Annotated in this window: 49 protein-coding genes and 1 riboswitch; of the genes, 26 read left to right on the top strand and 23 right to left on the bottom strand. The window is 54.3% G+C overall.

Annotated elements, in window-relative coordinates; translation table 11 throughout:
- The first annotated feature begins 261 nt into the window (after nucleotides 1-261).
- Both nadA and pnuC read left to right on the top strand, forming a co-directional pair.
- Entirely contained in the window at nucleotides 262-1,305 is a 1,044-nt protein-coding gene (nadA, locus tag FDX14_RS21240) for a quinolinate synthase NadA (protein WP_137350194.1), read from the top strand.
- 26 nt (nucleotides 1,306-1,331) lie between these two features.
- Nucleotides 1,332-2,051, top strand: coding sequence for a nicotinamide riboside transporter PnuC (pnuC, locus tag FDX14_RS21235; RefSeq protein ID WP_137350193.1), 720 nt, complete (start codon nucleotides 1,332-1,334; stop codon nucleotides 2,049-2,051).
- Here the strand turns inward: pnuC and zitB are convergent.
- Nucleotides 2,048-2,989, bottom strand: coding sequence for a CDF family zinc transporter ZitB (gene zitB / locus FDX14_RS21230; protein ID WP_042309673.1), 942 nt, complete (start codon nucleotides 2,987-2,989; stop codon nucleotides 2,048-2,050). The two genes, pnuC and zitB, sit on opposite strands and share 4 nt — an antisense overlap.
- Nucleotides 2,990-3,102: 113 nt before the next feature.
- The gene (locus tag FDX14_RS21225; RefSeq protein ID WP_042309671.1) at nucleotides 3,103-3,477 is read right to left on the bottom strand and encodes a YbgS-like family protein; all 375 of its coding nucleotides are present in this window, start codon (nucleotides 3,475-3,477) and stop codon (nucleotides 3,103-3,105) included.
- Nucleotides 3,478-3,793: 316 nt separating this feature from the next.
- On the opposite strand from FDX14_RS21225, the gene aroG reads away from it, so the two are divergent.
- Entirely contained in the window at nucleotides 3,794-4,846 is a 1,053-nt protein-coding gene (gene aroG / locus FDX14_RS21220; RefSeq protein ID WP_137350192.1) for a 3-deoxy-7-phosphoheptulonate synthase AroG, read from the top strand.
- A 109-nt stretch (nucleotides 4,847-4,955) separates the two neighbouring features.
- On the opposite strand, the gene gpmA is transcribed toward aroG, so the two are convergent.
- The 7 genes from gpmA to modE form a co-directional block, all read right to left on the bottom strand.
- Complete coding sequence (gene gpmA, locus FDX14_RS21215) at nucleotides 4,956-5,708, bottom strand: 2,3-diphosphoglycerate-dependent phosphoglycerate mutase (RefSeq protein ID WP_042309669.1); 753 nt, start codon at nucleotides 5,706-5,708, stop codon at nucleotides 4,956-4,958.
- A gap of 233 nt (nucleotides 5,709-5,941) precedes the next feature.
- Nucleotides 5,942-6,982 (bottom strand): galactose-1-epimerase, encoded by a 1,041-nt coding sequence (galM, locus tag FDX14_RS21210; RefSeq protein WP_061381934.1) that lies wholly within the window; start codon nucleotides 6,980-6,982, stop codon nucleotides 5,942-5,944.
- Nucleotides 6,976-8,124 carry a galactokinase gene (gene galK / locus FDX14_RS21205; protein ID WP_042309665.1) on the bottom strand — a complete coding sequence of 383 codons (1,149 nt, stop codon included), beginning with the start codon at nucleotides 8,122-8,124 and terminating at the stop codon, nucleotides 6,976-6,978. Before galK ends, galM begins: the two co-directional genes overlap by 7 nt.
- A gap of 3 nt (nucleotides 8,125-8,127) precedes the next feature.
- Nucleotides 8,128-9,174: a galactose-1-phosphate uridylyltransferase gene (gene galT / locus FDX14_RS21200; RefSeq protein WP_038638980.1), complete on the bottom strand. Its 1,047-nt coding sequence runs from the start codon at nucleotides 9,172-9,174 to the stop codon at nucleotides 8,128-8,130.
- A 9-nt stretch (nucleotides 9,175-9,183) separates the two neighbouring features.
- Complete coding sequence (galE, locus tag FDX14_RS21195; RefSeq protein WP_137350191.1) at nucleotides 9,184-10,200, bottom strand: UDP-glucose 4-epimerase GalE; 1,017 nt, start codon at nucleotides 10,198-10,200, stop codon at nucleotides 9,184-9,186.
- Nucleotides 10,201-10,417: 217 nt separating this feature from the next.
- Complete coding sequence (modF, locus tag FDX14_RS21190) at nucleotides 10,418-11,890, bottom strand: molybdate ABC transporter ATP-binding protein ModF (RefSeq protein ID WP_137350190.1); 1,473 nt, start codon at nucleotides 11,888-11,890, stop codon at nucleotides 10,418-10,420.
- 67 nt (nucleotides 11,891-11,957) lie between these two features.
- The gene (gene modE / locus FDX14_RS21185; protein WP_042309659.1) at nucleotides 11,958-12,746 is read right to left on the bottom strand and encodes a molybdenum-dependent transcriptional regulator; all 789 of its coding nucleotides are present in this window, start codon (nucleotides 12,744-12,746) and stop codon (nucleotides 11,958-11,960) included.
- Nucleotides 12,747-12,888: 142 nt separating this feature from the next.
- Between modE and FDX14_RS21180 the strand changes: the two genes are divergently transcribed.
- The 4 genes from FDX14_RS21180 to modC all read left to right on the top strand — a co-directional run bounded on the left by FDX14_RS21180 (nucleotide 12,889) and on the right by modC (nucleotide 15,748).
- Nucleotides 12,889-13,026, top strand: coding sequence for an AcrZ family multidrug efflux pump-associated protein (locus FDX14_RS21180; protein WP_252182550.1), 138 nt, complete (start codon nucleotides 12,889-12,891; stop codon nucleotides 13,024-13,026).
- Between the two features lie 198 nt (nucleotides 13,027-13,224).
- On the top strand, nucleotides 13,225-13,998 hold the full coding sequence (gene modA / locus FDX14_RS21175; protein WP_042309657.1) for a molybdate ABC transporter substrate-binding protein: 774 nt from the start codon (nucleotides 13,225-13,227) through the stop codon (nucleotides 13,996-13,998).
- A complete protein-coding gene (gene modB / locus FDX14_RS21170) occupies nucleotides 13,998-14,687 on the top strand; it encodes a molybdate ABC transporter permease subunit (RefSeq protein ID WP_137350189.1) in 690 nt (229 codons plus the stop codon). The genes modA and modB overlap by 1 nt, the downstream gene beginning before the upstream one ends.
- A gap of 2 nt (nucleotides 14,688-14,689) precedes the next feature.
- Complete coding sequence (modC, locus tag FDX14_RS21165) at nucleotides 14,690-15,748, top strand: molybdenum ABC transporter ATP-binding protein ModC (protein ID WP_038638999.1); 1,059 nt, start codon at nucleotides 14,690-14,692, stop codon at nucleotides 15,746-15,748.
- Here modC and FDX14_RS21160 read toward each other — a convergent pair whose 3' ends face one another.
- Nucleotides 15,749-16,567 carry a pyridoxal phosphatase gene (locus tag FDX14_RS21160; protein ID WP_061381929.1) on the bottom strand — a complete coding sequence of 273 codons (819 nt, stop codon included), beginning with the start codon at nucleotides 16,565-16,567 and terminating at the stop codon, nucleotides 15,749-15,751.
- A gap of 165 nt (nucleotides 16,568-16,732) precedes the next feature.
- On the opposite strand from FDX14_RS21160, the gene pgl reads away from it, so the two are divergent.
- A complete protein-coding gene (pgl, locus tag FDX14_RS21155) occupies nucleotides 16,733-17,728 on the top strand; it encodes a 6-phosphogluconolactonase (protein WP_061381928.1) in 996 nt (331 codons plus the stop codon).
- An 82-nt stretch (nucleotides 17,729-17,810) separates the two neighbouring features.
- Here the strand turns inward: pgl and FDX14_RS21150 are convergent, their stop codons facing one another.
- On the bottom strand, nucleotides 17,811-19,094 hold the full coding sequence (locus tag FDX14_RS21150; RefSeq protein WP_137350188.1) for a putative acyl-CoA thioester hydrolase: 1,284 nt from the start codon (nucleotides 19,092-19,094) through the stop codon (nucleotides 17,811-17,813).
- Nucleotides 19,095-19,318: 224 nt separating this feature from the next.
- Here FDX14_RS21150 and hutI point away from each other — a divergent pair, with 224 nt between their 5' ends.
- From hutI to hutH, 5 genes are all read left to right on the top strand, one after another.
- Complete coding sequence (gene hutI, locus FDX14_RS21145; protein WP_137350187.1) at nucleotides 19,319-20,542, top strand: imidazolonepropionase; 1,224 nt, start codon at nucleotides 19,319-19,321, stop codon at nucleotides 20,540-20,542.
- Nucleotides 20,539-21,480, top strand: a complete 942-nt coding sequence (hutG, locus tag FDX14_RS21140; protein ID WP_137350186.1) for a formimidoylglutamase — start codon at nucleotides 20,539-20,541, stop codon at nucleotides 21,478-21,480. The genes hutI and hutG overlap by 4 nt, the downstream gene beginning before the upstream one ends.
- Before the next feature lie 86 nt (nucleotides 21,481-21,566).
- Complete coding sequence (locus FDX14_RS21135) at nucleotides 21,567-22,286, top strand: histidine utilization repressor (RefSeq protein WP_137350185.1); 720 nt, start codon at nucleotides 21,567-21,569, stop codon at nucleotides 22,284-22,286.
- Nucleotides 22,287-22,423: 137 nt separating this feature from the next.
- Nucleotides 22,424-24,109 carry a urocanate hydratase gene (hutU, locus tag FDX14_RS21130; RefSeq protein WP_079224924.1) on the top strand — a complete coding sequence of 562 codons (1,686 nt, stop codon included), beginning with the start codon at nucleotides 22,424-22,426 and terminating at the stop codon, nucleotides 24,107-24,109.
- A 1-nt stretch (nucleotide 24,110) separates the two neighbouring features.
- Nucleotides 24,111-25,631 carry a histidine ammonia-lyase gene (hutH, locus tag FDX14_RS21125; protein WP_061388465.1) on the top strand — a complete coding sequence of 507 codons (1,521 nt, stop codon included), beginning with the start codon at nucleotides 24,111-24,113 and terminating at the stop codon, nucleotides 25,629-25,631.
- Between the two features lie 96 nt (nucleotides 25,632-25,727).
- Here the strand turns inward: hutH and FDX14_RS21120 are convergent, their stop codons facing one another.
- Together FDX14_RS21120 and bioA are read right to left on the bottom strand one after the other, a co-directional pair.
- Complete coding sequence (locus FDX14_RS21120) at nucleotides 25,728-26,204, bottom strand: kinase inhibitor (protein WP_079224920.1); 477 nt, start codon at nucleotides 26,202-26,204, stop codon at nucleotides 25,728-25,730.
- 57 nt (nucleotides 26,205-26,261) lie between these two features.
- On the bottom strand, nucleotides 26,262-27,551 hold the full coding sequence (bioA, locus tag FDX14_RS21115; protein WP_137350184.1) for an adenosylmethionine--8-amino-7-oxononanoate transaminase: 1,290 nt from the start codon (nucleotides 27,549-27,551) through the stop codon (nucleotides 26,262-26,264).
- A 76-nt stretch (nucleotides 27,552-27,627) separates the two neighbouring features.
- Between bioA and bioB the strand changes: the two genes are divergently transcribed.
- The 5 genes from bioB (at nucleotide 27,628) to uvrB (ending at nucleotide 33,891) form a co-directional block, all read left to right on the top strand.
- Nucleotides 27,628-28,668, top strand: a complete 1,041-nt coding sequence (gene bioB, locus FDX14_RS21110) for a biotin synthase BioB (protein WP_061381921.1) — start codon at nucleotides 27,628-27,630, stop codon at nucleotides 28,666-28,668.
- A complete protein-coding gene (bioF, locus tag FDX14_RS21105) occupies nucleotides 28,665-29,822 on the top strand; it encodes an 8-amino-7-oxononanoate synthase (protein WP_061381920.1) in 1,158 nt (385 codons plus the stop codon). The genes bioB and bioF overlap by 4 nt, the downstream gene beginning before the upstream one ends.
- The gene (gene bioC / locus FDX14_RS21100; protein ID WP_042309631.1) at nucleotides 29,806-30,561 is read left to right on the top strand and encodes a malonyl-ACP O-methyltransferase BioC; all 756 of its coding nucleotides are present in this window, start codon (nucleotides 29,806-29,808) and stop codon (nucleotides 30,559-30,561) included. Before bioF ends, bioC begins: the two co-directional genes overlap by 17 nt.
- Nucleotides 30,554-31,252: a dethiobiotin synthase gene (bioD, locus tag FDX14_RS21095; protein WP_137350183.1), complete on the top strand. Its 699-nt coding sequence runs from the start codon at nucleotides 30,554-30,556 to the stop codon at nucleotides 31,250-31,252. Before bioC ends, bioD begins: the two co-directional genes overlap by 8 nt.
- Nucleotides 31,253-31,869: 617 nt before the next feature.
- A complete protein-coding gene (gene uvrB / locus FDX14_RS21080) occupies nucleotides 31,870-33,891 on the top strand; it encodes an excinuclease ABC subunit UvrB (RefSeq protein ID WP_042309626.1) in 2,022 nt (673 codons plus the stop codon).
- Nucleotides 33,892-33,982: 91 nt separating this feature from the next.
- On the opposite strand, the gene yvcK is transcribed toward uvrB, so the two are convergent.
- Nucleotides 33,983-34,891 (bottom strand): uridine diphosphate-N-acetylglucosamine-binding protein YvcK, encoded by a 909-nt coding sequence (yvcK, locus tag FDX14_RS21075; RefSeq protein WP_137350181.1) that lies wholly within the window; start codon nucleotides 34,889-34,891, stop codon nucleotides 33,983-33,985.
- Between the two features lie 289 nt (nucleotides 34,892-35,180).
- Nucleotides 35,181-35,326, top strand: a riboswitch (molybdenum cofactor riboswitch).
- Between yvcK and moaA the strand changes: the two genes are divergently transcribed.
- The 6 genes from moaA to FDX14_RS21045 all read left to right on the top strand — a co-directional run bounded on the left by moaA (nucleotide 35,314) and on the right by FDX14_RS21045 (nucleotide 38,760).
- Complete coding sequence (gene moaA, locus FDX14_RS21070) at nucleotides 35,314-36,303, top strand: GTP 3',8-cyclase MoaA (protein ID WP_061381916.1); 990 nt, start codon at nucleotides 35,314-35,316, stop codon at nucleotides 36,301-36,303. Its footprint overlaps the riboswitch before it by 13 nt.
- An 18-nt stretch (nucleotides 36,304-36,321) precedes the next feature.
- On the top strand, nucleotides 36,322-36,834 hold the full coding sequence (gene moaB, locus FDX14_RS21065) for a molybdenum cofactor biosynthesis protein B (protein WP_042309623.1): 513 nt from the start codon (nucleotides 36,322-36,324) through the stop codon (nucleotides 36,832-36,834).
- Nucleotides 36,835-36,836: 2 nt separating this feature from the next.
- Nucleotides 36,837-37,322 (top strand): cyclic pyranopterin monophosphate synthase MoaC, encoded by a 486-nt coding sequence (gene moaC, locus FDX14_RS21060; protein WP_061381915.1) that lies wholly within the window; start codon nucleotides 36,837-36,839, stop codon nucleotides 37,320-37,322.
- Nucleotides 37,315-37,560, top strand: a complete 246-nt coding sequence (moaD, locus tag FDX14_RS21055) for a molybdopterin synthase sulfur carrier subunit (RefSeq protein ID WP_170973610.1) — start codon at nucleotides 37,315-37,317, stop codon at nucleotides 37,558-37,560. Before moaC ends, moaD begins: the two co-directional genes overlap by 8 nt.
- A 1-nt stretch (nucleotide 37,561) precedes the next feature.
- Nucleotides 37,562-38,014, top strand: coding sequence for a molybdopterin synthase catalytic subunit MoaE (gene moaE, locus FDX14_RS21050; protein ID WP_038639065.1), 453 nt, complete (start codon nucleotides 37,562-37,564; stop codon nucleotides 38,012-38,014).
- Between the two features lie 41 nt (nucleotides 38,015-38,055).
- Entirely contained in the window at nucleotides 38,056-38,760 is a 705-nt protein-coding gene (locus tag FDX14_RS21045; RefSeq protein WP_038639068.1) for a Bax inhibitor-1/YccA family protein, read from the top strand.
- A gap of 90 nt (nucleotides 38,761-38,850) precedes the next feature.
- Here the strand turns inward: FDX14_RS21045 and FDX14_RS21040 are convergent, their stop codons facing one another.
- The 3 genes from FDX14_RS21040 to FDX14_RS21030 are packed head-to-tail and all read right to left on the bottom strand — an operon-like array spanning nucleotide 38,851 to nucleotide 41,812.
- A complete protein-coding gene (locus FDX14_RS21040; RefSeq protein WP_047025514.1) occupies nucleotides 38,851-39,813 on the bottom strand; it encodes a lysylphosphatidylglycerol synthase domain-containing protein in 963 nt (320 codons plus the stop codon).
- Nucleotides 39,813-41,054: a cardiolipin synthase ClsB gene (gene clsB, locus FDX14_RS21035; protein WP_042309617.1), complete on the bottom strand. Its 1,242-nt coding sequence runs from the start codon at nucleotides 41,052-41,054 to the stop codon at nucleotides 39,813-39,815. Before clsB ends, FDX14_RS21040 begins: the two co-directional genes overlap by 1 nt.
- Nucleotides 41,051-41,812 (bottom strand): endonuclease/exonuclease/phosphatase family protein, encoded by a 762-nt coding sequence (locus FDX14_RS21030; protein WP_042309615.1) that lies wholly within the window; start codon nucleotides 41,810-41,812, stop codon nucleotides 41,051-41,053. The genes clsB and FDX14_RS21030 overlap by 4 nt, the downstream gene beginning before the upstream one ends.
- A gap of 132 nt (nucleotides 41,813-41,944) precedes the next feature.
- Here FDX14_RS21030 and FDX14_RS21025 point away from each other — a divergent pair, with 132 nt between their 5' ends.
- Complete coding sequence (locus FDX14_RS21025) at nucleotides 41,945-42,355, top strand: YbhQ family protein (protein WP_042309614.1); 411 nt, start codon at nucleotides 41,945-41,947, stop codon at nucleotides 42,353-42,355.
- Here FDX14_RS21025 and FDX14_RS21020 read toward each other — a convergent pair.
- The 5 genes from FDX14_RS21020 to cecR are packed head-to-tail and all read right to left on the bottom strand — an operon-like array spanning nucleotide 42,317 to nucleotide 47,958.
- Nucleotides 42,317-43,423: an ABC transporter permease gene (locus FDX14_RS21020; RefSeq protein ID WP_042309612.1), complete on the bottom strand. Its 1,107-nt coding sequence runs from the start codon at nucleotides 43,421-43,423 to the stop codon at nucleotides 42,317-42,319. The two genes, FDX14_RS21025 and FDX14_RS21020, sit on opposite strands and share 39 nt — an antisense overlap.
- A 10-nt stretch (nucleotides 43,424-43,433) precedes the next feature.
- On the bottom strand, nucleotides 43,434-44,567 hold the full coding sequence (locus FDX14_RS21015; RefSeq protein ID WP_042309610.1) for an ABC transporter permease: 1,134 nt from the start codon (nucleotides 44,565-44,567) through the stop codon (nucleotides 43,434-43,436).
- The gene (locus FDX14_RS21010) at nucleotides 44,560-46,296 is read right to left on the bottom strand and encodes an ATP-binding cassette domain-containing protein (protein ID WP_061381912.1); all 1,737 of its coding nucleotides are present in this window, start codon (nucleotides 46,294-46,296) and stop codon (nucleotides 44,560-44,562) included. The genes FDX14_RS21015 and FDX14_RS21010 overlap by 8 nt, the downstream gene beginning before the upstream one ends.
- On the bottom strand, nucleotides 46,289-47,284 hold the full coding sequence (hlyD, locus tag FDX14_RS21005) for a secretion protein HlyD (RefSeq protein WP_137350179.1): 996 nt from the start codon (nucleotides 47,282-47,284) through the stop codon (nucleotides 46,289-46,291). The genes FDX14_RS21010 and hlyD overlap by 8 nt, the downstream gene beginning before the upstream one ends.
- The gene (gene cecR, locus FDX14_RS21000; RefSeq protein ID WP_042309607.1) at nucleotides 47,281-47,958 is read right to left on the bottom strand and encodes a transcriptional regulator CecR; all 678 of its coding nucleotides are present in this window, start codon (nucleotides 47,956-47,958) and stop codon (nucleotides 47,281-47,283) included. The genes hlyD and cecR overlap by 4 nt, the downstream gene beginning before the upstream one ends.
- A gap of 221 nt (nucleotides 47,959-48,179) precedes the next feature.
- On the opposite strand from cecR, the gene rhlE reads away from it, so the two are divergent.
- Complete coding sequence (gene rhlE, locus FDX14_RS20995) at nucleotides 48,180-49,526, top strand: ATP-dependent RNA helicase RhlE (RefSeq protein WP_137350178.1); 1,347 nt, start codon at nucleotides 48,180-48,182, stop codon at nucleotides 49,524-49,526.
- A gap of 68 nt (nucleotides 49,527-49,594) precedes the next feature.
- Here rhlE and FDX14_RS20990 read toward each other — a convergent pair whose 3' ends face one another.
- A complete protein-coding gene (locus FDX14_RS20990; protein ID WP_003831553.1) occupies nucleotides 49,595-50,329 on the bottom strand; it encodes a GntR family transcriptional regulator in 735 nt (244 codons plus the stop codon).
- Between the last annotated feature and the right edge of the window lie 110 nt (nucleotides 50,330-50,439).

The raw sequence follows: 50,439 nt of genomic DNA, 5'->3' as shown, positions 1-50,439 counted from the left end.
AAAAGGCGCCCTAAAGGCGCCTTTTTGCTATCTGCGATATGGAAGATTTGCCTGATGCGTTTCGCTTATCAGGCCTACGGGTGCCAAATGTAGGCCGGATAAGACGCCAGTCGCCATCCGGCACTCATCACACGCAATTATTGTGACTTTTCTGCGCTAATCCGCTATCTTGTTTAGCATATAAAACAAATCGAACCGAATATGGCGTGCGTCACGCTTTTAATCGGTTATTTCGTTAAGCTAGTAAAACGAGAAAGCAAGATGAGCGTGATGTTTGATCCTGAAGCAGCAATTTATCCGTTCCCGCCGAAGCCAGCACCGCTGAGTGCGGACGAAAAACAATTTTACCGTAAAAAAATCAAGCGCCTGCTGAAAGAGCGTGATGCCGTTATGGTCGCGCACTATTACACCGATCCTGAAATCCAACAGTTGGCCGAAGAGACCGGCGGCTGTATTTCTGATTCTCTGGAGATGGCGCGGTTCGGCTCAAAACATCCCGCTTCTACGCTGTTGGTTGCGGGCGTGAGATTTATGGGAGAAACCGCCAAAATTCTCAGCCCGGAAAAGACCATCCTGATGCCGACCCTGCAGGCGGAATGTTCATTAGATCTGGGTTGTCCAATTGATGCGTTCAGCGCATTTTGCGACGCGCATCCGGATCGCACCGTGGTGGTTTACGCCAATACCTCAGCGGCAGTTAAAGCGCGTGCCGACTGGGTTGTGACCTCCAGTATTGCGGTTGAACTTATTGAGCATCTTGATAGTTTAGGTGAAAAAATCATCTGGGCCCCGGACAGACATCTGGGCAACTACGTGCAAAAACAGACCGGCGCAGATGTGCTCTGTTGGCAGGGGGCCTGTATTGTCCACGATGAATTCAAAACCCAGGCATTAACGCGTATGAAGGGGCTTTACCCCGATGCCGCCGTGCTGGTGCACCCGGAGTCACCTCAGTCCATCGTTGATATGGCCGATGCGGTCGGGTCAACCAGCCAGTTAATCAACGCAGCAAAATCGTTACCGCACCAGCAACTGATAGTGGCGACAGACCGGGGTATTTTTTACAAAATGCAGCAAGCTGTTCCCGATAAAGAGTTGCTTGAAGCGCCAACGGCTGGCGAAGGGGCAACCTGTCGCAGTTGTGCGCATTGTCCGTGGATGGCGATGAACGGCCTCAAGGCGATTGCTGAGGGGCTGGAGCAGGGGGGAGCGGCTCACGAGATACATGTAGATGCAGCGTTGCGAGAAGGTGCATTGCTGCCGTTAAACCGCATGTTGGAATTTGCGGCTACACTTCGGGCTTAAGTAATTTATTTGCTCTGGGGGAAAAGATGGACTTTTTTAGCACGCAGAACATTCTGGTACATATTCCGATCGGTGCGGGCGGTTACGATCTGTCGTGGATCGAAGCCGTGGGGACGATCGCCGGCTTATTGTGTATTGGCCTTGCGAGCCTTGAGAAAATCAGTAATTACTTCTTCGGACTGATAAACGTCACGCTGTTTGCGATTATTTTCTTTCAGATCCAGCTCTATGCTAGCCTGTTGCTGCAGGTTTTCTTTTTTGCCGCGAATATCTACGGCTGGTATGCCTGGTCCCGGCAAACCAACCAGCATGAGGCAGAGTTGAAAATACGCTGGTTGCCGTTACCGAAAGCGATCGGTTGGCTGGCTGCTTGCGTGGTGGCGATTGGCCTGATGTCGGTCTATATCGATCCGGTGTTTGCATTTTTGACACGTATTGCCGTGAACATTATGCAGGGGCTGGGATTACAGGTAGCTGCTCCTGAGTTGCAACCCGATGCATTCCCGTTCTGGGATTCCTGCATGATGGTGTTGTCGATTGTGGCGATGATCCTGATGACGCGCAAATACGTTGAAAACTGGCTGTTGTGGGTGATCATTAACGTCATTAGCGTAGTGATCTTTGCTCTGCAAGGCGTATATGCCATGTCACTGGAATATATGATCCTGACGGTTATCGCCCTGAACGGAAGCAGGATGTGGATTAACAGCGCGCGTGAACGTGGTTCCCACGCGCTGTCCCATTAATGGTGATGATGTGCATGGCCGGACACGCCCTGATACAGGTGGCAGTCCGGCCCATTGCATGGCTGATATTCCATCTGGATCGTGGCGTGTTCAATTTGGTAGTGATGAATCAGGAAATGTTGAATACGCTCCAGCAGGGCGTCGTGATCGTGCGGCGGGACTACCTGCACATGCAGCGTCATGACCGGTTTTTCACCTACCATCCAGACGTGTACATGATGCACATTGCGAACTTCGGGGATATCCCGGCTGAGATGGCGCTGCAATGCGGCAATATCCAATGTAAGCGGAGCGCCTTCCAGTAATTCATTTACGCTATCTTTTAACAACCGCCAGGCGCTACGCAGTACCAACACGGAAACCAGAATCGAGAGAATCGGGTCCGCTGGTGTCCAGCCTGTCCAGATGATAATCAGCGCAGCGATGATTGCCCCAACCGAGCCGAGCAAATCGCCCATTACGTGTAGTGCTGCGGCGCGGACGTTAAGGTTTTTCTCTTCACTGCCGCGATGTAAAACCCAAAAAGCGAGCACGTTCGCCAGTAAGCCCGCGACAGCAATGATCATCATCATGCCGCCCGCTACGGGACGTGGCGTATGAAAGCGCTCAATCGCCTCCCAGACGATTAAAATGGTGATCACAACCAATGCGATAGCGTTAACAAACGCGGCTAATGTTGTGAGTCTCAACCAGCCGAAAGTGTGCCGTATAGTGGGCGGGCGTCTGGAAAACTGGACCGCCAACAGCGCAAATAGAAGCGCGGCGGCATCTGTGAGCATATGTCCGGCATCGGCCAGTAATGCCAGCGAGCCTGAAAGTACCCCACCCACCACTTCAACCAGCATAAATCCGGCTGTGATGCAGAATGCGAAAAGCAGTCTGCGGGCATTATTGTCCTTAGGTTGCTCAGGAGAAGTATGAGTATGTGAGTGCGCCATTATGCCATCCCTTTGTTATTCTCACCTTTACTGTATGTCATGATACCGTTTTTAGGGTGATAAAATTAAAAAGGAGAGCTATTGCTCTCCCGTTATTAGCTTTATTTTCAGCGCTACTGGGTAGTACCGTCAGTTTTGGTGTCGGCATCATTATTGATGCCGTTTCCGGTCTCAACCTTCTTATTTACATCCGGGCAGTGTCCGTCCTTACACATGGTGTTTTTATGCACCTCGTCTTTGGTCATTCCTTCATGGTTCATTGATGAACCGTCCGGATGCAGCATTGTGCCACCCGAATTCACATTGTTGTTATCGACATTATTCGGCGCAACGTTTTCGCGTGCGTCTGGCGCGACTTGACCGGCATCTGCCGCGGAATTTGCCTGGCCGTTATTCGACTGCGTGCTGGTGTCAGCTGCCAGTGCCGCGCCGCTGGCGAGGCTGAGTGTGGCTGTCAAAAAGAGTGAAGTCAGCTTTGTCATATGCATATTATGCTCCTGTTATGATAGAGATGTCGGATAACGTCTTCCAACAGTGCATGTGCCAATACATCAGCAGGATGTGGTTAAAAGTTTTGCTATAGAAATTATAACCAGCATAGAATCTTGAAATATATGAAAATTTAAGCTGTTGCAGTTATAAATTGTAGTCTTGATCTCTTTTTTCGCTACTTTATTGCGTTTTTTTGGCCTATTCCAGGATTAATCCGTCCAAAGTGTAAAACCCCGTTTACACTTTATGACTGAAGATATAGATTGGAGGGATTGCATTCATTTATATAAGTATGGCAACGCTGGAATAATCATGAATTATCAGAACGACGATTTACGCATTAAAGAGATCAACGAATTATTACCCCCGGTCGCACTGCTGGAAAAATTCCCCGCTACTGAAAATGCCGCCAATACGGTGGCGCATGCCCGTAAGGCGATTCATAAAATTCTCAAAGGCAGTGACGATCGTCTGCTGGTGGTGATTGGGCCGTGTTCTATTCATGATCCGGCAGCGGCTAAAGAGTATGCCGCTCGCTTGTTGGCGCTACGTGAAGAGTTAAAAGGCGAACTTGAAATCGTCATGCGCGTCTATTTTGAAAAACCGCGTACTACCGTAGGCTGGAAAGGACTTATCAACGATCCGCACATGGATAACAGCTTCCAGATCAACGACGGTCTGCGCATTGCCCGTAAACTGCTGCTGGATATCAACGACAGTGGTTTGCCGGCAGCAGGCGAGTTCCTGGATATGATCACCCCGCAATATCTTGCCGATCTTATGAGCTGGGGCGCAATTGGCGCACGTACCACAGAATCTCAGGTACACCGTGAGTTGGCGTCAGGTTTGTCCTGCCCGGTTGGTTTTAAAAACGGTACTGATGGCACCATCAAAGTCGCCATTGATGCAATCAATGCTGCCGGGGCGCCGCATTGCTTCCTGTCTGTCACCAAATGGGGTCATTCGGCGATTGTGAATACCAGCGGTAATGGCGATTGCCATATCATTCTGCGCGGCGGCAAAGAGCCGAACTACAGCGCTCAGCACGTTGCCGACGTGAAAGACGGTCTGGTCAAAGCGGGGCTTTCTCCGCAGGTGATGATCGACTTTAGCCATGCCAACTCCAGCAAGCAGTTCAAAAAGCAGATGGATGTTGCGAAAGACGTTTGCGGGCAGGTTGCCGGTGGTGAAAAAGCAATTATTGGTGTGATGATTGAAAGCCATCTGGTTGAAGGTAATCAGAACCCGGATAGTGGTGAACCACTGACCTACGGCAAGAGCATCACCGACGCCTGCATTGGTTGGGAAGATACCGATGCGGTGTTACGCCAGTTGGCGGAAGCGGTAAAAGCGCGCCGCGGGTAAAAAACTCATCCGGGTTATCCCCGGTAAGCCGGATAAGGCAACGCCGCCATCCGGCAATAAAAAAAGCGTGGAGCATTCCACGCTTTTTTCGTTTGACCCGGGATGAAAATTACTTCGCTTTACCCTGGTTAGCAACGGCTGCGGCTTTTGCCGCGATCTCGTCAGCGTTGCCCAGATAGTAGTGTTTGATCGGCTTAAAGTTTTCGTCGAACTCATACACCAGCGGTACACCGGTCGGGATGTTCAATTCGAGGATTTCATCTTCGCCCATGTTATCCAGGTATTTCACCAGTGCACGCAGGGAGTTGCCGTGAGCGGCTATAATCACGCGCTCACCGCTTTTCATACGTGGCAGAATGGTTTCATTCCAGTAAGGAATCACACGATCGATGGTCAGCGCCAGGCTTTCGGTGACCGGCAGTTCTTTGTCAGTCAGTTTGGCATAACGCGGATCGTGACCCGGATAACGCTCGTCATCTTTGGTCAGTTCCGGTGGGGTAACCGCAAAGCCGCGACGCCATTGCTTAACCTGCTCATCACCGTATTTTTCAGCGGTTTCTGCTTTGTTCAGACCCTGTAGCGCGCCGTAATGACGCTCGTTCAGTTTCCAGGATTTCTCAACCGGCAGCCAGGCCTGATCCAGTTCATCCAGGACATTCCATAGGGTATGGATGGCACGTTTCAGCACAGAAGTATAGGCAAAATCGAAGCTATAGCCTTCCTCTTTCAGCAGTTTGCCTGCCGCTTTTGCTTCGCCTACGCCTTTCTCGGATAGATCAACGTCATACCAACCGGTAAAACGGTTTTCCTTGTTCCACTGACTTTCACCGTGACGTACCAGAACCAGCTTAGTTACAGCCATACACTCACTCCTATCAATCATATTTAATGATAATAATTCTCATTATATTGCCGTAATGAGTCAGCGGCAATGCTTACGCATAACCATAGCGAAAATAGCGCCATAGTGTAAGGTTCTTGTGAACTCAAGGTTGCGATTTTGTCTTTGGGTGGTGGGCTTTTGAGCGGATTTGCTGTGGGAAACAAACAACAGGCCCGATAAATTTACGCTATCGGGCCTGTCAGGATGAACTGTCAGGCAGGAATAAACTGATATTCTGTCACGCTGGCATACTCTTCACCCGGGCGCAGGAAACAGTCCGGCTGTGGCCATTCCGGATGGTTAGGGCTGTCCGGCAGAAACTCACTTTCCAGCGCCAGACCTTGCCAGTCTTCGTAGGCCTCCGGCCCACGTGAAGGCGTACCGCCAAGGAAGTTCCCGGAGTAAAACTGCAATGCCGGAGCGGAGGTGTAAACCACCATCTGCAGTTTTTCATCCTGAGACCAAACCTGAGCCGCCGGAGTACGCGCATTGCCTTGTGCCTGGAGCAGGAAGGCGTGATCGTAACCTTTTACTTTGCGCTGATCGTCATCGGCCAGAAATTCGCTGGCGATGATTTTCGGGGAACGGAAATCAAAAGTGCTTCCGGCGACGGATTTCAGCCCGTCATGCGGGATGCCCATTTCGTCTACGGGTAAATACTCGTCCGCCAGAATTTGCAGCTTGTGCTGGCGCACATCCGTTTTGTCTCCGTCGAGATTAAAATAGACATGATTCGTCAGATTTACCGGGCAGGGCTTATCAACCGTGGCACGGTAGGTTATCGAAATCCGATTATCGTCAGTCAGGCGATACTGCGCGGTGGCGCAAAGATTACCAGGGAAACCCTGGTCGCCATCGTCAGACGTTAAGGCAAACAGCACCTGACGGTCATTCTGATTTACTATCTGCCAGCGACGTTTGTCGAAACCGTTCGGTCCGCCGTGCAGTTGGTTATCACCTTGGCTTGGCAGCAATTCAATGGTTTCGCCGTCAAAGGTATAGCGGCTGTTGGCGATACGGTTAGCATAGCGGCCAATGGAAGCCCCCAGAAACGCAGCCTGTTCCGGGTATTGCTCCGGACTGGCGCAACCGAGCAGGGCTTCGCGCACGCTACCATCGCTAAGTGGAATACGCGCAGAGAGCAGCGTTGCGCCCCAGTCCATGAGCGTGACCACCATCCCTGCGTCGTTACGCAGGGTAAGCAGGCGGAACGGCTGACCGTCGGGCGCCATTACGGGAATTTCGTTTAACATTGTCCGGCTCCTTGTGAAGGTTTACAGACGTAAAATGTTTCTTTAATACCGGTTTTGGCTTCGTACTGTTCGGCGACAGCCTGCTGCACGGCAGGCACCAGATCTTGCGGGATTAGCGCCACAATACAGCCCCCGAAGCCGCCGCCAGTCATGCGCACACCACCTTTATCGCCGATGGTTGCTTTGACAATCTCAACCAGCGTATCAATTTGCGGCACGGTAATTTCAAAGTCATCGCGCATTGAAGCGTGAGATTCTGCCATCAGTTGACCCATGCGTAGCAGGTCGCCTTTTTCCAGCGCCTGCGCGGCTTCAACGGTACGCGCATTTTCCGTGATCACGTGACGAACGCGTTTGGCGACAATCGGATCCAGTTCGTGAGCAACTGCGCTAAAGGTTTCAAAGCTGACATCACGCAGGGCAGGTTGCTGGAAGAAACGCGCCCCGGTTTCACACTGTTCGCGACGGGTGTTGTACTCGCTACCCACCAACGTACGTTTAAAATTGCTGTTGATGATTACCACCGCAACGCCTTCAGGCATGGAAACGGCTTTGGTCCCCAGCGTACGGCAGTCGATCAGTAGCGCATGATCTTTCTTGCCAAGCGCGGAGATCAACTGATCCATAATGCCGCAGTTACAGCCGACAAACTGGTTTTCAGCTTCCTGGCCGTTCAGGGCAATCTGCGCCCCGTCGAGCGGCAGATGATAAAGCTGCTGGAACACGGTGCCTACTGCCACTTCCAGCGAAGCCGAAGAGCTTAAGCCTGCGCCCTGAGGCACATTACCGCTGATCACCAGATCCGCGCCGCCAAACGCATCGTTGCGTTTTTGCAGATGCTTCACCACGCCACGCACGTAGTTTGACCACTGCTGGCTGTCATGAGCGATTATTGGCGCGTCCAGAGAGAACTCGTCCATTTGATTATCGTAGTCAGCCGCGATAACGCGAACTTTTCTGTCATCGCGTGTCGCACAGCTAATCACGGTTTGATAGTCGATAGCGCAGGGCAGAACGAATCCGTCGTTATAATCGGTATGTTCGCCAATCAGGTTTACACGGCCCGGTGCCTGAATAGTATGGGTGGCAGGGTAGCCAAATGTTTCAGCAAACAGAGATTGTGTTTTTTCTTTCAGACTCATTATTTAAACTCCGGATTCGCGAAAATGGATGTCGCTGACCGCACGCAGTCGTTCAGCCGCTTGTTCTGCCGTCAGGTCGCGCTGGGTCTCCGCCAGCATTTCGTAACCGACCATAAATTTGCGCACGGTTGCCGAACGCAGCAGCGGCGGATAAAAGTGCGCGTGCAACTGCCAGTGTTGGTTTTCTTCACCGTTAAACGGCGCGCCGTGCCAGCCCATGGAGTAGGGGAATGAGCACTGGAACAGATTGTCGTAACGACTGGTCAGTTTTTTCAACGCCAGCGCCAGATCAGCGCGCTGTTCGTCGGTCAAATCGGTGATACGCAGAACATGCGCTTTCGGCAGCAGCAGCGTTTCGAACGGCCATGCCGCCCAGTAGGGCACGACTGCCAGCCAATGCTCAGTTTCAACGACCGTCCGACTACCGTCCGCCAGTTCACGCTGGACGTAATCAAGGAGCATCGGCGCGCCCTGTTCGGCGAAGTACGCTTTTTGCAGGCGATCTTCACGTTCGGCTTCGTTGGGCAGAAAGCTATTGGCCCAAATCTGTCCGTGAGGATGGGGGTTCGAACACCCCATTGCCGCGCCTTTATTCTCAAAGACCTGCACCCAGGGATAGGTTTTGCCTAAATCTGCCGTCTGTTCCTGCCACGTTTTCACGATTTCTGTTAGCGCAGGCACGCTGAGTTCCGGCAGCGTTTTGCTGTGATCGGGCGAAAAGCAAATCACGCGGCTGGTACCGCGCGCGCTCTGACAGCGCATTAACGGATCGTGGCTGTCCGGCGCGTCCGGGGTATCGGACATCAGCGCGGCAAAGTCGTTGGTAAAAACATAGGTCCCGGTGTAATCCGGGTTTTTATCGCCGGTAACGCGTGTATTGCCTGCACACAGGAAGCAGTCCGGGTCATGTGCGGGTAGAACCTGCTTAGATGGTGTTTCCTGCGCCCCTTGCCAGGGGCGTTTTGCACGATGCGGTGAGACGAGGATCCACTGCCCGGTGAGCGGGTTAAAACGGCGGTGTGGATGATCGACAGGATTGAATTGCGTCATGATTGATCCTTAATCCGTATATCCCTGCGGATGGCGTGACTGCCAGTGCCAGGTGTCTTGTGCCATTTCATCCAGGGTGCGAGTTACGCGCCAGTTGAGTTCGCGATCGGCTTTGCTGGCATCTGCCCAGTAGGCCGGAAGATCGCCATCACGACGCGGGGCGAAATGGTAATTCACCGGTTTACCGCAGGCTTTACTGAAGGCGTTGACCACATCCAGCACGCTGCTGCCGATGCCCGCCCCGAGGTTGTAAATATGCACGCCCTGTTTGCCCGCCAGTTTTTCCATCGCGGCGACGTGGCCATCTGCGAGATCCATGACGTGGATATAGTCGCGAACGCCGGTGCCATCTTTGGTAGGGTAGTCGTTGCCAAATATGGCAAGGGACTCGCGGCGACCAACGGCAACCTGTGCGATGTAAGGCATCAGGTTGTTAGGAATACCTTGCGGGTCTTCACCCATATCACCTGATGGATGCGCGCCAACCGGGTTGAAGTAGCGCAGTAAGGCGATACTCCAGTCGGGCTGTGCTTTTTGCAGATCGGTCAGGATCTGTTCAACCATCAGCTTACTTTTGCCATACGGGCTTTGTGGTGTGCCGGTGGGGAAGCTTTCAACGTAAGGAATTTGCGGTTGATCGCCATAGACGGTCGCGGAGGAGCTGAAAATGAGGTTTTTCACGTTAGCTGCGCGCATGGCATTTACCAGACGCAGCGTCCCGTTGACGTTGTTGTCATAGTATTCCAGCGGCTTGGCAACGGACTCGCCAACGGCTTTTAACCCGGCAAAATGGATGACGGTGTCAATGGCATGATCGTGCAGAATTTCGGTTATCAGCGCTTCGTTACGGATGTCTCCTTCCACAAAGGTCGGATGCTTGCCGCCTAAACGCTCAATGACGGGCAGAACGCTGCGCTTGCTGTTGCAGAGGTTATCCAGGATCACTACCTCGTGACCGTTTTTCAGCAACTGCACGCAAGTGTGGCTTCCTATGTAACCGCTACCACCTGTAACCAATACTCTCATAATTCGCTCCGTTAAGCCTATGGTATGCAATAAACATAGCATAACAAAGATGCGAAAAGTGTGACATGGAATAAATTAGTGGAATCGTTTACACAGAGACATTTTCACTCGTTTGCGTGAGTTGTTTTATTTTAAATCATTAGGTTAAGTTGTTATCTCGGAGTTTATCTGAAAAAAATGCAGAAAAAAGGGCGTGTTAAGCGCCCTCAAATGAAAATTAACGCAGAGAGGTTTGTCGATAGGCGTAGATTTCGCCCTCGGGCACAAACTCCAGTCGATGGGTAATGCAGGCTGGGGCGTCTTCAGCGTGGTGGGAGACAAACAGCAGTTGGGTTTCGCCTTCACCGATCAGTACATCCACAAACCGACGAATCAGTTGGCGATTGAGCGGGTCCAGGCCTTGCAAAGGCTCGTCGAGGATTAACAGAGTAGGGTGTTTAACCAGCGCACGCACAATCAACGCCAGCCGTTGCTGCCCCCAGGAAAGACTGTGGAACGGCGCATCCGCGGTCCGTTTATCCATGCCCAGAATATCCAACCACTGTTGGACCAGTTTATGCTGTCTGTCAGAGACGGCCTGATAGATGCCGATTGAGTCAAAGTAGCCGGAGAGAATAACATTGCGTACCGTCGTACTGACCCGGTAATCCAGATGCAGACTACTGCTGACGTAGCCGATGTGTTTTTTAATATCCCAGATAGTTTCACCGCTACCCCGGCGGCGGCCAAACAGTGTTAAATCGTTGCTGTAGCCCTGGGGGTGATCGCCGGTGATTAAACTCAGTAGGGTTGATTTTCCCGCACCGTTGGGGCCGACGATTTGCCAGTGTTCTCCTGGATTTACCTGCCAGCTCAGATGATGCAGGATAGGGCGATCGTTATACGAGACGGTGCCATCGTTGAGCACAATCCGCGGCGCGTTATCGGACAGCGTGCGACGGACCGAAGGCTCATCCGGCTCGGGTAACTGAATACCTTCCAGGCGTTCACTATGGGCGAGTTGGGCGATTAATGCCTGTTGCAGAAGGTCTGCTTTTGCACCGGTTTCAGTCAACGTGCAATCGGCAAGAACGCCGGCAAACTGCACGAACTCGGGGATCTCATCAAAGCGGTTAAGCACCAGTACCAGCGTAAAACCAGCCTGATGCAGTTCAGCGAGCAGTTCTGCTAACTGGCGACGGGACGCCACGTCCAGCCCGTCAAAAGGCTCATCAAGGATCAGTAAATCCGGGGCAGACATTAACGCCTGGCAGAGCAGGGTCTTACGTGTTTCACCAGTGGAAAGGTATTTGAAACGCCTGTTGAGCAGGGCAGAAATACCAAATTGCTGCGCCAGCGCAGCGCAACGCATGGGATCGTTGACCTCATCCTGAATGATTTCAGCGGTGGTGCGCCCGGTGTCATCTTCACCGGGGCTGAGAAGATCGGTGTTGTTTCGCTGCCACTCGTCACTGACCAGCTTTTGTAGCTGCTCAAAGGAAAGTCGGGTAATACGCGTGAACTGACAGTGCCGCTCGCCTTTCAGTAGCGGCAATTCTCCTGCCAGCGCGCGGGCCAGGGCGGATTTCCCACTACCGTTAGAGCCAACAAACGCCCAGCTATCACCTGCGTTTAACGTTAAGGCCTCTAACTGGAGCGTTTTTGTGTCGCTAAGACGAAACGTGCCTTGCGAAATTTGCAATGATGACATTTTGTATCCCATTATTTGCAGCAATGAATAACAGGGATACGTGTTCTTCAGGCTGATGTCAATCAACTCAGCACAGCGTCGCAATAATCACTTTGTCTGCATTAAAATATGCTGTTGCGTTAGCACCTTCAGCTAAAGCGTGAGTCTGTTCTACTGGCAACGTCGCACACAGCGTCTGGCCGTCTGGCAACGTCATTAACACCTCACATTGTTCTGCGCCACGTTCGATATGACTAATCATTCCATGCAACTGATTATCGGCTGCCTGTGCAATGGCGTCGTCCTGAGTGATTCCCACCCACGGCGCTTTCAACAGAATTAATACTTCTTTACCTTCCTCAAGACCCAAACGCTCACCGCTTTGCGCAGTAATCGCCACCTTCAGGCGCGTTTCGCCATCAGCCAACAGGACGTCGACATGCTGCTGAACCTGATCGTGGTCGCGGGCGGTTATTGTGCCAAACCATTGGTTACGGGCGCTGGTTTGCAGTGAAAAGCGGGAAATGGCTGCCAGCAGACTATTGAGCGGCAGCGCATCGTCATCGCTCAACACATCAAACGCTTTTTGTTGAATTTGCGCGAGCAAATCATACAGTTGGATCAGACGCTGGCCATAACGCGTCAACACCGCGCCGCCGCCGCCTTTACCGCCGGTGGCGCGCTCAACCAGCGTCTGCTCACTGAGCTGGTTCATTTCGTTAATCGCATCCCAGGCGCTTTTATAACTGATACCCGCATCCTTCGCGCCCTGACTGATGGAGCCGGAAAGCGCAATGTGCTTAAGCAGAGAAATGCGACGGGGATCGGCAAACAGTTTTTGCTGAAGTTTCAGCGTAAGAAGGATTTCGGCCTGCATCACAAGCTCCTGGCAAAAAAGGGTATTGTGACGGAAAACCGCGTGCGCGCAAAGCCGACCGCACAAAAGGGGAGTGCTTTTCTGCGTTATGCGGTTAGAATACGTCTAAGGACTATATCTGGAGTTGACCATGTTATAGTTATTGAAAAGTCTGGTATTCGCCGTAATCATGGTACCTGTGGTGATGGCCATCATTCTGGGTCTGATTTACGGATTGGGTGAAGTGTTCAACATTTTTTCCGGTATCGGTCAGAAAGACCAGTCCAGACAGAATCATTGATTCCCCAAACGCCCGCTTAGTCGGGCGTTTATATTTTTGCCTTTCAGCTCGTTTTCTCTGACAACAGTTTCTCAAGATCCTGCTTCTCCTGCCGATATTTTCATGGTGTAACCTCTAATTGGTATTAATAACCGCTGGGAAAATCCTGACTTAACCGTTATATTTGCGCGTACATAACGAAACTCAAAGGAGCTACAGATGGCACGCACATGGTTACGCTTGTTTGCAGGGGCGACGCTTTCTCTTTCTGTCGCAGGACAAGCATTGGCGGATGAAGGGAAAATCACGGTATTCGCAGCGGCTTCGCTCACCAACGCGATGCAGGATATTGCTACGCAATATAAAAAAGAGAAGAACGTTGACGTCGTCTCCTCTTTTGCCTCTTCTTCTACGCTGGCGCGTCAGATTGAAGCAGGCGCGCCTGCTGACCTGTTTATTTCTGCCGATCAGAAATGGATGGATTATGCGGTAGACAAAAAATCGATTGATACCGCCACGCGAGCAACGCTGTTAGGCAACAGTCTGGTGGTGGTAGCGCCGAAAGCCAGCGCTCAGAAAGACTTTACTATCGACAGTAAAACCAACTGGACCCGTTTGCTGAATGGTGGACGCCTGGCTGTCGGCGATCCGGAACATGTTCCGGCGGGCATTTATGCCAAGGAAGCACTGCAAAAATTGGGCGCATGGGATACTCTGGCGCCGAAACTGGCACCTGCGGAAGACGTTCGCGGTGCGCTGGCGCTGGTAGAACGTAACGAAGCGCCGCTGGGGATCGTCTATGGTTCCGATGCTGTCGCCAGCAAAGGCGTCAAGGTTGTCGCGACCTTCCCGGAAGATTCACACAAAAAAGTGGAATACCCTATCGCGATTGTTGATGGGCACAAAAACGCAACGGTCAGCGCGTTCTATGATTACCTGAAAGGACCGCAGGCTGCTGAAATCTTTAAACGTTATGGATTTACGACCAAGTAATGATACTGACCGATCCTGAATGGCAGGCCGTCATACTGAGCCTGAAAGTTTCTTCCCTGGCCGTGCTGTTTAGTTTGCCGTTTGGGATCTTCTTTGCCTGGCTGCTTGTGCGATGCAAGTTCCCGGGCAAAGCGCTGCTCGACAGCGTTTTGCATTTGCCGTTGGTGCTGCCGCCGGTTGTGGTGGGGTATCTGCTGTTGATCGCCATGGGGCGGCGCGGATTTATCGGCGAGCGGCTGTATGACTGGTTTGGCATCACCTTTGCCTTTAGCTGGCGCGGTGCGGTGCTGGCTGCGGCGGTGATGTCTTTCCCTCTTATGGTACGGGCAATTCGTCTGGCGCTGGAAGGCGTCGACGCCAAGCTGGAGCAGGCGGCCCGAACGCTGGGAGCCGGGCGTTGGCGCGTATTCATGACGATTACCTTACCGCTGATGTTGCCCGGCATTATTGTCGGGACGGTGCTGGCGTTCGCGCGTTCCCTCGGGGAATTCGGCGCAACGATTACCTTTGTCTCCAATATTCCTGGCGAAACCCGCACCATCCCCTCGGCGATGTATACCCTGATCCAAACGCCTGGCGGTGAAAGCGCAGCGGCAAGGTTATGTATCATTTCTATTGTGTTGGCGCTGATTTCACTGCTGATTTCTGAATGGCTGGCGCGTATTAGCCGTGAGCGGACGGGGCGATAATCATGCTGGAACTTAACTTCTCCCAGACGCTGGGAACCCATTGCCTGACGCTCAATGAAACGCTGCCTGCCAGTGGGATTACCGCTATTTTTGGCGTATCCGGCGCTGGGAAAACGTCGCTGATCAACGCTATCAGCGGCCTGACGCAGCCGCAGTCCGGGCGTATTGTGCTTAACGGTCGGGTGTTAAACGATGTCGAAAACGGAATCTGCTTAACGCCTGAAAAGCGTCGGGTGGGCTATGTATTTCAGGATGCGCGTCTGTTTCCCCATTATAAGGTGCGCGGTAACCTGCGCTACGGTATGGCGAAAAGCATGGCCGGGCAGTTTGATAAGCTGGTGGCGTTGCTGGGCATTGAACCGCTGCTTGATCGCCTACCGGGAAGTCTTTCCGGCGGCGAAAAACAGCGCGTCGCTATTGGTCGGGCGCTGCTTACCGCGCCAGAGTTATTACTGCTTGATGAACCGTTAGCCTCGCTGGATATTCCGCGCAAACGCGAGCTGCTGCCTTATCTGCAACGTCTGGCGCGTGAAATTAATATTCCGATGCTGTATGTCAGCCACTCGCTTGATGAGATTTTGCACCTGGCAGACAAAGTGATGGTGCTGGAAAACGGGCAGGTCAAAGCATTTGGTTCGCTGGAGGACGTCTGGGGGAGTAGCGTAATGCACCCCTGGCTGCCGAAAGAACAGCAGAGCAGCATTCTGAAAGTCAGCGTGCTGGAGCATCATCCTCACTACGCGATGACCGCGCTGGCGCTGGGCGATCAGCATCTGTGGGTCAACAAGCTGGAGCAGCCGCTGCAATCCGTGCTGCGCATTCGCATTCAGGCGTCTGATGTTTCGCTGGTACTCCAGCCGCCGCAGCAGACCAGTATTCGTAACATACTGCGTGCGAAGGTCGCCCAGTGCTATGACGATAACGGCCAGGTGGAAGTGCAGCTTGAGGTAGGCGGGAAAACGCTGTGGGCGAGGATCAGCCCGTGGGCCAGGGATGAGCTTGGCATCAAACCTGGCCTGTGGCTGTACGCGCAAATTAAGAGCGTGTCGATCACCGCCTGATTACAGCAGGTGGGTGTAGATAAACTTCGCGATGCTGTCGGTGGTATTGTCACCAATCACGATGTTGGCGCGGGCTTTGACCGCGTCATCCGCATTGCCCATCGCCACGCCAGTGCCTGCGGCTTCCAGCATGCTGATATCGTTAAAGTTGTCGCCAAAGGCGATCACATTTTCCATTGACCCTCCCTGTGCTGCAATCCACTGGGTAAGGCGTCGCCCTTTGCTGTTACCTTTACGGGCAATATCGACCTGATCGTGCCAGGACCATTCACACTCCAGCCCCAGTTGTTGTTCAACGTCTATACCAAACTGCTGCAGTTTTGGAATATCTTCGTCGGTAAGGGCAAATTTCCACACGGCGTTGACATCATGCGCGGCCTGCGCCAGCGAAGGAACCTGGGTGAAGGTTGGGCGCTGTTCCGGCGGCAGCGTTTGCGCCCAGTTAGCGGTACGCACCACATGCCCGGTCGGACGCTCATACAGCATGGCCTCGTCAACATACATCAGTCCATGAATCTGATGTTCATCCAGCATTTCGATCAGCTGCAATGCCTGGTCAACCGGAAGAGGATCGGATTCCAGTACCTTTTTTGCATGATAATCATACAAGTAAGTGCCGTTGCAGCAAATTGCAGGTGTATCCAGCGCCAGCGCCTGATAAAAAGGATGAATAGCAACGTGATGGCGACCAGTGACAATGATAAGTTGGTAGCCTGCTTCTCTGGCGCGTGAGAGCGCTTCAAGAGAGGATGGCAACAAGGTTTTTTTCGGGGTCAGCAAGGTACCGTCTAAATCCAGGGCAATCACGCGTGCGGTCATAGGTTTTTCCAGATTAAGGTTGAGAATTGTGTCTGTTGGAATGGTACACCGAGACGGGAGCCGGACAAAATTCTGAGTCTTAATTAAGCATTCACCGTTAAAAGCGTCTACCTTAGGCGTGTGTCAGGCAATTGCAGCCACCTGCCAACAAGCAAAGGAGTATTCATGAAACAAACCGTTTATACCGCCAGTCCTGAGAGTCAGCAAATTCATGTCTGGAGCCTGAATCACGATGGTTCTTTGACGCTGACCCAGGTGGTTGATGTGCCGGGTCAGGTACAGCCGATGGTCGTCAGCCCGGATAAGCGCTATCTCTATGTCGGTGTGCGCCCGGAGTTTCGTGTTCTGGCATATCGTATTGCGCCTGATGACGGTGCGCTGACCTTCGTTGCGGAGTCTGCACTGCCGGGTAGCCCGACGCATATTTCTACCGATCATCAGGGGCGTTTTGTTTTTGTCGGCTCCTATAATGCGGGCAGTGTGAGTGTCACGCGTCTGGAAGATGGTCTGCCGGTGGAACTAGTAGATGCGGTTGAGGGTCTGGATGGTTGCCACTCGGCCAACATCTCTCCGGATAACCGTACTCTGTGGGTTCCGGCATTGAAACAGGATCGTATCTGTCTGTTTGACGTCAGCGATGATGGCCATCTGGTCGCGCAGGAGCCAGCAGAAGTGACCACCGTGGAAGGTGCGGGTCCGCGTCATATGGTGTTCCATCCGAATAAGCAATACGCCTATTGCGTGAATGAGCTGAACAGCTCTGTTGACGTCTGGGAGCTGAAAGATCCGCACGGCAAAATTGAGTGTGTGCAGACGCTGGATATGATGCCAACTGATTTCTCCGATACCCGATGGGCGGCAGATATTCATATTACACCGGATGGTCGTCACTTGTATGCCTGCGATCGTACCGCCAGTCTGATTACGGTGTTTAGCGTCTCAGAAGACGGAAGCGTGCTGACGAAAGAAGGCTTCCAGCCGACCGAAACGCAACCGCGCGGTTTTAATATCGACCACAGCGGTAAATACCTGATCGCCGCCGGGCAAAAATCTCATCACATCGCGGTGTACGAGATCGCTGGCGAACAAGGGTTGCTGACGGAGAAAGGTCGTTACGCGGTAGGCCAGGGCCCGATGTGGGTGGTGGTTAACGCGTACTAATATTGCGTCTAATGCCGGATGAGTATCCGGCACATTGCCCGGCAGAGCATGAGTCTGCCGGGTTTACATCAGAGAATGGCGATTACTGCTTAGGTTCAGCAATCACTTTGCTACCAATACCGCGGTTGTTGTACTCCCACATGCGGTTGAAGTTGGTGTCGTTCAGATTGCGCTGGATTTCGCCTTTATCATCTTCCGCACCGGTATTACCGGCAAATGGATGTTTTGAGATAACGCTGTCAGCCCACGGTTTCGCCATGTTAAAGCCTTCGTTAATCACGCTGTCGCGAATAACCACCTGTCCATTGGTGTTAGAATCAACATCCAACGAGCGGCCCAACTGCGCCACGCCATCACCACTTGCCGTGAAGCGGCTATTGATAGCCAGGAAACCGTAGTAGATGTTTGACAGGGTAGCCGGTGCAAACACGTACGCTTCCTGCTGGGTACGGGAGTTCACAACGCGGAAATCGGTGTTATCGAATACCACCGCGCCACGACCAGACACGATATCCACATCGCCTTCAATGTAGCTGTTCGTCACCAGCGTACGCGGCTGGCGATCGTTTTCCAGACGGTTTTGTACGCCGCTGTTGGTCACGAAGAAGGTATTCTGACGGCCCAGGATGTTGACCTTGTTGATCTGCACTTTATCGCCATCGGTACGCAGGGCGACGGCCGGATGGTTACCTGCATCAACGCTATCACCGAGGTTGTTTTCGATGGTCAGGTTCTGCAATTGCAGACCGTTATTTTGCGACCAAACGACCGCCGAACACATCACGCCAATATTCGTGCCGCGCTTGTTCTGGCAATTATCAAACATATACCACGCAGGTTTGCCCGGCATATATTTACCGCCCGGGTTCACCGTACGACGCCAGTCAGCGGTGCTCATATCACCGTCAATGGCCTGGCCAATTTTCACATCCAGCGGTTTTTCACCAGTACCATAAAGCGTCAGGCTACCCGTCGCTGCCGGAATATAGACCGTGCCCTGATACTCACCCGGCATGATCGCGATGTACTGACGTTTGTTGGTACGTTTGATGATTGCCGCATCAACCGCAGCCTGAATGCTGGTATGCGTCACGCCCTGGGTGCCTGCCGGGCCAACGACAAAGTCAGGCTGCGCGGGCAAAGTAATAGCAGAGGGGCTCCATGGCGCGGTATTTGGCGTCAGTGCGGAAAAATAGTGCGCGGCGACGAAATTTTTCGCTTCATTGGCCGACAGAATCGGGCGCGAAGCGGTGCCTGGCGCGGTCTGAGCGGAAGGAATTTGATCGGGCGGTGTAGAGCTACAGGCGGTCAGCGTCACGCCAAAAGCCATTGCCAGCGCCAGACGGGAAACTGATGATATGTTCACAGGTTGCTCCGGGCTTTGAAAGTTATCCATTGAAGCCTGCTTTTTTATACTAAGTTGAGCGAAACGGGAAGGTTAAAAGGTAAAAAGTTCTTTTTTATCGCCGTAATGCCCGGCGTGGAGAGACCTTATATCACAAATAGATAACAATTATGGTCCTTCAGGTTGACAACATCCGCAGAATCAAAAATAAATGTCTATACAACCTATGACAAGTGGTGAGTCAAATGCAGCAATTCTTCCCTGATGATGTTATCTGGCGCAATGTTCGCCTGGCGACCATGGATCCTGAACGTGATAACCCGTATGGGCTGGTGGATGGACATGCGTTGATCGTCCGCCAGGGTAAGATTCGCGCTATTGTGCCGGAGTCTTCGTTATACCTCACACATGACAATACCTTTGATATGCAGGGCCGGCTGGTTACCCCTGGCCTGATCGACTGCCATACGCACCTGATCTTTGGCGGGAATCGCGCAGGTGAATGGGAGCAGCGGCTTAACGGTGTTTCCTACCAGCAGATAAGCGCCCAGGGGGGCGGTATTAATGCCACCGTGTCGGCGACCCGCAGCGCCACTGATGAACAACTTCTTCATATAGCGCATCAGAGAATGGAGAGGTTAATCAAAGAAGGCGTTACGCTACTGGAAATAAAGTCTGGATATGGTCTGGATTTGCAGACAGAAGAGAAAATATTACGGGTCGTGGCAGCGCTGGCGGCGGAAAACACCGTCGAAATAAGCCCCACGCTGTTGGCCGCGCATGCTACCCCTGCGGAATACCGGGGCGATCCTGACGGCTATATTACGCTGGTATGCGAGACTATTTTGCCGCAGTTGTGGGAGCAAGGGCTATTCGAGACCGTCGATCTGTTTTGTGAAAGCGTCGGTTTTACGCTGGCGCAGAGTGAGCGGGTGTTCCAGGCCGCACAGGCGCTGGGCATCCCGGTCAAAGCGCATGTTGAACAACTGTCACTGCTCGGCGGCGCCCAACTGGTGAGCCGCTACCACGGTTTATCAGCCGACCATATTGAATATCTTGATGAAGCGGGCGTGGCGGCGATGAGCCAAAGCGGTACGGTTGGGGTGTTGTTGCCCGGCGCTTTCTATTTCCTCAAAGAGCAACAGCGTCCGCCGGTAGAGCTGTTACGGCAATATCAGGTGCCGATGGCGGTGGCGACTGACTTCAACCCTGGCACCAGTCCGTTTATCAGTCTGCACTGGGCGATGAACATGGCTTGCGTCCAGTTTGGCTTAACGCCGGAAGAAGCGTGGGCAGGCGTCACCCGTCATGCGGCCCGGGCGCTGGGACGTCATGCCACTCACGGTCAATTGAAGGCCGGGTTTGTGGCTGATTTTGTGGTGTGGGATGCCGAACTCCCGGTTGAGATCCTCTATGAGCCAGGGCGTAACCCGCTCTACCAACGTGTATTTAAAGGACAAGCTGCATGACTAACTGGCAACCTGCTTCTCCTGCACTATGGCAGGGGCGAGATGACCGCGCCGAGTCGCCGACTGCGCTGCGCCTGTTTCAGACGATTACGCTGAGTCCGGCGTTTTCCCCGGAAATGTACTCTGAGCAGATAGCACTGCTTGGTTTTGCCTGTGATGAAGGCGTTAAACGTAATCAGGGGCGTACGGGAGCCGCCGGAGCGCCAGACGCGCTACGTAAAGCGCTGGCGAATTTAGCCAGTCACGACGGGCATCAGCGGCTGGTGGATCTGGGCAATATTGTAGCGCAGGCCCCCGATCTTGAGGGCGCGCAGCAGGCGCTACGCAAGGCGGTACAGCGCTGTCAGCAGGAGAACATGCGTACCCTGGTGCTGGGGGGAGGGCACGAAACCGCGTTTGCGCATGGCGCTGGCGTGCTGGATGCGTTCCCGCAGGCAAAAGTGGGCATCATCAATCTCGACGCGCATCTCGATTTGCGTCATGCCGACCAGGCCACATCCGGTACGCCGTTTCGCCAGCTGGCGCACCTTTGCGATGAACAGCAGCGCGGATTTCACTATGCCTGCATCGGCGTCAGTCGGGCGGCAAATACCCAGGCGCTGTGGGATGAAGCGCAGCGGCTCGGTGTCACCGTGGTGGAAGATTTGCACTGTGATTCGGCACAGGCCCAGCTGGCGCAGTTTGCCTCTGGCGTGGATGTCATCTATCTGACTATCGACCTTGACGTGCTGCCGGTTTGGGAAATGCCCGCAGTGTCAGCGCCCGCTGCGCTGGGCGTACCGTTGGCGACGCTGTTGGGGCTGATTGAACCCCTTTGTCGTAGCGGTAAACTGCAGGCGGTGGATATGGTTGAATTTAATCCACGCTTTGACGATGATGGCAGAGCGGCACGCGTTGCGGCGCGATTAGGCTGGCAAATTGCGCACTGGTGGCACTGACATGCCTGAGGGCGTTACGCTTATCAGGTTCGGGTAATGTCTGTAAACTATACCCATTCACATTTCAGCTTAAGGAAGGCACACGCATGCTCCCATCCCGTTCTGCTCCGGCCCCTTTTTACGAAAAGGTAAAACAGGAGATCAGCGAAAAAATTGCCAGCGGCATCTGGCAAGCTCACGATCGTATCCCGTCTGAGGCAGAGCTGGTGGCACAGTATGGTTTTAGCCGAATGACCATCAATCGGGCACTGCGTGAGTTAACGGATGAGGGGTTGCTGGTACGTTTGCAGGGGGTGGGGACGTTTGTCGCCGAGCCAAAAGGTCAGTCTGCGCTGTTTGAAATTCGCAGCATTGCGGATGAAATCAACGCGCGTCAGCATCAGCACCGTTGTGAAGTTCTGACGCTGGAAAGAACCCAGGCAAATGCGCAGCAGGCTTTGGTGTTAAACGTTAAAGAAGGCACCCCCATTTTTCACTCCATCATGGTGCACTACGAGAACGATTTGCCGGTACAAATTGAAGATCGCTGTGTGAATGCGGAGATTGTGCCGGAGTATCTGGCGCAGGATTATAGCCAGACCACGCCGCACGCTTACCTGTCGCTGATCGCCCCTTTAACGGAAGGTGAGCACATTGTCGAAGCGGTACGCGCCACTGCTGAAGAGTGCGCGTTGCTGAATATCAAAGAACACGATCCCTGCTTGCTGATCCGTCGCAAAACCTGGTCCGCGTCATCCATTGTCTCTCATGCCCGTTTGCTGTTTCCGGGTTCCCGCTATCGCCTGCAAGGACGGTTTATGTCCTGATGTCGGGATACCAAAACCGTGATTGCTGACGCAATATAATAAAAATGTATCTTAATTGTTAAAATCACCCTTGCAGCAGCTTGTATAGACAAGTATATGTTACTTATCTATCCGACGTTCGTGAGGAGTTTTCTGTCATGTCCCATAGCAAATATCGTCAGCAGGATATTCGTGCCCCGCGTGGCACCACCTTAACGGCCAAAAGCTGGCTGACCGAAGCCCCGCTGCGCATGTTAATGAACAACCTGGATCCCGACGTGGCGGAAAATCCGCATGAGCTGGTGGTATACGGCGGGATTGGCCGCGCCGCGCGTGACTGGGAATGTTACGACGCCATCGTTAATGCGCTGACGCAACTGGAGAGCGATGAGACCCTGCTGGTCCAGTCGGGTAAACCGGTCGGTGTGTTCAAAACCCATGACAACGCCCCGCGTGTACTGATTGCTAACTCTAACCTGGTTCCGCACTGGGCAACCTGGGAACACTTCAACGAGCTGGATGCTAAAGGACTGGCGATGTACGGTCAGATGACCGCCGGGAGCTGGATCTACATTGGTAGTCAGGGCATCGTGCAGGGGACGTATGAAACCTTTGTTGAGGCCGGGCGTCAGCATTATCAGGGTAACCTGAGCGGACGCTGGGTGCTAACCGCCGGGCTGGGCGGGATGGGCGGGGCGCAGCCGTTAGCCGCGACGCTGGCGGGCGCATGCTCGCTGAACATTGAATGTCAGCAAAGCCGCATTGATTTTCGTCTGCGTACCCGATACGTGGACGAGCAGGCGACATCGCTGGACGATGCGCTGGCGCGTATCGATAAGTACACCCGTGAGGGTAAAGCGGTTTCCATTGCGCTGTGCGCGAACGCCGCCGACGTTGTGCCGGAGCTGGTGAAACGTGGTGTGCGCCCGGATATGGTGACCGACCAGACCAGCGCCCACGATCCGCTGCATGGTTATCTGCCGTCCGGCTGGAGCTGGGAAGAGTATCAGGCGAAAGCGGTGTCCGATCCGCAGGGTACAGTGCAGGCGGCGAAACGCTCAATGGCAACGCATGTTGAAGCGATGCTGGCATTTAGCAAAATGGGCGTACCGACGTTTGATTACGGCAATAACATTCGCCAGATGGCCAAAGAGATGGGCGTGGAAAATGCCTTTGATTTCCCCGGCTTTGTGCCAGCGTATATTCGACCGCTGTTCTGTCGTGGCATTGGCCCGTTCCGCTGGGTGGCGCTTTCCGGCGATCCGCAGGATATTTATAAAACCGATGCCAAAGTGAAAGAGATCGTGGCTGACGATAAGCATCTACATCACTGGCTGGATATGGCGCGTGAGCGGATTAACTTCCAGGGCTTACCGGCGCGTATCTGCTGGGTCGGCCTGGAATGGCGCCAAAAGCTGGGGCTGGCGTTTAATGAAATGGTGCGCAGGGGGGAAGTGTCCGCGCCAATTGTTATTGGCCGTGACCATCTGGACTCCGGCTCCGTTGCCAGTCCGAACCGCGAAACCGAAGCCATGCGCGACGGGTCAGACGCCGTATCCGACTGGCCGCTGCTGAATGCGTTGCTGAACACCGCCAGCGGTGCGACGTGGGTGTCATTGCACCACGGTGGCGGAGTGGGAATGGGTTTCTCCCAGCATGCCGGGATGGTCATTGTTTGTGATGGCACTGATGAAGCCGCTGCGCGTATTGCCCGGGTATTGCATAACGATCCGGCCACCGGGGTGATGCGCCACGCTGACGCCGGGTATGATATTGCGGTGGAATGTGCTGTCGAAGAAGGATTGAATTTGCCGATGGTTGCTGCGACGCAGGGGAAACGCTGAGATGAATACCATGACATTAACGCCGGGCCAACTGACTTTTGCACAGCTCCGCGACATCTGGCAGCAACCGGTCCAACTAAGCCTTGATGCCAGCGCGATTGACGCCATTAACGCAAGCGTCGCCTGCGTCAATAACATTGTCGCTGAAGGCCGTACAGCATACGGTATTAATACCGGTTTTGGCCTGCTGGCCCAGACCCGTATCGCCACAGAAGATTTGCAGAATCTGCAGCGCTCGTTGGTGCTTTCCCATGCGGCTGGCGTCGGCGAGGCGCTGGACGACGCGATGGTACGCCTGATTATGGTGCTGAAAATCAACAGCCTGGCGCGTGGTTTTTCCGGCATTCGCTTGAGCGTGATTGAGGCGCTAATTGCGCTGGTAAATGCCGAGGTGTATCCGCTGATCCCGGCGAAAGGCTCAGTGGGGGCATCGGGTGACCTGGCGCCGTTGGCGCATATGTCTCTGACGCTGCTGGGTGAAGGGAAGGCGCGCTGGCAGGGGGAATGGCTCCCGGCGACCGAAGCGCTGAAAAAGGCCGGGCTGGAGCCGATAACGCTGGAAGCAAAAGAAGGGCTGGCACTGCTCAACGGCACCCAGGCGTCCACCGCCTTTGCGCTGCGCGGGTTATTTGAAGCTCAGGAGCTGTTCGCATCTGCGACGGTGTGCGGGGCGTTAACCACCGAAGCTGTGCTCGGTTCCCGCCGCCCGTTTGATGCCCGCATTCATGCGGCGCGAGGACAGCGTGGACAGATTGACGCCGCAGCACTTTATCGCCATGTGTTGACCGACACCAGCGCGCTTTCGCAGTCGCATCATAACTGTGAAAAAGTGCAGGATCCGTATTCTCTGCGCTGTCAGCCGCAGGTGATGGGGGCGTGTCTGACGCAAATGCGCCAGGTATTGGATGTCCTGCTGGTGGAAGCTAACGCGGTTTCCGACAACCCGCTGGTATTTGCCGAAGAGGGCGATGTGATTTCAGGCGGCAACTTCCATGCCGAACCGGTGGCGATGGCGGCAGATAACCTGGCGCTGGCGATTGCGGAAATCGGGTCGTTATCGGAGCGACGCATTGCGCTGATGATGGATAAACACATGTCGCAGTTGCCGCCGTTCCTGGTGAAAAACGGCGGAGTTAACTCCGGCTTTATGATTGCTCAGGTGACGGCTGCCGCGCTGGCGAGCGAGAACAAAGCGCTGGCGCATCCGCACAGTGTGGACAGCTTGCCGACCTCCGCCAACCAGGAAGATCACGTATCTATGGCGCCTGCGGCGGGTCGCAGATTGTGGGAGATGGCGGCGAATACGCGCGGCGTGATTGCCGTGGAGTGGCTGGCGGCGTGTCAGGGGATCGACCTGCGCGAAGGGTTAACCTCAAGTCCATTGCTCGAGCAAGCGCGCCAGGCGCTACGCGAGCGGGTTGCCCATTATACGCAGGATCGCTTTTTCGCCCCGGATATTGAGTGTGCGACTGAACTGTTAGCGCAAGGAACGTTGCTGAAATTGCTGCCTGAATTTCTGTAGAGAAATGCCTGATGGCGACGCTGACGCGTCTTATCAGGCCTACGGTCTGCTTTATAGGCCGGATGAAGGCGAAGCCGACATCCGGCACAACAAAGCTTAGCTAAACATCGCCGTAATCGAGGCGCTGGCGAGCGAATGGAAGTGAACGTTAAATCCGACCATCGCGCCGCTGGCGTCTTCATCGACATCAATACGCTCCACATCCAGCGCGTGAACCGTGAAGATATAGCGATGAGTTTCCCCCTTCGGCGGCGCTGCGCCGCCATAACCGGTTTTACCAAAATCCGTACGGGTCTGAATCACCCCGTCCGGCAGTGCAACCAGCCCGGAGCCGAAGCCTTGCGTGAGAACGCGGGTATCCGCAGGCAGATTTACGACTACCCAGTGCCACCAGCCGGAGCCGGTGGGCGCATCAGGATCGTAACAGGTCACGACAAAGCTTTTAGTCCCGGCGGGCACATCATCCCATGCCAGATGCGGAGAAATATTATCCCCGTCATATCCCATGCCGTTAAAGACGTGACGATGCCCAAGCTTCTCCCCATCACGCAGATCGTTACTGATTAGTTTCATACTGACTCCTCTCGTTAGCCAAAAAGTGTAGCCAGAAACCGTAGAGCTTACCGCTGATTAATCGCTAAAAAATGTTGCATGGCGCACAGCCTCATTGACGGCCTGAGTCAGGCGGCGCAACTGCTCGGGCTGAATAATGTACGGTGGCATCAGATAGATCAGCTTGCCAAACGGTCGGACCCACACGCCCTGTTCAACAAAGAACTTCTGCAGTGCCGCCATATTTACCGGCTGGGGGGTTTCTATCACGCCGATTGCGCCGAGCACGCGCACGTCGGCGACCCAGCTGGAGTCCGCCGCCGGGGCGAGTTCTGCACGCAACTGCGCTTCAATGGCCGCGACCTGCGAGCGCCACTCGCCAGTGTTGAGAAGCGACAGGCTGGCGGAGGCGACGGCACAAGCCAGCGGATTGCCCATAAAGGTCGGGCCGTGCATGAAGCAGCCCGCTTCGCCGTTGCTGATGGTTTCTGCGACCAGGCGGGTGGTCAGGGTCGCGGAAAGGGTCATCGTTCCGCCGGTTAACGCTTTGCCGAGGCACAAAATATCCGGCGTAATATCGGCGTGCTCGCAGGCAAACAGCTTGCCGGTGCGGCCAAATCCGGTGGCAATCTCATCAGCAATCAGCAGGATGCCTTCCCGGTCGCACATCTTACGGATACGCTTTAACCACTCAGGATGGTACATGCGCATGCCGCCAGCGCCCTGCACAATTGGCTCGAGGATCACCGCCGCAATCTCGTGACGATGCGCGGCCATCAGGCGGGCAAAAGGCACCATGTCCAGTTCGTCCCACTCGCCGCCTATACGGCTTTGCGGCGCAGGTGCAAACAGGTTTTCCGGCAGAAACCCTTTCCACAGACTGTGCATCGAGTTGTCGGGATCGCAGACCGACATCGCGCCGAAGGTATCGCCGTGATAGCCGTTACGAAACGTCAGGAAACGCTGACGGGATTCGCCTTTAGCCTGCCAGTATTGCAGCGCCATTTTCATTGCGACTTCTACGGCGACCGAACCTGAATCCGCGAGAAAAACGCACTCCAGCGCTTCGGGCGTCATGTCCACCAGTTGGCGACATAGCGTGATGGCCGGGGCATGGGTAATGCCGCCAAACATCACATGCGACATAGCGTCAATCTGTGTTTTCATTGCGGCGTTCAACTGCGGGTGATTGTAACCGTGGATCGCCGCCCACCAGGACGACATGCCGTCAATCAGCCGCTCACCGCTGGTTAAAACCAGTTCGCAACCTTCGGCCCGCGCCACCGGATAAACCGGCAACGGGGAGGTCATGGAGGTGTAAGGGTGCCAGATATGGCGTTGGTCAAATGCAAGATCGTCCGTTGTCATAATCGACTTGTAAACCAAATTAAAAAGATTTAGGTTTACGAGTCTACACCAAACTGACAACGAAACGTATACCAATATGGCTCATTCTTCTCGCTGGACAATGTCGCAAGTCACCGAATTATTTGAAAAACCACTGCTTGATCTCCTGTTTGAAGCGCAACAGATTCATCGTCAGCACTTCGATCCGCGGCAGGTACAGGTCAGTACGCTGTTGTCGATTAAGACCGGCGCCTGCCCGGAAGACTGCAAATACTGCCCGCAAAGTTCCCGCTATAAAACGGGTCTGGAAACTGAACGCTTGATGGAAGTGGAACAGGTACTGGACTCGGCGCGTAAGGCGAAGCAGGCCGGTTCAACGCGGTTTTGCATGGGGGCGGCGTGGAAGAACCCGCACGAGCGCGATATGCCTTACCTGGAACAGATGGTTCAGGGCGTGAAAGAGTTGGGGCTGGAAGCTTGCATGACGCTGGGTACGCTCAACGAAACTCAGGCCCAGCGCCTGGCCGATGCGGGTCTGGATTACTACAACCATAACCTCGACACCTCGCCGGAATTTTACGGCAATATCATCACCACCCGGTCTTATCAGGAACGTCTGGATACGCTGGATAAAGTGCGTGAAGCCGGGATTAAAGTCTGCTCAGGCGGTATTGTCGGATTAGGCGAAACGGTCACCGATCGCGCCGGTCTGCTGCTGCAATTAGCCAATCTGCCGACGCCGCCTGAAAGCGTGCCGATCAACATGCTGGTGAAGGTGAAGGGCACGCCGCTTGCCGATAACGACGACGTCGACGCGTTTGATTTCATCCGTACCATCGCCGTGGCGCGCATCATGATGCCAACCTCTTACGTGCGTCTTTCCGCCGGGCGCGAGCAGATGAACGAGCAAACCCAGGCGATGTGCTTTATGGCCGGGGCTAACTCGATTTTCTACGGCTGCAAATTGCTGACCACGCCAAACCCGAATGAAGATAAAGATTTGCTGTTGTTCCGCAAGCTGGGTCTCAACCCGCAGCAAACGGCGGTGCTGGCCGGGGATAACGAACAGCAACAACGTCTGGAGCAGGCGCTGCGTACCCCGGATACCGACGATTACTACAACGCGGCAACCGTATGACCTGGCAGCAAAAAATTGACGATGCGCTCACGGCGCGTCGTTGCGCTGATGCGTGGCGTCGGCGCTATGCGGTGACCCAGGGCGCCGGTCGTTGGTTGCAGACCGACGGCCGCCAGTATCTGAATTTCTCCAGTAACGACTACCTTGGCTTAAGCCACCATCCGCAGATTATCTGCGCGTGGCAGCAGGGAGCTGAACGTTTTGGCGTCGGCAGCGGCGGATCGGGTCATGTCAGCGGTTATTCCGTGGCTCACCAGGCGCTGGAAGAAGAGCTGGCGCAGTGGCTGGGCTATTCGCGGTCGTTGTTATTTATCTCCGGTTTTGCCGCTAATCAGGCGGTGATAGCCGCATTGATGGAAAAAGACGATCGCATTGTCGCCGACAGGCTTAGCCATGCCTCGCTGTTGGAGGCCGCCAGCCTTAGCCCTGCTGTTTTACGTCGCTTTCCCCATAACGATCCGCAACATCTGGGTCGTCTGCTGACTGTCCCCTGTCCGGGGCAGCAGCTTGTGGTCACTGAAGGCGTATTCAGCATGGATGGCGACAGCGCGCCGCTCGCTGAAATCCACGCGGTGGCGGAACGTCACGGTGCGTGGCTGCTGGTGGACGATGCGCACGGCGTTGGCGTAACCGGTGAAGAAGGGCGCGGCTCCTGCTGGCAACAGCAGGTCAAACCCGAACTGTTAGTGGTGACGTTTGGTAAAGGATTTGGCGTCAGCGGCGCGGCAATCCTGTGTTCTGACAGCGTGGCCGACTATCTGTTGCAGTTTGCCCGCCATTTGATCTACAGCACCAGTATGCCTCCGGCACAGGCTCAGGCCCTGCGCGCCGCGCTGGCGGTGATCCGCAGCCGTGAAGGTGATGAACGCCGGGAAAAGTTAGCGATGCTGATCCAGCGTTTTCGCGCTGGGGTGAATACGGCGGGCTTAACGCTGGCGAATTCTACCAGTGCTATTCAGCCGCTGATTGTTGGCGATAACCATAAAGCCTTGCAACTGGCGGATGCGCTTCGACAACAGGGATGCTGGGTGACGGCAATTCGCCCGCCGACGGTGCCCACCGGTACGGCCAGATTACGGCTGACGCTGACGCAGGCACATGAGGTGCAGGATATCGATCGTCTACTGGAGGTGTTGCATGGCGCAGGTCAATAAACAGGCGATTGCCGCCGCGTTTGGCCGCGCTGCCACTCACTATGAGCAACACGCAGAGTTACAGCGTCAGAGTGCCGATGCGTTACTGGCGCTACTGGATGGCAGTACGTTCTCGCAGGTATTGGATGCGGGCTGTGGGCCGGGGCGTATGAGTCGCTATTGGCGCGAGCAGGGGAGCGAGGTTTGCGCGCTGGATCTGTCATCGCAAATGCTGGCTGAAGCGCAGCGTCACGATGTCGCTCATCACTATCTGCTGGCGGATATCGAAGCCATCCCGCAGGCAACTGCGAGCTTTGACCTGGCCTGGAGTAATCTGGCCGTACAGTGGTGTAGCGACCTGCGCGGCGCGTTAAGCGAGCTTTACCGGGTGGTGCGTCCTGGCGGGACGGTGGCGTTTAGTACCCTGGCGCAGGGGTCGATGCCGGAACTTCGTCAGGCCTGGCAGGCGGTTGACGATCGGGAGCATGCCAACCGTTTTTTGCCCGTGGAACAACTGGAAAACGCCCTGTATGACTGGGATGTTGAATACCAGTCTCATGCCGTCACGCTGTGGTTTGATGATGCGCTGAGCGCCATGCGCTCGCTAAAAGGCATTGGCGCGACGCATTTGCATGATGGGCGCGAGCAGCGTGTGCTAACGCGCGCTCAGCTGCGCCAGCTACAGTTAGCCTGGCCCTGTCAGCAGGGGAAATACCCGCTGACCTACCATCTTTTTTTAGGAGTAATTCAACGTGACTAAAACGTATTTTGTCACCGGGACGGACACCGAAGTCGGTAAAACTATCGCCAGCTGTGCGTTGCTTCAGGCTGCGGGACAGCTGGGGTTGCGAACCGTCGGCTACAAGCCGGTGGCGTCAGGCAGTGAAATGACAGCTGATGGCCTGCGAAACAGCGATGCGTTGGCATTACAACGCAATAGCGTTGTGGCGGCGGACTATGCGGCGATCAATCCCTACACCTTCGCCGAACCCACCTCGCCGCATATCATCAGCGCCGACGAAGGTCGTCCCATTCTGGCTTCCGTGATGTCTGCAGGGTTACGCACGCTTGAAGCGCAGGCTGACTGGGTACTGGTGGAGGGGGCAGGGGGATGGTTTACGCCGCTTTCGCCAACGCTGAGTTTTTCCGACTGGGTCAAAACGGAGCAGTTGCCGGTGATTCTGGTGGTTGGCGTTAAGCTCGGCTGCATCAATCACGCCATTCTGACCGCCCAGGCGGTGCAGCAGGCCGGGCTGACGCTTGCCGGATGGGTCGCCAATGATGTGACCCCGCCCGGCAAACGTCATGCTGAATACATGGCGACGCTGAGGCGCGTGCTTGCGGCCCCGCTGCTGGGGGAAATTCCCTGGCTGGCAGAAGATCCTGAGCAGGCATCGACCGGACGTTATCTCGATCTCAGCATTTTGTCTTTGACGGCATCAGCCGGTTGAATCGAGGCGGGAAATAACGCTGGTCGCTATTGCAGTACGCGGACAAGAATATGGTGAAAATGCGAGCAAGATCTCGGCTCTCACTGACCGCCTCGTTAGCTGATAAATATCAAAAAATAGCGATAATTTTTTTTTATCCCCCCGGAAAAGAGAGTCAGGGCGTTTTTGCCAGGCTACAGTCCACACGGGCTGGAGGCAGTTATCCACTATTCCTGTGGATAACCTTGTGCATTAGGGTTAGAAAACACAATGTAAGCGAGAGAAGACGCGGCCTGCGACTAAATTGATGCGAAAGACGGCTTGAGATAATAATCATTAAATTACAGGTGGTTAGATAAAATCAATGGCTGTCGCAGAAGTGTCATGTGTTGCCATAAAACTTTCATCGGCTGGCTTGACAAATGTTAAAAAAGGCATTGGTTTGGGGATAACACATTTTTGCTGGTGTTTTATTTTGTCTGGGGGCAAATTTTGGCCTGCAGCCACGGCCATTTGACGGGTGTAACAGAAATATTCTGGCGCGTTACTGTTTTTTCATCCAGTATATTTTACTGGCAAAATATACTACTGCGAGTAAAATTACACACCTGCCCGCCCATTGCTTCAGGTAGCTGCTCATGAGTAAACCGTTCAAACTAAATTCCGCTTTTAAACCCTCTGGCGATCAGCCTGAGGCGATACGTCGCCTGGAAGAAGGTCTGGAGGACGGTCTGGCGCATCAGACGCTGCTGGGGGTGACGGGCTCGGGGAAAACATTCACCATCGCGAATGTAATTGCGGACCTACAGCGTCCTACCATGGTGCTGGCGCCTAACAAGACGCTTGCTGCGCAGCTGTACGGTGAGATGAAAGAGTTCTTTCCGGAAAACGCGGTGGAATATTTTGTCTCCTACTACGACTATTATCAGCCGGAAGCTTACGTACCGAGTTCTGATACCTTCATCGAGAAGGATGCCTCGGTCAACGAACACATTGAGCAGATGCGTCTGTCGGCGACCAAAGCGCTGCTGGAACGTCGTGACGTCGTTGTGGTGGCGTCGGTTTCCGCCATTTATGGTTTGGGCGACCCGGACCTGTACCTGAAAATGATGCTGCATTTGACGGTGGGGATGATTATCGACCAGCGGGCGATCCTGCGTCGTCTGGCGGAGCTGCAATATACCCGTAACGATCAGGCATTCCAGCGCGGGACCTTCCGCGTGCGCGGTGAAGTTATCGACATTTTCCCGGCTGAATCCGACGACATTGCGCTGCGCGTGGAACTGTTCGATGAGGAAGTCGAGCGTTTGTCGCTGTTTGACCCGCTTACCGGGCAGGTTGAATCGACCATTTCCCGCTACACCATCTATCCGAAAACGCACTACGTCACGCCGCGCGAACGTATCGTGCAGGCGATGGAAGAAATTAAAGTCGAGCTGGCAGACCGCCGTAAAAATTTGCTGGCGAATAACAAGTTGCTGGAAGAGCAGCGCTTAAGCCAGCGTACACAGTTCGATCTGGAAATGATGAACGAGCTGGGTTATTGCTCGGGGATTGAAAACTATTCCCGCTATCTGTCCGGACGCGGTCCAGGCGAGCCGCCGCCGACGCTGTTTGATTACCTGCCGGCCGATGGTCTGCTGGTGGTAGATGAATCCCACGTCACTATCCCGCAAATTGGTGGCATGTACCGCGGCGACCGGGCGCGTAAAGAGACTCTGGTCGAATACGGATTCCGTCTGCCCTCGGCGCTGGATAACCGTCCGCTTAAATTTGAAGAGTTTGAGGCGCTGGCCCCGCAGACCATCTACGTCTCGGCAACGCCGGGGAACTATGAGCTGGAGAAATCCGGTGATGACGTGGTTGATCAGGTGGTACGACCGACCGGCCTGCTGGATCCGGTGATAGAAGTGCGTCCGGTGGCGACGCAGGTTGACGATCTGCTGTCGGAGATCCGCACGCGTGCGGCGATTAACGAACGTGTGCTGGTCACCACGCTCACCAAACGCATGGCGGAAGACCTCACCGAATACCTCGAAGAGCACGGCGAGCGGGTGCGCTATCTGCACTCCGACATCGATACCGTGGAACGTATGGAAATCATTCGTGACCTGCGCCTGGGCGAGTTTGACGTGCTGGTGGGTATCAACCTGTTACGCGAGGGCCTGGACATGCCTGAGGTCTCGCTGGTGGCGATTCTGGACGCAGACAAAGAAGGGTTCCTGCGCTCTGAACGCTCACTTATCCAGACGATTGGTCGCGCGGCGCGTAACATCAACGGCAAGGCGATTCTCTACGGCGATAAAATTACCGCCTCGATGGCCAGGGCGATTGGTGAAACTGAACGTCGCCGCGAGAAGCAGCAGCGTTACAACGAAGAGCACGGTATTACGCCGCAGGGGCTGAACAAGAAAGTGGTCGATATTCTGGCGCTGGGTCAGAATATTGCGAAGACCAAGGCGAAGGGCAAAGGGAAGTCACGTGCGGGTACGAAGTCTGACGTTGTCGAACTGGATATGACGCCAAAAGCTTTGCAGCAGAAGATTCACGAGCTGGAAGGGCAAATGATGCAGCATGCGCAGAATCTCGAATTTGAAGAGGCAGCGACGATCCGCGATCAACTGCATCAACTGCGCGAGTTATTTATTGCGGCATCGTAAACTTGTGCCGGATGCGGGGTATCCCCTTATCCGGCCTACGGGGTGCTTGCGTTTGTCGGCCTGATAAGCGCAGCGCATCAGGCAGGTCCGTTCAGCCTAATGCCTGTACGGCTTTCTCCAGAGCGTGGTGCAGCAGTTGACGGTCATGACGGTACGGAATATCGCTGGCCTCCAGTACTTCCTGAATCACAATGCGGCCGGTAACGGCGGAAACATCTACTTTCGGGCCGACAACCACCGCGTCTATCACTTTCTTGCCAACGTACTGTTCGATGATTGTCAGCTTATCGTTAAGCGTCAGGCTGGCTGCTGGCAGGCTTAATTCGCGACCCAGGTTGCCAATGTAGACCATCCTGGCGGGGGTACGCCGTAATGCCTGCGCCAGTTCGTCGAGCAGCAGGATCGGCATCAGGCTGGTATAAAAACTGCCTGGTCCTATCAGAATCAAATCCGCTTCGGCGATTGCCTCAACCGCTTCTCGCGTGGTGGGGACTTTTGGCGACAGCATCAGTTCCTGAGGAGGGATAGTGAGCTGATCGATATTCACTTCGCCATAGACTTCATGCCCCTGATCATCAATAGCCATCAGATCCACCGGCAGCTCTGACATCGGAATTAAATGCGCATCGACCTTCAGCAGGTTGCGAATTAAATTTATGGCTTCCAGAGGCCGCACGCTGAGGTGATCGAGCGCCTTTAACATTAAATTTCCGAGGTTATGTCCGGAAAGCTCGCCATTACCGCCAAAACGGTATTCAAACATAGCGGATGCAACGCTGGGTTGGGTAATTAACTGGTTCAGGCAGTTACGCATGTCACCCCAGGCGATGCCGCCTTCAGAACGACGAATACGCCCCGTGGAGCCGCCATTATCGGTGGTGGTGACGATACCCGTCAGTCGTGAGCCTAAAGGGGAAAGTGAGGAGAGAACGCGTCCTAATCCATGCCCTCCGCCGAGAGCGACAACGCGATCTAGATCTGCCAGCGTGCGAGTGCGCATAGAGTTTCCTGATATCAATTGATCGGCGCTACAGTACCGTAAATAGCGTGTTTTCAGCAATTATCCAGTTGGCATTTGCCGAAATTAATTTTCGGCGATCTACCCCTTTCTGACGACATGCACCTGACAGCAAGATGATGTATATCAATGCAAAACTGTGGTTTTTGCTTATTCTGTAGCGAAATTGCACGATCATGACGCTATATACATATTTATACAGCGTAAGTGTGCTTGGCATTATCGCCATTTACACGCTAGTATCGGCATAACCACTACGTACTCAAAGTATGATGAGTATAAACACTCTAGCCTCTGCACCTGGGTCAAATGATACGGTGCTTTGGCCGTGGCAATGCTCGAACGAGATTGTCACCAGGGCGCAGGAAGAAATGACTGCGTCTCCCGTATTTGGAAAGGTGTACATGGGCTCTCAGCTTACCGATGCTTTCGCGCGTAAGTTTTACTACTTACGTTTGTCGATTACCGATGTGTGTAACTTTCGTTGCACCTACTGCCTGCCGGATGGCTATAAGCCCGGTGGAGTCACCAATAACGGCTTTTTGACCGTTGATGAAATTCGCCGCGTCACCCGAGCGTTCGCCAGCCTGGGGACGGAAAAAGTGCGCCTGACAGGGGGCGAACCCTCATTACGTCGCGATTTTACCGATATTATTGCCGCTGTGCGTGAAAACGACGCCATCCGTCAGATTGCGGTAACGACCAATGGTTATCGTCTGGCGCGCGATGCTGCCGCCTGGCGCGATGCAGGTCTGACGGCACTCAACGTCAGCGTCGACAGTCTCGATGCCCGTCAGTTTCACGCCATTACCGGGCAGGACAAATTTCAGCAGGTGATGGCGGGCATTGACGCCGCCTTTGATGCCGGTTTTGAAAAAGTGAAGGTCAACACGGTGTTGATGCGCGATGTAAACCATCATCAACTGGACACCTTCCTGGCGTGGATCCAACCGCGTCCTATTCAACTGCGTTTTATTGAACTGATGGAAACGGGCGAGGGCAGCTCTCTCTTCCGTAAGCATCATATCTCAGGGCAAGTACTGCGCGATGAGCTTCTGCGTCGCGGCTGGATCCACCAGCAACGCCTGCGCAGCGACGGTCCGGCTCAAGTTTTCTGTCATCCAGATTATGCTGGCGAAATTGGTCTGATCATGCCTTATGAGAAAGACTTTTGCGCCACCTGTAATCGTCTGCGCGTTTCCTCTGTCGGCAAGCTTCATCTGTGTTTATTTGGTGAAGGCGGCGTAAGCCTGCGTGACTTGCTGGAAGATGACGCTCAGCAATCCGCGCTGGAAGAACGCATTTCAACCGCGCTGCTGGAGAAAAAGCAGACCCATTTCCTGCATCAGAACAATACCGGTATTACGCAAAACTTATCTTACATTGGCGGCTGATCGCTAAAAGGAGTTTTCATGAGTCAGGTAAGCGCTGAATTTATCCCGACACGCATTGCTATTCTTACTGTTTCCAACCGTCGCGGCGAAGAGGATGACACCTCTGGTCACTACCTGCGTGACTCGGCGCTGGAAGCGGGCCATCAGATTGTTGACAAGGCGATTGTCAAAGAGAACCGCTATGCCATCCGCGCCCAGGTTTCCGCCTGGATTGCCAGTGACGATGTGCAGGTCGTGCTCATTACCGGCGGCACCGGACTGACCGAAGGCGACCAGGCGCCGGAAGCGCTGCAACCGCTGTTCGACAGAGAAGTTGAGGGTTTTGGCGAAGTATTCCGTATGCTCTCGTTTGAAGAGATCGGCACCGCGACGCTGCAATCCCGGGCAATTGCCGGGGTTGCGAATAAAACGCTGATTTTCGCCATGCCGGGTTCGACCAAAGCGTGTCGTACCGCCTGGGAAAATATCATTGCGCCGCAGCTTGATGCCCGTACGCGTCCGTGTAATTTCCACCCACATTTGAAGAAATAAGTATGTCGCAACTGACTCATATTAACGCCGCTGGCGAAGCCCACATGGTGGATGTCTCTGGTAAAGCAGAAACGGTACGCGAGGCGCGTGCTGAAGCATTCGTGACGATGCGTAGCGAAACGCTGGCGATGATTATCGATGGTAGCCACCATAAAGGCGACGTTTTCGCCACGGCGCGCATTGCCGGTATTCAGGCGGCCAAACGGACCTGGGATCTTATCCCGCTGTGTCACCCGCTGATGCTGAGCAAGGTCGAAGTTAACCTGCATGCCGAACCGGAACACGATCGTGTACGCATTGAGACGCTGTGTCGCCTGAGCGGGAAAACCGGTGTGGAAATGGAAGCGTTAACGGCGGCCTCCGTGGCGGCGTTGACCATCTACGACATGTGCAAAGCGGTACAAAAGGACATGGTGATTGGTCCGGTGCGCCTGCTGGCAAAAAGTGGTGGTAAGTCGGGCGATTTTAAGGTGGATGCGCATGATTAAGGTTCTTTTCTTTGCCCAGGTCCGTGAACTGGTCAACACGGATGCGTTAGAGGTCACCGCCGAATTTGCAACGGTCGAAGCGCTGCGCCAGCATCTGGCGGCGAAAGGCGATCGTTGGGCGCTGGCGCTGGAAGACGGCAAGCTGCTGGCGGCGGTGAACCAGACGCTGGTCAGTTTTGACCATCCCCTTAATGCAGGTGATGAAGTGGCTTTCTTCCCACCGGTAACCGGAGGTTAAGATGGCTGAGACGCGAATTGTTGTTGGGCATGCGCCGTTCAGCGTTGGGGAAGAGTATCCCTGGCTTGCCGAGCGTGATGAAGACGGCGCCGTAGTGACCTTCACCGGTAAAGTGCGTAACCACAACCTCGGCGACAGTGTGCAGGCATTAACGCTGGAACACTATCCCGGCATGACCGAAAAAGCGCTGGCGGAGATTGTCGACGAGGCGCGTACGCGCTGGCCGCTGGGACGGGTGACGGTGATCCATCGCATTGGCGCGCTGTGGCCCGGCGATGAAATCGTTTTTGTTGGCGTGACCAGCGCGCATCGTAGTAGCGCGTTTGATGCCGGGCAGTTCATTATGGATTATCTGAAAACCCGCGCACCGTTCTGGAAGCGCGAGGCCACGCCGGAAGGTGAACGTTGGGTGGATGCTCGTGACAGCGATAAGCTAGCAGCAAAACGCTGGTAGAGTACAATTGTTGTAGGCTCATACTGATTCAGGAGATTGTCATGGACCGATTCCCACGATCCGATTCTATTGTGCAGGCGCGTTCCGGCCTGCAAACGTATATGGCGCAGGTTTATGGCTGGATGACCTGCGGGTTGTTGCTGACGGCGTTTATCGCTTGGTATGCGGCAAATACGCCCGCGGTGATGATGTTTGTCTTCTCCAGTAAAATCACATTCTTTGGCCTGATTATCGCCCAACTGGCGCTGGTGTTCGTTTTGTCCGGCATGGTGCAAAAGCTGAGCGCCGGTGTGGCAACCACGCTGTTTATGCTCTATTCGGCGTTAACCGGGTTAACGCTGTCGAGCATCTTCATCGTCTATACCTACTCGTCTATCGCCAGTACCTTTGTGGTCACCGGCGGGATGTTTGGCATCATGAGCCTGTACGGTTATACCACTAAGCGCGATCTCAGCGGTTTCGGCAATATGCTGTTTATGGCGCTAATCGGTATTGTGCTGGCTTCACTGGTTAACTTCTGGCTGAAGAGCGAAGCGTTGATGTGGGCGGTAACCTACATTGGGGTGATTGTGTTTGTCGGTCTGACCGCCTATGACACGCAGAAGCTGAAAAACATCGGTGAGCAGATCGATCTGCGTGACAGTTCTAATCTGCGCAAATACGCGATTCTTGGCGCACTAACGCTGTATCTGGACTTTATCAACCTGTTCCTGATGCTGCTGCGTATCTTCGGCAATCGTCGTTAATTCTCTGTTGCCGGATGGCGCAGCGTTTATCCGGCCTACAGTTGTGTATCGAAAGTAGGCCGGATAAGGCGTTAAGCCGCATCCGGCAAATCATTTCGCCATTGCCTTCTCGTTTTTCGCCCGCAGCTTCTTCGCCCGACTTTCCAGCAACAGGTAGCAAATAAGCGCCAGCAGCAGCGGAATAAAATAATAGAGGACGCGATACGCAAGCAGGGCGGCGATAATCTTGCCTTGAGAAGTATCTTCTCCCGCCAGCAACGCCATAAAGACCGCCTCCAGCACACCGATCCCCGCCGGAATATGTACGATAACCCCGGCAATACTGCTCACCAGCAGCACGCCCAGCACGAAGAAATAGTTGATATCCTGACCCAGCAACAGCCAGATAATGGCTCCCATCACCATCCAGTTGGTACTGGATATCGCCATTTGCGCGATGGCGAATTTCCACGAGGGCAGCACCAGCTTTTGGCCCCTGATGGTGATGTGGCGATGTTTAGCGAAGGCGCAAAACCAAAGATAAACGACAATAATCAGTAGCAGCGCAATGCCTAAAATGCGCAGCGTACCTTCATCGATATACCAATGCGCGGGCAGCTCGACCACACCAAAGGTAAAAATAAAACCGCCCAGCAGAATATAGCCCAACCAGTTGGTGGTAATACTCAGCGAAAAAATCCGCGTAATAGTGCTCCCCGGCAACCCGAGGCGCGAGTAGAGCCGGTAACGCATCCCAATACCGCCCACCCAGGTGCTTAACGTCAGGTTGAAGGCGTAACAGATAAACGACACCAGCATGACCTGGCGTTTTGCCAGCTTGTGCCCACAATAATGTCGGCCGAGCAGGTCATAGCAGCCGTAGAGTAAATAACTGACGATCACCAGCCCCACGGCGCTGAGCAGGGCAGTCCGATTGTAATCCCGGATTACCGTCCAGACCTCTTCCCAGTTGACCTTGCTGGCATAAATGACCAGCAACACGATGACGGCAATGAAAAATAGCCACGTGAGTATTTTTTTCGCTAACCGCCAGCGCGGATGTGCTTTGGCCATCAGGATTTTCCTCCGACATCCTCAGTTTGAATGCGATCCTGCGTTTCCATGGCAGGCTGTGCGGGCGGTTCTACCTCGGTCAGATGTGGTGTATGTGCGGGTAGCCAGCCGACCAGCGCCGGGAAATGGCGTAAAAAGTGGAACGCCAGCACGCTTTTAGTCAGGTTCCACCAGGTGCGTTTGGGCAGCATGGATTCATCAACCCGCTTGCAGTCCTGCGCAATAATAGGGTTCAGGTTATCGCGCAGAGTCTGGTTAAACGCACGGTCATGAATAATGAGATTCGCTTCCAGATTCAGCGACAGGCTGAGCGGGTCAAGATTGCTGGAGCCTACCGTCGCCCAATGATCGTCCATTAGCGCGACTTTGCCATGCAGAGGTTTACGGCGATATTCATAGACATGGACGCCGCCTTTTACCAGATAGTTGTACAGCAGGCGGGCGCCCACTTTCACAATCGGCATATCCGGTTCACCCTGCACGATGAGTTTTACCCGAACGCCGCGTCGGGCCGCTTTACGCAGGGCATGCAGAAAGCGATAACCGGGAAAGAAGTAGGCATTGGCAATGATCACTTCCCGTCTGGCCTGGGTAAGCATTTTCAAATAATGGCGTTCAATATCATCGCGATGTTCTTCGTTGTCGCGCCAGACAAACAGCACCTGCGCTTCGCCAGGCCGATGATTTTCGATTGCCCGATGATGACGTCGCCACCAGCGGCGTACGGCGCTCTGGCCCGGCAGGTTTTCCAGTACGAATGTCAGGATGTCGGCCACGATGGGACCTTCAACGCGTACGGCGTAATCCTGCTTGGCCTCAGGGCCGTAATCAGACATATGTTCAGCGGAATAATTGATGCCGCCGACGAAAGCAACGCGGTCATCAATGACCACAATTTTACGATGCATACGGCGAAAGAGATTAGTGCGCATGCCGAACAGACGCGGGCGCGGATCGTAGTAGCGGAAAACAATGCCAGCTGCGGTTAGCTCATTAACGAAGCTGTCGCTGAGGTCCGGCGAGCCATAGCCATCCAGCAGTACTTCGGCTTTGACGCCGCGACGTGCTGCACTCAGCAGCGCGGCATGCAGCTGTTTTCCGACCGCATCCTCAAACCAGATGAAGGTTTCGAGGATAATCTTTTGTTGCGCCTGTTCAATGGCGTCAAACACGGCGGGGTAGAACTGATCGCCGTTTTCCAGTAGTTGAATTTGATTGCCTTCACGCCAGCCAAATTTCATAAATGAATCTCCGCACTCAGAGGGGCATGATCGGACAAATGTCGCCAGTGACGCAGCGCCAGCGCCGTTGGGGTGCTGGCATTCGCATTTTTCACATAGATCCTGTCGAGACGTAGCAGGGGAAACTGCACCGGAAACGTCCGCGCCGGGCGACCGTGGGCGCGGGTAAAAATCTCGTCAAGGTCGGCATTGGCTTTCAACGGATGATTGGCTTTTTGTCGCCAGTCGTTGAAATCTCCGGCGACCACAACGGGCTCACCCTCAGGTAAGGCATTCACCCAATCTGCCAGCATAGCGAGCTGGGCCTGACGGTGAGCTTCACGCAAACCGAGATGGACACACATCACGTGAACCGGGTGGGAGAGCATCGGCGGCACGATGCGGCAGTACAGGACCCCGCGTTTTTCACTCGCGCCGACCGACACATCGCGATTTTCATAATGTTCAATAGGATAGCGCGACAGCACGGCGTTACCGTGATGCCCTTGCGGATACACGGCGTTACGTCCATAAGCGAAGTCGCTCCACATGGTATCCGCCAGAAATTCGTAGTGCGTGGTGTCCGGCCAGTTTTCCACATGCAGAGGATGCACCTCGTGTGCGCCCATTACCTCTTGCAGGCACACAATATCCGCCCCGACCGTTCTGACGGCTTCCCGCAGCTCAGGCAAAATAAAACGCCGATTGAAGGCGGTAAACCCTTTATGAGTATTAATGGTGAGCACATTGAATGAAAACCGTTCTGTTTGTCTGGCCATGATTCTCCCGTTGGCGTCACTTTCCTGATTAAAATAGTGTAGTCGTCGTCACAAAAAGATGCGGTGTTGCGGAATTTTCCGTAAAGTCCGGTACTCTGAACAATTAGTCGAAAATCCTTCAGGAGAAAAGCCATGAGGTGGCAACAACGTGTTCGTGTCGCAACGGGTCTAAGTTGCTGGCAGATTGTGTTGCATTTACTGGTAGTGGCATTGCTGGTAATGGGCTGGATGAGCGGCACGCTGGTGCACGTCGGCCTGGGATTATGCGTCGTTTACGGCGTAACGGTTTTATTAATGCTGGCCTTGCAACGTCACCATGAACAGCGCTGGCGCGACGTGGCGGATGTGCTGGAAGAACTCACTACGACGTGGTATTTCGGTGCCGCGATGATCGTACTGTGGCTGCTGTCGCGCGTGCTGCAAAACAACGTCTTGCTGGCCCTGGCGGGGCTGGTGATCCTTGCCGGACCCGCCGTGGTGTCGCTGTTGGCGAAAGACAAAAAGCTACATCACCTTGCGGCGAAACATCGCATACGCCGCTGAGCCGGTTGTGGCCGCTATCACCAACAGCGGCCACAAACTTCCCCAGACAATCTTCAGACTCGCATCCTTCAGGTAAATCTGTTTCGTGATGTCCGTAAAATGGCGGATCGGGTTTATCCACGTCAGATTCTGTAACCATACCGGCATATTTTCGACCGGCGAGACGTAGCCTGAGAGCAATATCGCCGGCATCATAAAGACAAATACGCCGATAAACGCCTGCTGCTGGGTGGCGCACAGCGATGAAATCAGCAGACCAAAACCGACCAGCGACAGCCCATAAATCACCATCGTGAAATAGAACAGCCCCAGTGAACCGGCAAACGGAATGTGATAAGCCCAGATGCCGATCGCCAGCACAATGGTGGCCTGAAAAGTGGCCACAATCAGCGCGGGTACTGCCTTGCCGATGAAAATTTGCCAGGTTGTAAGCGGGGAGACCAGCAGTTGATCGAGCGTGCCCTGTTCGCGCTCGCGGGCCACCGACAGCGAGGTGACGATCATCACGCCGATGGTGGTGATCATGGCGATCAGCGACGGAACCACGAACCATTTGTAGTCCAGATTCGGGTTATACCAGTTACGTACCACCAGTTCGCTGTTGTTCGGTTTTGGCTTGCCGTCCATCAGCTGCTGCTGGTACTCCTTCACGATCTGCTGCAGGTAATTGGCGGCAATTTGCGCGCTGTTCGAGTTACGTCCATCGAGGATAATTTGCATGGGCGCTTGCTGGAAGGTATCCAGATTCCGCGAAAAGTTGGCCGGGAAGCGCACCAGCAGCAGCGCTTTTTGCGTGTCGATGGTGGGCTGGATCTCCTGTGGGCTTTTCAGTAACAGGACATGCGTAAAGGCGCTGGCGCGGGCGAAGCGCTGGGTAAGCTCCACCGAGTGTTTGCCATTGTCTTCGTTATAGATAGCGATAGTAGCGTTGGTCACTTCCAGCGTCGCGGCGAACGGGAACAGAATGACCTGAATCAGCACCGGTAGAATCAGAATGGCTCGCGTCTGTGGTTCGCGTAATAGCGATTGCAGCTCTTTGCGAATTAATGTCCATAAGCGATGAAACATGCCCGTCCCCTTAATCCAGCCGACGTTTGGTTTTCAGCCACGTCAGGCCAATAAACATTACCGCCGAAGCGATTAAAAACAGCACGTTGATAACCAGCACCACTGGAATGTTGCCCGCCAAAAAAAGGCTTTGCAGGGTGCTGACGAAATAGCGCGCCGGAATAATGTAAGTCACCGCGCGGATAATCGCCGGCATGCTGTCTATCTGGAAGATAAACCCCGACAACATAATCGAGGGCAGGAAAGCGGCGTTCAGCGCAACCTGCGCGGCGTTAAACTGATTACGGGTGATGGTGGAGATAAGCAGGCCCATACCGAGCGTACTGAGCAGGAACAGGCTGGTAATAAAAAACAGGATTAACAACGAGCCGCGATAGGGCACGCCAAGAATAAACACCGACACCAGCATACACAGCAGCATCGCCAGCATGCCTAAAAAGTAATAGGGGATCAGTTTGCACAGCAGCAGCTCAACGCGGGTAACTTCGGTAGACAACAGAGCTTCCATGGTGCCGCGCTCCCATTCACGCGCCACCACTAACGAGGTGAGGATCGCGCCAATCACCGTCATGATGATGGTTACCGCCCCGGGAATAATAAAGTGCTGGCTGATAGCCGCCGGGTTAAACCAGTAGCGGGTCTGCACATCGATTAACGGCTTGAACGATTCCCCGCGATCCTCTGCCCGCTGTTGCTGCCAAATCTGCCAGATACCTTCGACATAACCCTGCACAAAGTTGGCGGTATTCGGTTCGCTGCCGTCAGTAATCACCTGAATAGGGGCTGTGTCGCCGGGTCGCGCCATTTGTTGGGCAAAATCTACCGGGATCACCACCAGCCCGCGAATGCGCCCGGCCTGCATTTTCTCAATCAATTCCTGACGGTTATCGCTGATGGTGGCGTCAATGTACGGCGAACCGGTCATGGTGTGCGTAAAATCCAGCGCCTCTTCGCTCTGCTGTTCGAGCAAAATTCCCACTCGCAGCTTGCTGGAGTCGAGGTTGATCCCGTAGCCGAAGATAAACAGCAGCAACAACGGGATCACCACCGCAATCAGCCAACTGCTGGGATCGCGGACGATCTGGCGCGTCTCTTTTACGCACAGCGCGCGTACGCGTCGCCATGAGAGCGCGGAGTTACTCATGCGTATGCTCCTTATCCCAGTCATTGATGAGCGTAATAAACGCCTGCTCCATGGTTGGGTCCGGTGTGTCGCTATCGGCAGCCTTTGCTTTCAGGTCGTCCGGCGTGCCGCTGGCGATCAGTTTGCCGCGATACACCAGCCCGATGCGATCGCAATATTCCGCCTCATCCATAAAGTGGGTAGTCACCATCACCGTGACGCCTTTTTCCACCATACTGTTGATATGCAACCAGAATTCTCGACGGGTAAGGGGATCAACCCCGGAAGTGGGTTCATCGAGAAACAGGATATCTGGCTCATGCATCAGCGAGCAGGCCAGCGCCAGACGTTGTTTAAAGCCCAGCGGTAGCTCGTCGGTAGCGTGGGAGGCGATGCTTTTCAGGCCAAATGCCTCACTCATGCGATCGATCTTCTCTTTCTGCGCTCGACCGCGCAGGCCGTAGACGCCGGAGAAAAAACGCAGATTCTGTTCAACCGTCAGGTTGCCGTACAGGGAGAATTTCTGCGCCATATAGCCCAGATGCTGACGCGCTTTGCCGGAGCTAACCTTGAGATCCATATCCAGCACCAGCGCTTTGCCGGAGGTAGGAACCAGCAGACCGCACATCATTTTAAAGGTGGTGGATTTCCCGGCGCCATTGGGGCCTAACAGGCCAAAAATCTCGCCGCGCTGCACGGCAAAGTCTACATGGTCGGTAGCGGCAAAATCGCCAAACTTTTTGGTCAACGCTTTGGCTTCGATCACCGTTTCGCCAGGCGTGCCTTCCACGGTATGCAGGATGGCGCCCAGCGGTGACTCTGATGTTCCGGCCCCGCCGAGTAAATCGATAAAAGCATCCTCGAAACGGGGAGCGGTTTCGTTGATGATTATCTCCGGCATACCGTTCGCGTCTTGAATCTGCTGGGCCGTGGCCTCTTTTTTGAGGATCAAACGGACGGATTTCCCCTGAATCATCCCGTCGCTGACCTGCGGCAGTTTTAACACGCGTTGCAATAGTCGGCGGTTATTTTCCTGCGGGCTGCTCATTAAAAAGCTGCGTCCGGCCATCGTCTGCGTAAGCTGGGTCGGATCGCCCTGATACAGCAATTCGCCTTCATTCATCAGCAGCACATCACGACACTGTTCGGCTTCATCCAGATAGGAGGTACTCCAGAGGATCAGCATCCCGTCGCCCGCCAGTTCATGGACCATTTGCCACAACTCGCGGCGGGATATCGGGTCGACGCCCACGCCGGGCTCATCCAGCAGCAACACTTTGGGTTCGCCGACCAGCGTACAGGCAAGCCCGAGCTTCTGTTTCATGCCTCCGGAAAGCTTGCCTGCCAGTCGTCCGGTAAACGGACCCAGTGAGGTAAATTCCAGTAACCGGGCAAAGGTTTTTTCTCGCACGTCGCCGGTGACGCTGCGCAAATCGGCATAGAGATTGAGGTTCTCCATAACCGTTAAATCTTCGTACAGGCCAAATTTCTGTGGCATATAACCGAGCACTGCATGCAGGGCGCTGTCGTCTTTGATGGGATCAAAACCAATTACCGCAGCACTTCCGGCGTCGGGTTTTAACAAACCCGCCAGCATGCGCATCAGCGTGGTTTTGCCCGCGCCGTCCGGCCCGACAAGCCCGGTCACGTAGCCGGCATGAACGGTACAGTCGAGCGGGGCGACGGCCGGTTTTTCCATTCCGGCAAAGTTTTTCGTCAGCCCATTCAGCGTAATGACGGCGTCAGTCATGCCGCGCCTCATCGCCAAACTTTATTGTTACCGGCATCCCCTGGCGCAGCGCATCGTCTGCGTCGGTCACCACAATGCGCAGACGATAAACCAGGTCGGTACGCAGGTCAGGGGTCTCGACCGTTTTCGGGGTAAACTCGGCGGTGGGCGACACGAAGCCAATTTTACCGTGATACGGTTTGTCCGGGCGGCCATCGGTGTAGAGCAGAATTTCGCGTCCTGGCTGCGCCTGGCTCAGATTTCGTTCGTCAACGTAGGCGCGAATCCAGACCGGACGCGTGAGTGATAGCGTCAGTACTGTGCCTCCTTCGTTCAGCATGCTACCCGGTTCAACCGCCCGGGTGAGAATCGTGCCGTCAGACGGAGAGGTTAACGTAGTGTCATGCAAATTCAGCTCAGCCTGCGCCAGCTCAGCTTGCGCTTGTTCGAGCGTGGCTTTCGCCTGCTCAATATCCTGCACACGATTACCGCTGCGATACTGGGCGAGTTTATCCTGGGCTGATTTCAGTGAGGCCAGCGCCTGGTCACGTGATGAACGGGCGTTTTCCAGATCGTTAGCGGAGATGGTGCGGCTTTTCCACAGTCCTACCTGGCGATTGTAAAAGTTCTGCGCATAATCATAGGCGGCCTGCGCCTGTTTGACCGCCGCTGCGGTTTGCGCAATCTCTTCTTCGCGATATCCTGCCAGCATCAGATCGTATTGCGCCCGGGCGGCGGCAACATTCGCTTTTGCCTGCATTAATGCGTTTTCATACGGCGCGTGGTCCAGTTCGCCCAGCACCTGACCGGCGGTAATGGCGTCGCCTTCGTCAACCGCCAGCGAGGCCAGCCTGCCGCCGACGCGAAAACTCAGGTTGACGCTTCGGATATCGACGTTGCCGTAGAGCGTCAGACCGTTATCTTGCCGACTTTGATACCACCACGTTCCACCGGCAATCACGGCAACGAGGGCCGCGATGACCAGCCCGAGAACGACAGGTTTTTTCATGACTCCAGACTCCTTTGCGTTAAACCTTGCAGAATAAGATCGATGTGACAGGTAACGGTTTGCTCAATCAGCGCGGTTTTATCCTCATCAAATTGTGACCAGCCCGTCCGCAACAGAATAGTTTCTTTCCCCAGACGAAAGGCCAGCACCTCGCCGAGTATGGCGTGGGTGTGCAGAATCATTTGGGTATCGTTGGCATCGCGACCAGTATAGGCAGCAATCAGGCGCGTCAGGTGGGTATGCAGCGGATTGATAACCTGGTCGTGCACCAGTTGATAAGCCGCGGTGGGTGAAAGCTGTTCGCGCGAGATAAATTTGCTCAGGTTAACGGTGTCGTCCTGGGTTAACAGCATGATCATATTTTTACAGGCGCGCAGGATAAGTTCGCGCATCGCGCCACGATCCGGCTCCGGCTGAGCAAACAGACGTTCGGCTTCTTCTGCATGCGGGCGAAACTGTGAGCCAATAAAATCAGCAATCCACTGGGCGCAGGCGAGGTATAAATCCTCTTTTGAGCCAAAATAGTAGGTGATGGCCGCAATATTTTGCCCAGCCTGTGCGGCGATATCGCGCGTTGTGGCGTGCAGACCATACTCGCCGAACTGCGCCAGTGCGGCGGCGATGAGCTGATTTTTCGCCTGTTCACCTTTGGTTGTCATGGTGGGTGTATTCATGGCACGACTCTGATCTTAATCAATCGATTGATTAAGATTATGACTGATGTGCAACCTTGTCCAGTCCGCGAGGTTATTTTCTGTTGAAGGGATAATTTATGCGGTACATCACAAAAACTGCTACACTCCGCCCCTTCATGACATTGTGGTTTTTGTCATCTCTATTGTGTGTATCTCCCTGAAAACGACACCGGTAACGGTCAGGGCGGTTCGGAGTTGTTATGTCTTTTGATTCCCTTGGTTTGAACCCTGATATTTTACGTGCCGTTGCCGAGCAGGGTTACCGTGAACCTACCCCTATTCAGCAGCAGGCGATCCCTGCCGTGCTGGAAGGCCGTGATCTGATGGCCAGCGCCCAGACCGGTACGGGGAAAACAGCAGGCTTTACCCTGCCGTTGTTGCAGCACCTTGTGACCCATCAGCCGCATGGTAAAAGCCGCCGTCCGGTTCGTGCGCTGATCCTTACGCCAACCCGCGAACTGGCAGCCCAGATTGGCGAAAATGTTCGTGATTACAGTAAGTATCTCAATATTCGCTCGCTGGTGGTTTTCGGCGGTGTCAGCATTAACCCGCAGATGATGAAGCTGCGTGGCGGTGTGGACGTGCTGATTGCCACCCCAGGTCGTTTGCTCGATCTGGAGCACCAGAATGCGGTGAAACTGGATCAGGTTGAGATCCTGGTGCTGGATGAAGCTGACCGCATGCTGGATATGGGCTTTATTCATGACATTCGTCGCGTTCTGGCCAAACTGCCGGCAAAACGTCAGAACCTGCTGTTCTCGGCAACGTTCTCTGACGATATTAAATCGCTGGCCGAAAAGCTGCTGCATAACCCGCTGGAAATTGAAGTAGCGCGTCGTAATACCGCGTCCGAGCAGGTGACTCAGCATGTGCATTTCGTGGATAAAAAACGCAAACGTGAACTGTTGTCGCAGATGATTGGTCAGGGCAACTGGCAGCAGGTGCTGGTGTTTACCCGTACCAAACACGGTGCGAACCATCTGGCGGAACAACTGAATAAAGACGGCATCCGCAGCGCGGCGATCCACGGTAACAAATCTCAGGGGGCGCGTACGCGTGCGCTGGCCGATTTTAAATCCGGTGATATTCGCGTGCTGGTGGCAACCGATATTGCCGCGCGCGGGCTGGATATTGAAGAGCTGCCGCACGTGGTGAACTACGAGTTGCCAAACGTCCCGGAAGATTACGTGCACCGTATTGGTCGTACCGGTCGTGCGGCCGCTACTGGCGAAGCGTTGTCTCTGGTGTGCGTCGATGAACACAAGCTGTTGCGTGACATCGAGAAGTTGCTGAAAAAAGAGATCCCGCGTATTGCGACGCCAGGCTACGAGCCAGACCCGTCCATTAAAGCTGAGCCGATCCAGAACGGTCGTCAGCAGCGTGGCGGCGGCGGTGGTCGAGGGCAGGGCGGAGCAGGGCGTGGACAGCAGCCGCGTCGTTCGGATGGCGGAGCGCCAAAAGCGAAGCCGCGTAATGGCGAAGGCAAACCGGCAGGTGATAAACCTCGTCCACCGCGCCGTCCGCGCAAACCGTCTGCAGCGCAGTAATTCACCTTGCTGTATGGCAGTATAAACATGCTATCCGGTCTACACACTGTGTAGGCCGGATAGGTCAATCACTCCCCCGAACTTTGCGATTTCAGCACGATTGAGCAGGTATATCGTCCTGCCGGGTGAATCGAAATCGTCGTCTCAAATACTTTCCCGTCCCTGTCCAGATAACGACGCACGATTCTCATTGCTGGTGAATCAGGTGCTACATTGAGAATCTTTGCCACCTTTTTGGGCACGCCGACAGCCGTAATGGTCTGATGCACCTCATGGCTTTTAATACCGTAATGGGTTTCGATCAAATCGCTGATTAACGAGTGTGGGTCGTCACGGATGTACGTACGCAGTTTGGCGTAATCCGTGCTGGCATAGCTGTCCGTCCAGCAGATTGGCGCGTCGGGGTTTTGCGCATCTTCGCGAGTGCTGGCAATGTGCAGCCAACGGGAACCTGGCGGGCAGCCAATCATCTGGGACAACTCTATGTCCGCCACAATCTCATCAATTTTCTTGATGACGCGCAGATTGTTTTTGGCCAGCAGCAACAGATCCTCAAGATGCGATAGCGGGTGATTGACGCCGTTAGCCTTAGGTTCGCAAACGCGAGTTCCCGCGCCTTTACGCCGTGATATCAGACCTTGCTCTGTTAATTCCCTTAACGCCTCACGCATGGTGTGGCGGCTGACCTGCCATGTTTCACACAGTTCCATTTCCGTAGGAAACAGCGAACCGGGGGCAAAGGTTCCCACCGCAATTTGCTGCGCCAGTTCACGTGCTATTCGCTTGTACAGAGATTCTTTCATCGCAGTTTCATCAAAATATTAGTGATCTTTATCACGAAAATTTGTACGGACTATTCCCTACATTTCTTATAAATACTATAAATGTCCGTACATTTAAATGTACGGACATT

This window comes from Citrobacter sp. wls710 (assembly GCF_005281115.1).
Classification (GTDB): Bacteria; Pseudomonadota; Gammaproteobacteria; order Enterobacterales; family Enterobacteriaceae; genus Citrobacter; species Citrobacter werkmanii.
Note: the sequence above shows the minus strand (reverse complement) of the source record. Positions and strands in the feature narration are given on the sequence as shown.

Bases quoted from the DNA above. Each gene is read 5' to 3' on its own strand.
- FDX14_RS21040 (WP_047025514.1), bottom strand. From the start codon at position 39,813: ATGGCCAAAGCACATCCGCGCTGGCGGTTAGCGAAAAAAATACTCACG.
- gpmA (WP_042309669.1), bottom strand. From the start codon at position 5,708: ATGGCTGTAACTAAGCTGGTTCTGGTACGTCACGGTGAAAGTCAGTGG.
- nadA (WP_137350194.1), top strand. From the start codon at position 262: ATGAGCGTGATGTTTGATCCTGAAGCAGCAATTTATCCGTTCCCGCCG.
- bioA (WP_137350184.1), bottom strand. From the start codon at position 27,551: ATGACAACGGACGATCTTGCATTTGACCAACGCCATATCTGGCACCCT.
- galT (WP_038638980.1), bottom strand. From the start codon at position 9,174: ATGACGCAATTCAATCCTGTCGATCATCCACACCGCCGTTTTAACCCG.
- bioC (WP_042309631.1), top strand. From the start codon at position 29,806: ATGGCGCAGGTCAATAAACAGGCGATTGCCGCCGCGTTTGGCCGCGCT.
- bioB (WP_061381921.1), top strand. From the start codon at position 27,628: ATGGCTCATTCTTCTCGCTGGACAATGTCGCAAGTCACCGAATTATTT.
- FDX14_RS21020 (WP_042309612.1), bottom strand. From the start codon at position 43,423: ATGTTTCATCGCTTATGGACATTAATTCGCAAAGAGCTGCAATCGCTA.
- FDX14_RS21010 (WP_061381912.1), bottom strand. From the start codon at position 46,296: ATGACTGACGCCGTCATTACGCTGAATGGGCTGACGAAAAACTTTGCC.
- hutI (WP_137350187.1), top strand. From the start codon at position 19,319: ATGCAGCAATTCTTCCCTGATGATGTTATCTGGCGCAATGTTCGCCTG.
- pnuC (WP_137350193.1), top strand. From the start codon at position 1,332: ATGGACTTTTTTAGCACGCAGAACATTCTGGTACATATTCCGATCGGT.
- hutG (WP_137350186.1), top strand. From the start codon at position 20,539: ATGACTAACTGGCAACCTGCTTCTCCTGCACTATGGCAGGGGCGAGAT.
- zitB (WP_042309673.1), bottom strand. From the start codon at position 2,989: ATGGCGCACTCACATACTCATACTTCTCCTGAGCAACCTAAGGACAAT.
- FDX14_RS21025 (WP_042309614.1), top strand. From the start codon at position 41,945: ATGAGGTGGCAACAACGTGTTCGTGTCGCAACGGGTCTAAGTTGCTGG.
- hutU (WP_079224924.1), top strand. From the start codon at position 22,424: ATGTCCCATAGCAAATATCGTCAGCAGGATATTCGTGCCCCGCGTGGC.
- hutH (WP_061388465.1), top strand. From the start codon at position 24,111: ATGAATACCATGACATTAACGCCGGGCCAACTGACTTTTGCACAGCTC.
- FDX14_RS21015 (WP_042309610.1), bottom strand. From the start codon at position 44,567: ATGAGTAACTCCGCGCTCTCATGGCGACGCGTACGCGCGCTGTGCGTA.
- FDX14_RS21030 (WP_042309615.1), bottom strand. From the start codon at position 41,812: ATGGCCAGACAAACAGAACGGTTTTCATTCAATGTGCTCACCATTAAT.
- yvcK (WP_137350181.1), bottom strand. From the start codon at position 34,891: ATGCGCACTCGCACGCTGGCAGATCTAGATCGCGTTGTCGCTCTCGGC.
- uvrB (WP_042309626.1), top strand. From the start codon at position 31,870: ATGAGTAAACCGTTCAAACTAAATTCCGCTTTTAAACCCTCTGGCGAT.
- FDX14_RS20990 (WP_003831553.1), bottom strand. From the start codon at position 50,329: ATGAAAGAATCTCTGTACAAGCGAATAGCACGTGAACTGGCGCAGCAA.
- moaE (WP_038639065.1), top strand. From the start codon at position 37,562: ATGGCTGAGACGCGAATTGTTGTTGGGCATGCGCCGTTCAGCGTTGGG.
- moaA (WP_061381916.1), top strand. From the start codon at position 35,314: ATGGGCTCTCAGCTTACCGATGCTTTCGCGCGTAAGTTTTACTACTTA.
- FDX14_RS21045 (WP_038639068.1), top strand. From the start codon at position 38,056: ATGGACCGATTCCCACGATCCGATTCTATTGTGCAGGCGCGTTCCGGC.
- modB (WP_137350189.1), top strand. From the start codon at position 13,998: ATGATACTGACCGATCCTGAATGGCAGGCCGTCATACTGAGCCTGAAA.
- modF (WP_137350190.1), bottom strand. From the start codon at position 11,890: ATGTCATCATTGCAAATTTCGCAAGGCACGTTTCGTCTTAGCGACACA.
- hlyD (WP_137350179.1), bottom strand. From the start codon at position 47,284: ATGAAAAAACCTGTCGTTCTCGGGCTGGTCATCGCGGCCCTCGTTGCC.
- pgl (WP_061381928.1), top strand. From the start codon at position 16,733: ATGAAACAAACCGTTTATACCGCCAGTCCTGAGAGTCAGCAAATTCAT.
- cecR (WP_042309607.1), bottom strand. From the start codon at position 47,958: ATGAATACACCCACCATGACAACCAAAGGTGAACAGGCGAAAAATCAG.
- modE (WP_042309659.1), bottom strand. From the start codon at position 12,746: ATGCAGGCCGAAATCCTTCTTACGCTGAAACTTCAGCAAAAACTGTTT.
- FDX14_RS21225 (WP_042309671.1), bottom strand. From the start codon at position 3,477: ATGCATATGACAAAGCTGACTTCACTCTTTTTGACAGCCACACTCAGC.
- galE (WP_137350191.1), bottom strand. From the start codon at position 10,200: ATGAGAGTATTGGTTACAGGTGGTAGCGGTTACATAGGAAGCCACACT.
- moaD (WP_170973610.1), top strand. From the start codon at position 37,315: ATGATTAAGGTTCTTTTCTTTGCCCAGGTCCGTGAACTGGTCAACACG.
- FDX14_RS21120 (WP_079224920.1), bottom strand. From the start codon at position 26,204: ATGAAACTAATCAGTAACGATCTGCGTGATGGGGAGAAGCTTGGGCAT.
- FDX14_RS21135 (WP_137350185.1), top strand. From the start codon at position 21,567: ATGCTCCCATCCCGTTCTGCTCCGGCCCCTTTTTACGAAAAGGTAAAA.
- bioF (WP_061381920.1), top strand. From the start codon at position 28,665: ATGACCTGGCAGCAAAAAATTGACGATGCGCTCACGGCGCGTCGTTGC.
- galM (WP_061381934.1), bottom strand. From the start codon at position 6,982: ATGTTAAACGAAATTCCCGTAATGGCGCCCGACGGTCAGCCGTTCCGC.
- moaC (WP_061381915.1), top strand. From the start codon at position 36,837: ATGTCGCAACTGACTCATATTAACGCCGCTGGCGAAGCCCACATGGTG.
- rhlE (WP_137350178.1), top strand. From the start codon at position 48,180: ATGTCTTTTGATTCCCTTGGTTTGAACCCTGATATTTTACGTGCCGTT.
- modA (WP_042309657.1), top strand. From the start codon at position 13,225: ATGGCACGCACATGGTTACGCTTGTTTGCAGGGGCGACGCTTTCTCTT.
- aroG (WP_137350192.1), top strand. From the start codon at position 3,794: ATGAATTATCAGAACGACGATTTACGCATTAAAGAGATCAACGAATTA.
- galK (WP_042309665.1), bottom strand. From the start codon at position 8,124: ATGAGTCTGAAAGAAAAAACACAATCTCTGTTTGCTGAAACATTTGGC.
- clsB (WP_042309617.1), bottom strand. From the start codon at position 41,054: ATGAAATTTGGCTGGCGTGAAGGCAATCAAATTCAACTACTGGAAAAC.
- modC (WP_038638999.1), top strand. From the start codon at position 14,690: ATGCTGGAACTTAACTTCTCCCAGACGCTGGGAACCCATTGCCTGACG.
- moaB (WP_042309623.1), top strand. From the start codon at position 36,322: ATGAGTCAGGTAAGCGCTGAATTTATCCCGACACGCATTGCTATTCTT.
- FDX14_RS21160 (WP_061381929.1), bottom strand. From the start codon at position 16,567: ATGACCGCACGCGTGATTGCCCTGGATTTAGACGGTACCTTGCTGACC.